This window comes from Streptomyces telluris, from assembly GCF_024519335.1.
In the GTDB taxonomy this organism is placed as follows: domain Bacteria; phylum Actinomycetota; class Actinomycetes; order Streptomycetales; family Streptomycetaceae; genus Streptomyces; species Streptomyces telluris.
In genome coordinates this window covers 1-55028 of record NZ_JANIID010000014.1, presented here as the reverse complement: position 1 = coordinate 55028, position 55028 = coordinate 1, and the positions used below count along the sequence as shown (strand labels likewise).

The window sequence follows — 55028 nt, the reverse complement described above, 5'->3', positions numbered from 1 at the left end:
GATCGTCCTGCACACCGTCGCCCGGGCCCCGCACGCCGCGATGTGGAATGCCGCCCCGGGGCGTTACGAGGAGGCTCTGCGGAGGTTCCTCATCCCCTTGATGTGACGCCCTCACAGCCTCCAAGCAGCCCTGATCCAGCGGCAGGAAGTGAATGGTGGACAGCTGGACAATTGATTCCGATTGGGTTTTCGGAGCGGCAGCGGCAAGACTGCTCCTGTGACGTCCCGTACTCCGCGCGACTCCCGGCTCAGACTTGTCCCCCGACAGCCGATCGCCGCTGCCCGCCGGGCCGTGGCGAACCGTGGCTCCCGCCCGGCGCCCCGCCCGCCCGCCGGCACGCCGGCACCGGCGGAGCTGGCCCGGCAGGCCAGAAACTGTCTCACCGGCGCGGTCCGCGTGGCCCGCTGGGCGGCCGACGAGCGCGGCCGCGGCGCCACCTTGCGCCCCGGCACCACCGGAGGGCTCTCCGCGGAGACGGCCGAGCGGGCCGCCGCGGACCTGCACCTGACGCCCCACCAGGCGCGCACCGACTGGGACCACGCCCGCCTCGCCGGGCTCGTCGAGCTGCACGGCGGCACCGCCCGCCCCGGCTGGCGCCTGCAGGCGTGGGACCGCGACGACGGCGCCGTCCTGCGCGGCTGGGTCGCCCTCTTCGACGCCTGGTCCCTCGCCCACCCCGCGCCGGAGGGCACCGACGCGACGGTCGTCGCCGAGGTCGTCGAGGCCGCGCCGCAACTGCTGTCCGTCATGCACCTGTCGGCCGGTCCGGTGGCCGTGCCGATGCTCCTCGACCTGCTCCAGCAGCGCGTCGCCGAGATCCGCGCCGAGCGCTGCGAAGTGCCCTACGGCGGCCGGCCGGTGCCCCCGGCCCGGTCCGCGCCCACCGACGAGGACCCCCTGGAGGAGCTGCTGGCGTGGGCCCTCGAAGGGCTCGCCTCCGTCGGCGCCCTGGCCGTGCCCGGCGGCGGCACCGGGCCGGGGGCCGAAGCCGTGCTGACCCCGCTCGGCAACTGGGCGGTGTGGGTCAAGCTGGAGCAGATCTGCGTCGCCGCCCAGAGCCCCGCGGGCAACATCGAGCTGTCCGCCGAGGCCATGCTGCGCGGCTGCGCCGACCTCACCCCGGGCCCGGCCCGCGCCGAGTACCGCGCCTGGCTGGCGGCCCGGCCCGCCGGCAGCGCCCTCAGCGAGCTCCTCGACGCCGCCCGCGGCGACGACGCCCTCGTGCGGGGCCTGGCCTTCGAGGCCCTGCGCGCGGTCGGCGCGGCCGCGGAGCCGGCCGTGCGGGCCGTGGCCGACGAGCCGTGCCTGCGGCCCTACGCCCTGCTGTGGCTCGCCGAGCACGAGGGCCGCGACCCGGAGCAGGCCGCCGAGGTGCTCACCCGCGAGGAGGCCACCTGGCTGTGGGTGGACACCGCCGCGGCCGTCGCCGACCACGGGGAGAGCCGGCTGCTGGTGCGGCACCTCGACTCGGCGGTCCAGGGCACCGTGCCGGGGCTGCTGGAGGAGGTGCGGGCGGTGGGGCACCCGCGCACGGTGCAGGTGCTGGTCGCCCTCGCGGCGGCGCACCCGGACCCGGCCTTGGCCAAGGCTGTTCGCAAGGCCGCCTTCCAGGTCCACACGGGCGGGGCCTAGGAGCCCGGACGGGGCCCGGCCCGCGGGCCGGGCCCCGTCCCCGCGGCCTGCGCCGGGCTCACCCCGCCGGGACGTACGTCCCGAAGCTCCACACGTTCCCCTCCAGGTCCCGCGCCATGTAGTCCCGGGAGCCGTACTCCTGGTCCGTGGGCGGCATCAGGATCTCCACGCCGCTCTTGTCGGCCTGCCGGAAGTGCACGTCGGTGTCCTCGACCACGACGTAGACGCCCACCGGCCCGCTCTCGCGCATGGCTTCGGCGAACACCCCCACCCGTCCCTTCGAACCGATCATCACCCTGCCGTTGCCGTAGGCGAGTTCGGCGTGCAGGACCGTGCCGTCCTGACTCTCGTACAGGGCGGCCTGGACGAAGCCGAACGCCTTGGTGAGCTGTGCGATCGCCGCCTTCGCGTCGCGGTAGAGCAGCGTGGGGTAGATGCTCGGCGTGTGCGTGCCTGTCATCTGGGGTCACTCCTCGGTCGGCGGGATGGTAGGCGGAAGCGGTCAGCGGAAGGTGTTGCACCGGGCCATGTCCCCCGTGCCGTACCCCGTGTTGAACCACTGCTGCCGCTGCGCGGCCGAGCCGTGCGTCCAGCTCTCGGGGGTCACCCGGCCCTGGAACTTCTCCTGGATGCGGTCGTCGCCGACGGCGGCGGCAGCCGACAGCCCGTCGTCGATGTCGGCCTCGGTCAGCTGTGTGATCAGGGGGCGTCCGGTGGACTTCTCGGGCGTGGTCGTCGCGTGCCGGGCCCAGACCCCCGCGTAGCAGTCGGCCTGCAGCTCGACCCTGACGGCGTTGCTCCCGGCGCCCGTGCCGCCGTCCTGGGAGCGGCCGAGCGTGCCCATCAGGTTCTGGACGTGGTGCCCGTACTCGTGCGCGACGACGTAGGCCTCGGCGAACGGGCCGCCGCTCGCCCCGAACTTCGTCCGCAGCTCGTTGAAGAACCCGAGGTCGAGGTAGACCTTCCGGTCGCCCGGGCAGTAGAAGGGCCCGACGGCCGAGGACGCGGTGCCGCAGGCCGTGCGGACCTGGCCGGTGAAGAAGACCGTCGACGCCGGCGTGTAGGCGGCCGAGCGCCGGGCGAACTCCCGGCTCCAGAAGGACTGGGCGCTGTTGACCACGGCGACGATCCGGCAGTCCTCGCGGGTGTTGGCGTCCCGGCCCGTCCTGCAGTCCCGGGCGACCTGGGCGTCGCTGTGCGTGGTGCCGCCCGGCGCCGGTTCGGAGGTGAGCCCGAGCTCCTGCGGGCCGATGCCGAAGAACAGCCCGAGCACCAGCGCGACCAGCCCGATGACGCCGCCGCCGATGGTCATCCCGCCGCCCGGGATCCGGCTGCCGCGCTCGTCCTGGACCTGGGAGGTGTCCAGTCCCGCGTCGTCGTCGAACTGCATGCGCCCACCGCCTTCCCATCCCTGAGTATCGGCGAATCGCCCCATTTGTGGCTATTGCGGAAGTGTCTGGTCCGGCGTGTCGGCGGGGTCGTCCGGCGGTGCCCCGGATATCCAGGACAAACGGTACGGAAGGAGTGTCCCCATGGCGACGGCGGATACGGTGCGCGGCGGCCGCGGCACCCCCTTCCCGGCCTCCCTCGCGCTGCTCCTCACCACCCTGCTCCTGGTCCTGCTGGCCGCCGCGGCCCGGCACGTCCAGCACGCCCCCTTCGGCGACCGGCTCACCCTGCACGCCGCCGCCCGCCCGGCCCACTCCGGTGCCGCCCGTGCGCCCCGGCTGCACCTCGCGCGGGGCGGCCTGGAGGCGTACGACCCGGAGACGGGCGCGCGCCGCTGGACGTACGCCCGGGACGGCCACCGCCCGCTCCAGGCCCGCCCCGCCCTCGGCGCGGCCGTCGCCCTCTGGGACGACGGCCTGGTCACCGGCACCGCCCTGCGCCACGGCACCCTCTCCGTATGGCACCGAGGCGCCCCCGGCTGGGCCGGGACCCCGGCCGCCCGGCGCGCGCCCGGCACCCTCCAGCTGCTCGGCGCGCAGCCGGGCGCCGTGGCCGTCGTCACCCCGCGGCTGGTCACCACCTACGCGCTCGGCGACGGCGGCCTGCGGTGGCACCGCGAAGCGGGGTCCGGCTGCGCCTTCGACTCCTCCCGCACGGCCCGCCGCACCGGCGTCCTCCTGATCGCGCGCCACTGCGCCCCCGGAACCCCGTGGACGTCCCGGATCGCGGCGTTCTCCGCGGACAGCCCCTTCGCCTGACCCCGCGCGGCGCCGGCGGCGGGCCCCGGAAATCTCCTCCGCCGCGACGGCGAGAGGCCCGATGGTGCTGGTCGGCGGTGCCGGGCCGGCGGTGGGCGCGGCGCTACCGGAATGCGCCGTCGTGGTCGTTCGCCGCTGCGGCGGATGCAGGGGGGCGCGGCCCCCACGGCACCGCCCGGCGCAGCCCGGCCGCCCCGGAAAGCGAGTTGCGCTTCCCCGTTAGACTGATGGGTATGGCATTCCTCCTCGTGCATTAGACGGCGCCGGCCGCCTGTCGCCCGCGCGCCCGCAGGGGCCCGCCCGCGCGCTGCCGAGTTCACCTCCCGTCCCCACCGCCGTCCACCACGCCCTGGAGTAATCCCCGTGATCACCGCCTCCGGCATCGAGCTGCGCGCCGGCGCCCGCATCCTCATCGAGAACGCCTCCTTCCGCATCGCGAAGGGCGACCGCATCGGCCTCGTGGGCCGCAACGGCGCGGGCAAGACCACCCTCACCAAGTGTCTGGCCGGCGAGGGCATGCCCGCGGGCGGCACGATCAGCCGTTCCGGCGAGGTCGGCTACCTCCCGCAGGACCCGCGCACCGGCGACCTCGACGTGCTCGCCCGCGACCGCATCCTCTCCGCCCGCGGCCTGGACTCCGTCCTGCGCAAGATGCGCGAGAACGAGGACCGCATGGCCAACGGCAAGGGCGCCACCCGCGACAACGCGATGAAGAAGTACGCCCGCCTGGAGACCGAGTTCCTCACCAAGGGCGGCTACGCCGCCGAGGCGGAGGCCGCCACCATCGCGGCCGCCCTGGGCCTGCCCGACCGCATCCTCGGCCAGCCCCTGCACACCCTCTCCGGTGGTCAGCGCCGCCGCGTCGAGCTGGCCCGGATCCTCTTCTCCGACGCCGACGTGCTGCTGCTCGACGAGCCCACCAACCACCTCGACGCCGACTCCATCGCCTGGCTGCGGGACTACCTCAAGACGTACCGCGGCGGCTTCATCGTGATCTCCCACGACGTCGACCTCGTCGAGACCGTCGTCAACAAGGTCTTCTACCTCGACGCGAACCGCTCGCAGATCGACGTCTACAACATGGGCTGGAAGCTCTACCAGCAGCAGCGCGAGGCCGACGAGAAGCGCCGCAAGCGCGAGCGCCAGAATGCCGAGAAGAAGGCCGCCGCCCTCAACTCGCAGGCCGACAAGATGCGCGCCAAGGCCACCAAGACCGTCGCCGCGCAGAACATGGCCAAGCGCGCCGAGCGGCTGCTGAAGGGCCTGGACGAGGTCCGCGTCTCCGACAAGGTCGCCAAGCTCCGCTTCCCGGAGCCCGCGCCGTGCGGCAAGACCCCGCTCACGGCCGAGGGCCTGTCGAAGTCCTACGGCTCCCTGGAGATCTTCACCGACGTCGATCTGGCCATCGACAAGGGCTCGCGCGTGGTCATCCTCGGCCTCAACGGCGCGGGCAAGACCACGCTGCTGCGGCTGCTCGCCGGCGCCGAGAAGCCCGACACCGGCCAGGTCACCCCCGGCCACGGCCTCAAGCTCGGCTACTACGCGCAGGAGCACGAGACGCTCGACCCGGACCGCACGGTCCTGGAGAACATGCGCTCCTCCGCGCCCGACCTCGACCTGGTCGAGGTCCGCAAGACGCTGGGCTCCTTCCTCTTCTCCGGCGACGACGTCGACAAGCCCGCGGGCGTGCTGTCCGGCGGCGAGAAGACCCGCCTGGCCCTGGCCACCCTGGTCGTCTCCTCCGCCAACGTGCTGCTGCTCGACGAGCCCACCAACAACCTCGACCCGGCCAGCCGCGAGGAGATCCTCGGCGCGCTGCGCACGTACAAGGGCGCTGTGGTGCTGGTGACGCACGACGAGGGCGCCGTCGACGCGCTCGAGCCGGAGCGCATCATCCTGCTGCCGGACGGCGTCGAGGACCTCTGGGGCCCGGACTACGCGGACCTGGTGGCCCTCGCCTGACCCCCCGCCCCGTACCGGGCGTGATCGGTGCCGTCCCGATCATTCGGCCGACGGGTGATCCATCATCTGAGTGAGAGCGGCTCGTACCCCGCTGCCGGCCGACGCCCCGGCGCACGACCAGTGTCATGCGCCGGGGCGTTCGCACCACCGGGCGGGAGTGCCCCGTCTGACCTGCCCCTTCGCTACGCCACCCGTACGGTCGTACGAGCGCGCCCACTCGGAATTTCCTGTTCCAAGGCCCGTCGGCGGCGGAATTCAGGGCCGCCGGGGCCCGCGGACTTCTCATGGACCTTGTCGAATGGGTGGCCAGGAGGCCGTATAGGGGTGATCATGAGAGTCAAGAGGCGCATCTCCCATGAGGAGGCACGGGTGGCCGAGACTCTGAAGAAGGGCAGCCGGGTGACCGGCGCCGCGCGCGAAAAGCTCGCGGCAGACCTGAAGAAGAAGTACGACTCCGGTGCGAGCATCAGGGCGCTGGCCGAAGAGACCGGCCGCTCCTACGGCTTCGTTCACCGGATGCTCAGTGAATCCGGCGTGATCCTCCGGGGTCGCGGCGGAGCGACGCGCGGCAAGAAGGCCGCCTCGGCCTGACGCCCCGCGCACCCCAGGGCAACCGACAGTGTGGACAGTGCCACCCGGTCGGTCGAGCAGTCGACCGGGTGGTTACTGTGCAGTCACCTACTGTGCAGTAGTCCGATCGGAGGCCCTGATGACTACCCCCAAGACTCTGCTCGACCAGGACGGCGTACGGCTCACCGTGGATGACGCGGTGGCCACCGTCACGCTCACCAACCCCGCCAAGCGCAATGCCCAGTCGCCCGCACTCTGGCGGGCGCTGACCGACGCCGGACGGCTGCTCCCGGGCAGCGTGCGGATCGTCGTGCTGCGCGGGGAGGGCAAGTCCTTCTCGGCCGGTCTCGACCGGCAGGCCTTCACCCCCGAGGGCTTCGAGGGCGAGCCCTCGTTCCTCGATCTGGCCCGCGGCTCCGAAGAGGCGCTCGACGCCGAGATCTCCGCGTACCAGTCCGCCTTCACCTGGTGGCGACGGAACGACATCGTCTCCATCGCCGCCGTCCAGGGCCATGCGATAGGCGCCGGCTTCCAGCTCGCCCTCGCCTGCGACCTGCGGGTCTGCGCCGAGGACGTGCAGTTCGCCATGCGCGAGCCCAGCCTGGGCCTGGTGCCCGACCTGGGCGGCACCCAGCCGCTGGTCGCCCTCGTCGGCTACGCCCGCGCGCTGGAAATCTGCGCCACCGGGCGCTTCGTACACGCCGAGGAGGCCGAGCGCACGGGCCTCGCCAACCTGGTCGTGCCCGCGGAAGAGCTCGCCGCCGCCGTCCAGGACCTCGCCGCGGCCGTCCTCGCCGCACCGCGGGACGCCGTCGTCGAGACCAAGGCGCTGCTGCGCGGCGCGGCCGGACGTACGTACGACGACCAGCGCGCCGCCGAGCGCGCCGCCCAGGGGCGGCGCCTGCGGGACCTGGCGGGGCTGGGGGAGTAAGCCTCCCTTCCGCGTCTCAGCCGCGGACGCGGACGTTGTGGCGGGTGCGCAGCACGTGCAGCTCCCAGACGGAGACGGCCGTGACGGACAGGGGTCCGCCGAGGAAGGCGGCTATCTGCACGGCCAGCGGCCCGTTCGGCAGGCCGTCACCGAGCTGGACGATGTTCAGCACCCACACGAGGACGGCCGTGAGGACGGCCGGCAGCGCGGCGTGCACATCGGCCGTGTTGAAGGCGTATCGGGCGGCGGCGCCGGAGGAGAAGAACAGGAAGGCCGCCGCCCAGATCGTGAACGGCAGGGCCACGATGAGGACGAACAGGGAGATGACCGCCTGGGCGGCGAAGATCCCTTGCGTGGCCTTGAGCAGCAGGGTCACGATCGTGTATCCCGCGATCGTGCCGAGCGGGACGCCCAGGTACCAGCCGATGGCCTTGAGCGGGTAGCGCAGCCGTGAGCGCAGCACCGGGCGGTGCTGCGGCGGCACGTACCAGATGAAGCCGGCGATGACGAGCGGGCCGACGAGCAGCAGGACCAGCGGCGCCGCGAACAGCTTGGTGAGCCCGTCCTCGAACACCGCGCTCCAGCCGCCGTCGACGCCGTAGACGGATACCAGCCCGAACGTGGTGAGGGCGCCGACGACGGCCCGTGCCGTCTGGACCCGGCCTATGGACGGGTCGGTCGTGCGGCCGGGGCCGGCGGTGGCGAAGATGCTGTTGGCGTGGCGGCGGGCGTGGCGTACGCCTCCCAGCCAGGTGCTGCCGCCGAACGCCAGCAGTTGTCTCAGCGCCATGATTCTTTCTCCCCCTGTGTTCCTGCTGTGTTCCTGTGAAGATTTTTCCGCGGAAGCTTATCCGGGGCTTACGCGGCGACCGCCCCGCGGATGCGGATGCGGTGACGGGTGCGCAGGACGTACAGCTCCCAGGCGCAGAGGGCGGTGACGGAGAGCGGGCCGCCGAGGAAGGCCGCGATCTTTATGGACAGGGGCCCGTTGGGGAGGCCGTCGCCGAGCGAGACGAAGTTGAGCGTCCAGACGACGATCGTGGTGAACACCGCGGGCAGCATGGGGTGCACGACGCCGGTGTTGAAGGCGGTGCGGGCGACGACGCCGGAGGCGAAGAAGAGGAAGGCGGCCAGCCAGAGCAGGCCGAGGAGCAGCCAGAAGGTCAGGAGCAGGGCGATCAGCGGGCCGATGACCAGCCCGAACTTCCAGGGGAAGATGTAGTTGAGGATCAGCCACCACGTTCCGGCGGCCACTCCGGCCCCGGCGAGGGGCGCGCCCAGGTAGGCGCCCACGGTCTTCAGCGGGAACTGCAGGCGCCACCGGAGCTCCGGGCGGAGCTCCCTCGGCGCGTAGAAGATGAATCCGGTGATCACCAGGGGCCCGGCGACGATGAGCACCAGCGGTGCCAGGAACAGCTTGGTCAGCCCGTCTTCCAGGACCGCGCTCCAGCCGCCGTCCACACCGTACGTCCAGACGAGGGCGAACGTCGCCACCGTGCCGGCGAAGGCCCGGAACCCCTGGAGGTAACGGAGGGACTCCGTGTCGTACTCCGCGAGCATCTCGCGGCCGAAGCCCAGCCAACCGGCCGCTTCCGCGGCGCTGGAGATGAAGGCGACTATCTTGCCGTCGTCGGATGAACTCGTTGCGCTGCCCGCCATGCCATGCCCCTCTCGGGGGCATGCCGCTGCGCCCCCGCCTTGATCAAACAGGCGGGGATTCTATCGTTGTGATCATGACAGACGCCGTCGACGGTGGCGGTACGACCTGCGCAGACGCCTCGGCCACCGCCGCACGGACGTCGCGCGCCGCATCCAGTGCGCGGCGCTCCGCCGTCACGGCGATGTCCGCCTGGACGTGATCGCCGCCCCGGGTCCGCAGCGTCGCGCGCACGACGCCCCGGACGGAGAGGGCCGCCCGGACGAGGGGGTCCTGGCCGGCCGGGGGCGGAGGCTGGGGCGGAGGTGGTGCGGCGGCGTCGTCCCGCCCGTCCCGGGCCGGCCTGTCGTCCAGCAGTTCCGTCAGCCGCAGGTCGATCGCCTCCACGCGCAGGCCGATCCGCTCCGCCGCGGCCCGCCCCAGCACCTCCCGCAGCCGGGCCGCCGTCTCCGGGAACGGGGCGTCCGCCGTCGTCGCGCAGTCCGCCTCGATGCGCAGGGGCCCCGGCGGGAGGGCGCTCGGGGGCGGCGGCACCGCCGGTGGGGCGGCCGCCTTGGTGAGGGCGATGCGGACCGCGTTCAGACGCACCGCCGGGAGCGCGGCGTGCGCCGCACGGCGCAGTACGCCCACGGCCGCCGACTCCGTGATCCAGGCGCCGTCCGCCGCGCCGCCCAAGGGGAGCAGCCTGCCCAGGGCGAGCTGCCGCCGTACGGTCTGTGCCCACTGGTCCGCGGCCATCGTGGTCACCCCTCAGCCCTGTGGGGCAGGCCTTCGCCGCCCCCTCGTCTTCAGCCTGCCCCACCCGGCGCGTTCCGGACGGAGGGCTCACTCGGACAGCGGTCCGCTCCGGCCGTTTCCCCCGGATCCCCCGAGCGGTACGGGTGAACCGCACCTAAGGTGGCAAACGGAGCCCGTCAGCGTCAGCCATGGCGTTTCCTTTCACGGGAAAGAGGCGAATGGACGATGAGCGAGACCGTTAGCGGCAAGGAGACCGTTCCGACCGCGCCGGCCGACCGTGGCCGCACCACCATCGCCGACGGGGTCGTGGAGAAGATCGCCGGGCTCGCGGCGCGGGACGTCGTCGGCGTCCACGCGATGGGCAGCGGCCTCTCCCGCACCTTCGGCGCCGTCCGCGACCGGGTGCCCGGGGGCGGCAGGTCCGTCGCCCGCGGGGTGAAGGCCGAGGTCGGCGAGGTCCAGACGGCCCTCGACCTGGAGATCGTCGTGGATTACGGAGTGGCCATCGCGGATGTCGCCCGCTCCGTCCGGGAGAACGTCATCGCGGCGGTGGAGCGCATGACCGGCCTCGAAGTCGTCGAGGTCAACATCGCCGTCAGCGACGTCAAGCTGCCCGACGAGGAAGAGGAAGAGCCGGAGCCGAGGCTCCAGTAGAGGAGCGCAGGATGAGCATGGCCGTCGTCGGCATGATCGCCGGCTTGGCGCTCGGGTTCGCCGGGTACTTCGGCGGGTTCGGAGCCTTTCTGCTTGTGGCTGCCCTGGGCGCGGTCGGGTTCGTGGTGGGCCGCTTCCTGGACGGGGACCTGGATCCGGGGGAGTTCTTCCGTCCCCGGGACCGGGACCGGGAGGGGCGGCGGCGGTGACGTACGGGACCGCCGCGACGGGTGTGAGGTGTGTGAGCAGTGCGAGCGGTGCGAAGGGGGTGACGGCCGGTGGTGGAGGCCGCTGAGCGCGGTGCGACCCGGATCGCCGACCGCGTCGTCGCGAAGATCGCTTCGCAGGCGGCGCGGGAGGCGCTGAGCGGCGCTCCGGCAAGAGGGGCACCGGCGGGTGCCCCGGCGACGGGCGCTTCGACGGCCGGCGCGGAGGTCTCCCCGCCGTACGCCACGGTCACCGTGCACGACGACGTCGCGCGGGTCCGGGTCGCCGTCGAGCTGGCCTATCCGTCGGACATCGGGGCGCAGTGCGGTGCCGTGCGGCGGCGGATCGCCGAGCGGGTGCGCGCTCTCGCGGGGATGGAGGTGCCGGAGGTCGCGGTCAGTGTGGAGCGGCTGCACTCCGTGCACACGGTGTCGGCGGGGCGGGAGCGGGTGCGGTGAGCGCGGGCGAGGAAGCGGCGCGTGAGGACGAAGGCGCAGGCGGGGGCGCGGTCCGGGCGCCTGCGCGGCGGTTCTGGTCCGTGCGGCGCGTCCCGGCGTTCCTGGTGGCCGCGGTGGTGCTGGGGGCGGCCGGTGTCTTCCTGTACGACGTGGCGGCCGTCCGCGCGCACCGGCCCGCCATGGGATGGCGGCGCAGGCTCGCGCACGAGCTGGCCACCCGCCCCCTGGAGGACGCGTGGATCGTCGCCTGCGCCGGCGTGGCCGTGGTGGTGGGCGTGTGGCTGATCGTCCTCGCCGTCACGCCCGGGCTGCGGTCCGTCCTGCCGATGCGGCGCGACCGCGCGGACCTCAGGGCCGGCATCGACCGGCGGGCCGCGGCGCTGGTGCTGCGGGACCGGGCCATGGAGGTGGCGGGCGTGCGGTCGGTACGGGTCGGTGTCGGGCGGCGCCGGGTGCGGGTGCGGGCCCAGTCCCACTTCCGGGACCTGGACGACGTACGGGCGGATGTGGACGCGGTGATCGCCGAAGGGGTGCGGAAGTTGGGGCTTGCGCATGAGCCCGGGGTTTCGGTGCGGGTGAACCGGCCGGTGAAGCGGTGAGGATGTGGGGGCCGTGCTGAAGGCCGTCAACCGGGTGCTGGTGGGAGTCGCCGGGCTGGTCCTGGCCGGGGGCGGCGCGGCGGTCCTCGCCGGGTCGCTCGACCTGCGGCGGCGGTGGGGGCTGTCCCTGCCGTCGGCCTGGCCGTTCGCCGGGCCGCGGGACGTGCTGCTGAGCCGGGCCGCGCAGGTGAAGTGGCGCGGCGAGGGGTGGTGGTGGCCGGCGGTCATCGCCGCGCTCGCCGTGGTGGTCCTGCTGGCGGTGTGGTGGTTGCTGGCGCAGGTGAGGCGGCGGCGCCTGAGGGAACTGGTCGTGGACAGCGGGGACGGCGAAGAGGCGGTCCTGCGGGGGCGGGCGCTGGAGGAGGCGGTCTGCGCGGAGGCCGAGGCGCTGGAGGGCGTGGAGCGGGCGCTCGTCGCGCTGCTCGGGCGGCGGACGGCGCCGGAGGCGCGGGTGGGGCTGACGCTGGCGCCGCACGCCTCGCCGGCCGTGGCGCTGGCGCGGCTGGACGGGGAGGCGCTGGAGCACGCGCGGTTGTCGGCGGGGGTGGGGCGGCTGCCGGTGGAGGTGCGGTTGAGGGCCGTCCGGCACCGGGCCGAACGGGTGGGGTGACCGCGGGGTCAGAAGCCGTGGTGCGCGCCGCCGTCCACCGGGAGCATGATGCCGGTGAGGTAGGACGCCGCGGGGGAGAGCAGGAAGGCCGCCGCCTTGCCGAATTCGGCGGGGGTGCCGTAGCGGCCGAGGGGGATCTGCGCCGTGTGGTGCTGCCGTGTTCTTTGCGGGTCGTCCGAGAGGGCGTCCAGCTCTCTGACCCTGTCGGTGTCGATGCGGTGGGGGAGGAGGCCCACCACGCGGATGCCCCGCGGGCCCAGTTCGGCCGAGAGGGATTTCGCGAAGCCCGCCAGGCCCGGGCGCAGGGCGTTGGAGACCGTCAGGCCCGGGATCGGTTCGTGGACCGATGCGGAGAGGACGAAGGCGATCACGCCTCCTTCCGTGAGGGCGGCGGCCGCCGTGCGGGCCAGGCGGACCGCCCCGAGGAAGATCGTGTCGACCGCCCTGTGCCACTGGTCGTCGGTGACGTCCGCCGTGGTCCCCGCCGGCGGGCCGCCCACGCTGATGAGGATGCCGTCGAAGCGGCCGAAGTGGCCGCGGGCCGCGGCGATCACGCGGTCCGGGGTGGCGGGGTCGGCGTTGTCGGCCGCCACGCCGAGGGCGTCGGGGCCCAGGGCCGCGGCGGCCTTGCGGGCGGATTCCTCCGTGCGGCCGGTGATGACGGCCTTCGCGCCGTCGGCGATGAGCTCCCCGGCCGTGGCGTTGCCCAGGCCCCTGGTCGCGCCGGTGAGGACGTACGTGCGGTCCTTCAGTCCCAGATCCATGGGGTCAGTCTTGCGGAGGGAAGAGCGCCAGGGCGGCGTTGACCAGGCCGATGTGGCTGAACGCCTGGGGATGGTTGCCGAGGTGCCGCCCGGCGCCGGGGTCGTACTCCTCGGCCAGGAGGCCGACGTCGTTGCGCAGGGCGAGGAGGCGCTCGAAGAGCTCGTGCGCCTCCTTGGTGCGGCCGGTCATGTGCAGGGCCTCGGCCAGCCAGAAGGAACAGGCCAGGAACGCGCCCTCGTTGCCGGGCACGCCGTCCATGGGCTTCCCGTCGGAGCTGTAGCGGCGGACGAGGCCGCCGTGGTCCAGCTCGCGGCGGATCGCGTCGACCGTGCCGGTCACGCGGGGGTCGTCGGGCGGGAGGAAGCCGACGCGGGGGATGAGGAGCGTGGCGGCGTCGAGCTCGCGGGAGCCGTAGGACTGGGTGAAGGTGCCGCGCTCGGTGTCGAAGCCCCGCTCGCAGACCTCGCGGTGGACCTCGTCGCGCATGGCGCGCCAGCCCTCCGCGTCGCCGGACAGCTCGGGGTCGGCTTCGAGGGCGCGGACGGCGCGGTCGGCGGCCACCCAGGCCATGACCTTGGAGTGGACGAAGTGACGGCGGGGGCTGCGGATCTCCCAGATGCCCTCGTCGGGCTCGCGCCAGTGCTCCTCGATGTACGCCATCAGGGCGCGCTGGAGCTTCCACTCGTGGGGCTTGGCCGGCAGGTCCCAGCGGCGGCCGAGGTGGAGGGAGTCCATGACCTCGCCGTAGACGTCGAGCTGGAGCTGCTTGACGGCGCCGTTGCCGAGGCGGACGGGCGCGGAGCCCTCGTAGCCGGGGAGCCAGGGGAGTTCGGTCTCGGGGAGCCGGCGCTCGCCGGCGAGGCCGTACATCACCTGCAGGTCGGCGGGGTCGCCGGCGGCGGCGCGCAGGAGCCAGGAGCGCCAGGCGGCGGCCTCGTCGGCGTAGCCGGCGGAGAGCAGGGCGCCCAGGGTGAGGGTGGAGTCGCGCAGCCAGCAGTAGCGGTAGTCCCAGTTGCGGACGCCGCCGATCTCCTCGGGGAGGGAGGTGGTCGCGGCGGCGGCGATGCCTCCGGTGGGGGCGTAGGTGAGCGCCTTGAGGGTGATCAGGGAGCGGACGACGGCTTCCCGGTGGGGGCCGCGGTAGGAGCAGCGGCCCGCCCACTCGCGCCAGTCCTCCAGGCTGTGGCGCAGGGACTCGTGCGGGTCGACGAGGGCGGGGCGCGGCTGGTGGGAGGGGTGCCAGGTGAGGACGAAGGCGACCGAGTCGCCGGCGGAGACGGTGAACTCCGAGCGGGTGCTGAAGTCGCGGCCGTAGGTCTTCACGGGGGGCTCGCTGCGCAGCCAGGTGGAGTCGGGCCCGGCGACGGCGACGCGGTGGCCGTCGGTGCGCCGTATCCACGGCACGACGCTGCCGTAGTCGAAGCGCAGGCGCAGGACGCCGAGCATCTCGACGCTGCCGGAGACGCCCTCGACGATGCGGACGACGTCGGGGGCGCGGTCGCGCTGGGGCATGAAGTCGGTGACCTTGACGGTGCCGGACGGCGTCTCCCAGACGGTTTCGAGGACGAGGGAGTCCTCGAGGTAGGCGCGGCGGGTGCAGGGGGTGCCGGGGCCGGTGCTCGCGGGGGCCAGTCGCCAGTGGCCGTTGTCCTCGTCGCCCAGAAGGGCGGCGAAGCAGGCGGCCGAGTCGAAGCGGGGCAGGCAGAGCCAGTCGATCGAGCCGTCGCGGCCGACCAGGGCGGCGGTCTGCAGGTCGCCGATGAGCGCGTAGTCCTCGATGCGTGCTGCCACGGACTGCGTCTTCCCCCGGTGCGGGGCGGCTACTCCGGGGTGGCGGCTGTCCGGGCGACCGCGGGCTGTGCGCCGGTGGCGTCCGCGGTCCCGGCGGCGGCTTCGGCTGCGCGGTCGCGGCGCTCGCGGCGGACGAGGACGACCCAGCCGACCGGCACGAAGGCGGCGAACAGCCACCACTGGACGGCGTACGCCATGTGCGGGCCGATGCTGTCGTGGTCGGGGGCGGCCACGGGCTCGGGGCCCTTGTCGCCCGGATCCGGGTCGGTGAGTTCGAGGTAGCCGCCGAGGACGGGGCGGTGCAGCGAGGCGGCCTGGCGCTCGCTGTTGATGCGCATCACCTGACGGGGCGGCAGGCCGCGGGTGTCCTTGATGCCGCTGGAGTCGGTCTCGTCGGCGCGCAGCCGGCCGGTGACGGTGACCTTGCCGGAGGGCGGGGCCGGGACCTCGGGGAACTTCGTCAGGTCGCCGGTGGAGGGGATCCAGCCGCGGTTGACGAGCACGGCCCGCCCGTCCGCCAGCAGGAGGGGGGTGAGGACCATGTAGCCGGACTTGCCGTCGGCGCTGGTCCGCATCCGGACGACGACCTCGTCCTTGGTGTCGAAGGTGCCGCTCGCGGTGACCTGGCGCCAGACGTCGTCGGAGACGTCCTTGCCGGGCCCGGACAGCTCGGTGACCGGCACGGGGTCGGCGGCGAGACTGCGGGCGACGAAGTCGTTGCGCGCGACCCGGTGCTCGTGGCGGTGGAACTGCCAGAAGCCCAGTTTGATCATCACGGGGATGAGGACGAGCCCCACGAGGGTGAGGATCACCCACTGCCGGGACAACAGGAAGCGGTACACGCATTTGACGGTACCTGGCCCGGTTTACCCCGGAGCCATCGGGTGCCCCGGCCGGCGCCCCCGTCAGCCCTGCTGCCCGCCGGGAGCCGGGACCACGTGCGAGAGCAGCTGGACGAAGACCGCCTCGTCGATCACCGGGGTGCCGAAGGAGCGCGCCTTGGTGGTCTTGGTCGTGGGGGAGTCAGGGTCGTTGGTCACCAGCACGCTGGTGAGCCGGGAGACGCTGGTGGCGATGTGCAGCCCCGCCTCGATGGCGCGGTCCTCCAGCAGCTCGCGGTCGATGGAGGTGTCGCCCGAGAAGGCCACCCGCATGCCCTGAATGAGCTGTTCGCCCTCTTTGTACCGCCCGGGGTTGGGGTACGGGCAGGCGGGCCGCTTACGGCTGGGCCGCCAGCTGTTGGACGAGCCGTAGGAACGCTGCTGTCCGATATATCCGGAAGTGCGGGGAGTTGCCGGGCCGTCGGACCACTCGGTCAGGGGCTGGCAGGCGAGCAGCGGAAGCCGCAGATCGGCCCTGGCCGCCAGGTGCAGGCTCGGCCGGAACGCCTCGGCCAGCACGCGGGCGTCGTCGAGCGCGTGGTGGGCGCGCTGCTGCACGACGCCGTAGTGCGCCGCGAGCGACTCCAGCTTGTGGTTGGGCAGCGGCAGCTGCAGCTCCTTGGAGAGCGCGATCGTGCACAGCCGCTGCCGCACGGGCGCGGTCGCCCGCGCGCGGGCGTACTCCCGGGCGATCATCGACCAGTCGAAGGCGGCGTTGTGCGCCACCAGGACCCGGCCCTCCAGCCGCTTCGCGAACTCGTCCGCGATCTCGGCGAACAGCGGCGCGCCGGACAGGACGGCGGTCGTCAGACCGTGGATCCACACGGGGCCGGGGTCACGCTCGGGGTTGACCAGCGTGTACCAGTGGTCCTCGACCTGCCCGCGGGCGTCCAGCTGGTAGACCGCCGCCGACACTATCCGGTCGTCCCGCGCGAGCCCGGTGGTCTCCACGTCGACGACCGCGTACCCCTCGGGGTACGCGGCCGGCCACGGAGTGGGAGTGTCGGCGGTGGTCTGGTCTTCGAGCATGGTCACAGAGAATACGGGGGCGTACTGACAGTGAGGCGAGCGGGCGGTGCGGCGACGACGGGCCGGGGAGGTCCCGCGCCCGCCCGGGCCGCACCGCGAGATGCCCGGGTGAGAAGACCCCCACGCCATTGACGGGCCCTCCCCCCGTACGCCGAACCTCGGGTAACACAATTCGATACCGAAGGGTAACTACCCCTAGCGGCACGGCTGATGACGTGCCTATCGTGCGCCCATGCCGCACCTTCCCGATGTCGTGCTGTGGTCCATCCCCGCCTTCCTCCTGCTCACCGTGCTGGAGCTGGTGAGCTACCGGCTGCATCCCGCCGAGGAGACGGGGGACGCGGGCTACGAGGTCAAGGACGCGGCGACCAGCATCGGAATGGGCGCCGGCAGCCTCGTCTTCGACGCGCTGTGGAAGATTCCGATCGTCGCCGTCTACACCGCGCTCTACGAGCTCACGCCGCTGCGCATCCCCGTGCTGTGGTGGACGCTCCCCCTGATGCTCCTGGCGCAGGACTTCTTCTACTACTGGTCGCACCGCGGCCACCACGTCATCAGGATCCTGTGGGCCTGCCACGTGGTGCACCACTCCAGCCGGAAGTTCAACCTCACCACCGCGCTGCGCCAGCCCTGGACCACGCTGACCGTGTGGCCCTTCTACCTGCCGATGATCGCCGCGGGCGTGCACCCGGCCGCGCTCGCCTTCTGCTCGTCCGCCAACCTCGTCTACCAGTTCTGGGTGCACACCGAGCGGGTGCGCAAGCTGCCCCGGCCCTTCGAGTACGTCCTGAACACGGCCTCCCACCACCGGGTCCACCACGCCTCGCAGGGCGGCTACCTGGACCGCAACTTCGGCGGGATCCTCATCGTCTGGGACCGGCTCTTCGGCTCCTTCGTCCCCGAGGGCGAGCGGCCCGTCTACGGGCTGACCAAGAACATCGGCACCTACAACCCGCTGCGCGTCGCCACCCACGAGTACGCCGCCATCGCCCGCGACCTGCGCGCGGCGCGGGACTGGCGGGAACGGCTGGGACGGGTGTTCCGGGGCCCCGGCTGGCAGCCGGCGGCGCGGCGGGAGGCGGCGGCAGCCGGGCGGGACACGGCGGACACCGGGCGGGAGGCGGCGGCAGCCGGGACCCCGGCCGCCGAAGCCGCCCCCGCCCACGAGCAGGCCGCGTGAGGGCCGCCCGCGCCCTGCCCGCCCTCTTCGCCGCCACCGCCCTCGCGCACCTCGGGGCCCTGCTCGCCGGGTCCGCGGTCGCCCTCGTCACCAAGCCCGCCCTGATGCCCCTGCTCGCGGCCTGCGTCCTCGTGCGCGGCGGGCCCCGGCTGCTCGTCGTGGCGCTGCTGTTCGGATGCGGGGGCGACACGCTCCTGCAGACCGGCGGCGACGTGCCGTTCCTGCTCGGCATGGCGTCCTTCGCCGCCGGGCACGCCTGCTACCTCGTGCTGTGCTCGCGGTACGGCACCCCCGGCGGCGCCCGCACCCGTGCGCTGGCCGCCGGCTACGGAGCGGCCTGGCTCGGCACCGTCGTGCTGCTGTGGCCCGACCTGGAGGCCGGGCTGCGGGTGCCCGTCGCGCTCTACAGCCTGCTGCTCGTCACGATGGCGCTGTGCGCGACCCGCACCCCGCCGCTCGCCGCGGCGGGCGGCGCGCTGTTCGTCGTGTCGGACACCCTGATCGCCACCGGCGTCGCCGACTGGCCCCAGGCGCCCGCCGCCCAGTTCTGGATCATGCTCACCTACCTCGGCGCGCAGGTCCTGCTCGCCGCGGGGCTCCTCCGCAGCGCGGAAGGGGCCGGACGCCCGCCCGGCCCCTCCTGTGACGAACGCGCGCGTCAGCGCACCGCGTCCAGGGCGTCGACGATGCCGAAGCCGTAGAAGCCGTTGACGTTCTTGTTGCCGGTGCAGACGGCGTCGGCCTTGCCGTCGCCGTCACCGTCGTAGGGACCCGTGGGGCAGCCGGGGTTGTCGGCCTGCGCCTTGAGGAGCCACTGGATCTCCTGCGGGGACGACTTGGGGTGCGCGCTCTTCAGCAGCGCCGCCACGCCGGCCACGTGCGGGCCGGCCATCGAGGTGCCCTGGAGGTAGCCCCAGTCGCCGCCGGGCAGCGTGGAGAGGATGCGGCCGTCCTTGGCGGGCAGGTCCGGGACCTGGTACTTGTCGCCGCCGGGGGCCGCCACGTCGACCTGGTTCAGGCCGTAGTTGGAGTAGTAGGCCTTCGCCGACTTCACGCCGGTCGACGAGACGGTGACCACGCCGGGCAGCTGCGCGGGGACGTCGAGGCAGACCGAGGGGTCGATCTTGCGCTTCTCGGCCGGCCGGCCGTGGTCGTTGGGGCTGGAGGTGTCGGTGATCTCCTTGGCCGCCAGGTCGAAGTTGGAGTTGCCGGCCGAGGCGACGTTGACGGTGCCCTTGTCCTGGGCGTACTTCGTGGCGCGGGCGACCGACTCGGATATGGCCTTCTGGTCGGGGTCGTCGGCGCAGTTGAACAGCCACGGGTCGACGTAGTAGCTGTTGTTCGTCACCGCTATGTCGTGCTCGGCGGCGAAGACGAACGCGCAGACCACGCTCTCCGCGTAGAAGAAGCTGCTCCTGTTCGACACCTTGATGCCCGAGACCTTGACGTTCGGGGCGACGCCCGCGACGCCGACGCCGTTGCGGGCCGCGGCTATCGTCCCGGCGACGTGCGTGCCGTGGTAGTCCTCCGCCGGGTCGTACGGCCGCCACGCGCCGGGGCTGGTGTCCGCCTTGCCGGTGACGCAGCTCGCCGACTGGCTCCGGGAGAAGTTGGGGGCGAGGTCCGGGTGGGTGTCGTCCACGCCGGTGTCGATGACGCCGACGGTGACCTTGCGGCTGCCCGGGTTGATCTTCGCGGCCTGGTCGGCCTTGATGGCGGGGAGGTCCCACTGCAGGTCCTCCAGCGGCTCGGCGCCGCCGGCCTGCTGACGGGCGGCCGCCGCAGCGCTGCTCCTGGGCAGCTTCACCTTCTCGGGCTTGCCGACGTCGGTGGTGCCGGCCGGGGCGATCGGCGCGGTGCGGGTGGCGCCCGCCGACTGCACGCCGGGGACCGCGCGCAGCGCCGCGGCGAAGCCGGGGTTCTTGGAGTGGGCGACGATCACGCCTATCCGCCCGTAGGTCTCCACGATGCTGCCGTCGGCCTGGGCGACGGCCTTCTTCACCTTGGCGAGGGTGGCCCGGTCGGTGGCGGTGTTCACCACGTACGACAGGAGGGGGCCGTCCGTGGCGGCCGTCTTCGCCCGGGGCTCGGGCTGCGGGGCGGCGGCGGCCACGCCGGGCAGGAGGCCGAGCGAGGCGGTGAGGGCGAGACCGACGGGAACGGCCAGCAGGGCGTGCCGTCTAGAACGCAGAGGAGCCATGGGTTCTCCACATCATCCGAAAACCGCCGGAGCGCAGGTCGCGCGCGGGCGGGTACATGACGAGTGAAGCTAGCGCCGATCATGGCACCGGGCAATGCATTCCGGAACAAACGCCCTGAGCGGCCATGACCCGGCAACAAATGGCGCAGATGCGAGGGGAGTTCGGAATGACTCCCTCCGGAAAAACCCTTGCGGAAAGCCTCCCGCGAACTCTTCCGGAAACCCCCCGGGAAACCCTCCGGAAGGGGGGCCGCGTCAGGGCGTGAGATCGCCGTCGCGCAGCCCGTCGATGCTCAGCGGCGGAAGGGGCACCCGGGGCCCGTACCACCGCCCCGCTCTCGGGAGGGGGACGGACCGGCCGGTCGTCACCGCCGCTATGGGCGCCGTCAACCTGACGATCCCGAACGGTCGTCGACCGGGGGACGGCGGGGTGGGAGGAGGCGCATCGCTCACACCAGGGTCAACGACACCGCGGGCGGGCGGTGTCGCCCCCGGCGGCAGCTGCCGCCGAATTCCGCACCTTCCCCCTGTCGCATACTGCGACCTGCCTCTACGATGCGTGATCCGGATCACAAGCCATCGGCTCGCGCCTCACACCCCCCTTGTCAGGAGAGACCGTGGACACCGCACCAACCACCACACAGGGGCCGGACGAGCCCGACGGCCCGTCGACCACCGAGGCCGCCCCGCCCGCGGCCGGGAACGATCGTTTCAGCACGCTGCAGTCGAGCGCGGAATTCGGCGAACTGCGCCGTACGCAGCGCTCGTTCGCCTTTCCGCTCACCATCGCCTTTGTTTCCTGGTACCTGCTGTACGTCCTGCTCTCGAACTACGCGGGCGATTTCATGGGCACCGCGGTCGCGGGCAACATCAACGTGGCGTTCGTCCTGGGGCTGGCCCAGTTCCTCACCACCTTCCTGATCGCCTGGTGGTACTCGCGGCACGCGGCCGCGAAGCTCGATCCCGGGGCCGAGGCCCTGCGGGCCCGTCTGGAAGCGGGGGAATGACCGCCATGACCAGCGCCCTGCAGTCGGGCCTCCCCCTCGCGGCCGGCGCCGCGGGCGAGCACCGCACCCTGATCATCACGCTCTTCTCCGTCTTCGTCGCCGCCACCCTCGCCATCACCGTCTGGGCCGGGCGGCAGACCAAGGACGCCACCGACTTCTACGCCGGCGGCCGCTCCTTCACCGGCTTCCAGAACGGCCTCGCCATCTCCGGCGACTACATGTCCGCCGCGTCCTTCCTCGGCATCGCCGGCGCCATCGCCCTCTTCGGCTACGACGGATTCCTCTACTCCATCGGCTTCCTCGTCGCCTGGCTGGTCGCCCTGCTGCTCGTCGCCGAACCGCTGCGCAACTCCGGCCGCTTCACCATGGCCGACGCGCTCGCCTACCGGCTCAAGCAGCGCCCCGTGCGCACCGCCGCCGGCACCTCCACCATCGTCGTCTCGATCTTCTACCTGCTCGCCCAGATGATCGGCGCGGGCGCGCTCGTCGCGCTCCTGCTCGGGGCCTCGGGCGAGAGCTCGCGGCGCTGGATCATCGCCCTGGTCGGCCTGGTGATGGTCCTCTACGTGACGATCGGCGGGATGAAGGGCACCACGTGGGTGCAGATCGTCAAGGCGGTCCTGCTCATCCTGGGCACCCTGCTCATCACCGTCCTCGTGCTCAACAAGGTCGGCTGGAACGTCTCCACCCTCCTCGGGCGCGCCGCCGAGGAGAGCGGCAAGGGCAAGGCCTTCCTCGAACCGGGCCTGCAGTACGGCAAGGACGGCACCACCAAGCTCAACTTCATCTCGCTCGGCCTCGCCCTCGTCCTGGGCACCGCCGGCCTGCCGCACATCCTCATCCGCTTCTACACCGTGCCCACCGCCAAGGCCGCCCGCAAGTCCGTGAACTGGGCCATCGGCATCATCGGCGCCTTCTACCTGATGACCATCGCCCTGGGCTTCGGCGCCGCCGCCCTCGTCGGCTCGAAGTCCATCACCGCCTCGGACCCCTCGGGGAACACCGCGGCCCCGCTGCTCGCCCGGGAGGTCGGCGGCGGCGCCGGATCCACCGGCGGCGCGATCCTCCTCGCCGTGATCTCCGCCGTCGCCTTCGCGACGATCCTCGCGGTGGTCGCGGGCCTCACGCTCGCCTCCTCGGCCTCCTTCGCGCACGACCTGTGGGCCAACGTCATCCGCAAGGGGAAGACCAGCGAGAAGGAGGAGCTCCTCACCGCCAAGTGCGCCGCCGTCGTCATCGGCGCGGTCGCCATCCTGCTGAGCATCTTCGCCCACCGGCTGAACGCCGCCGCGGTCGTGGCCCTCGCCTTCGCCGTCGCGGCCTCCGCCAACCTCCCCACGATCCTCTACAGCCTCTTCTGGAAGCGCTTCACCACCCAAGGGGCCCTGTGGTCGATCTACGGAGGGCTGATCTCCTCCGTCGGCCTGGTGATCTTCTCCCCGGTCGTCTCCGGCAACGAGAAGGCGCTCTTCCCCGGGATGAGCTTCGACTTCTTCCCCCTCGGCAACCCCGGCCTGGTCTCCATCCCGCTCGGCTTCCTGCTGGGCTGGCTCGGCTCGATGCTGTCCAAGCCGCAGCCGGACGCGGACGCGAAGTACGCCGAGCTCGAGGTCCGCTCCCTCACGGGCTACGGCGCGCACTGACGCCGCCCCGCCGCCCGCCGCGGCGCCGGACGGGCCGGTGAGCCCGTCCGGCGTCCGCCGGCGCCCGGCCGGCCCGGTCCGAGAAGACCCGCCGTCACCGCCCATCACGTACGCTGCGGACAGCGAACGAACGTTCAAGCCCAGTCCGCCGGAGGCGCAGCGTGCTCATCGACACCTACGGTCGCGTCGCCACCGACCTCCGTGTCTCCCTGACCGACCGCTGCAACCTGCGCTGCACCTACTGCATGCCCGAAGAGGGCCTCCAGTGGCTCGCCAAGCCGGACCTGCTCACCGACGACGAGATCGTGCGCCTGATCCGCATCGCCGTGACCTCCCTCGGCATCACCGAGGTCCGCTTCACCGGCGGCGAGCCCCTGCTCCGCCCCGGCCTCGTCTCCCTGGTCGAGCGCTGCGCCGCCCTGCGGCCGCGTCCCCGGATCTCCCTCACCACCAACGGCATCGGCCTCGCGCGCACCGCGACGGCCCTGGCCGACGCCGGCCTCGACCGGGTCAACGTCTCCCTCGACACCCTGCGCCCCGACGTCTTCCAGAAGCTCACCCGCCGCAAGCGCCACCAGGACGTCCTCGACGGCCTCGCCGCCGCCCGCGCCGCCGGCCTCGCCCCCGTCAAGATCAACGCGGTGCTGATGCCCGGCCTCAACGACGACGAGGCCCCCGACCTGCTGGCCTGGGCCCTCGGCCTCGGCTACGAACTGCGCTTCATCGAGCAGATGCCGCTCGACGCCCAGCACGGCTGGCGCCGCGACGGCATGATCACCGCGGCGGACATCCTGGCGCGCCTGGCCGCCCGCTTCGACCTCACCCCCGAAGGCGAGGGCGAGCGCGGAGCCGCCCCCGCCGAGCGCTGGCTCGTCGACGGCGGGCCCGGCCGGGTCGGCGTCATCGCCTCCGTCACCCGCCCCTTCTGCGGCGCCTGCGACCGCACCCGCCTCACCGCCGACGGACAGATCCGCAACTGCCTGTTCGCGCGCGAGGAGTCCGACCTGCGCGCGGCGCTGCGCTCCGGGGCCACGGACGAGGAGATAGCCGGGCGGTGGAAGCGGGCGATGCACGGCAAGAAGGCGGGGTCGGGCCTGGACGACCCGTCCTTCCTGCAGCCGCAGCGGCCCATGTCGGCGATCGGCGGCTGAGCCCCCGCCGGAGCCCGCCGGGGCCCGCCGGAGCCCGCCGGGGCCCGGCACCGCGTGCTGCACGTGCCATGCCTGCTACGCGTGCGGCGAGGCCTCCCACTCCGCCAGCGTCACCACGTCCTTGAGGAAGCCCCGCAGGCCGAGGAAGTTGGACAGGTGCTCGCGGTGCTCGTCGCACGCGAGCCACGTCTTGCGGCGGTCGGGCGTGTGCAGCTTGGGGTTGTTCCACGCCAGCACCCACACGGCGGGGGCGCGGCAGCCCTTGGCGGAACAGATCACGGCGTCATCGGGGGAATTCACACCCCTGACTCTACGAACCGCGTGCAGACACGGCGACGCCGGGCAGCCACGGGGGGAGCCGCCCGGCGTCGGTCTGTCGCTCCGACGGGGGATGCGGAGCGCTTAGGAAGTATGTCACGGGGTGCCCGGCGCGCGGCACTGAAACCACATGATTGATCTGAGGTTTTCTTGAGCTTTGCCCAGCGCGCCACCGCCGCCGTGCCCCCGCGGGGCATCAGCCGTGGTCACGCCCTTGATCGCCCTCGGGGCCACGGGCGGCTTCCGGGACGGATTCCGCCCTCTCCTCGCCCGGACCGGGCATCAGCACCGGCCGCGTGGGTGCCGGTATGAACGTGCCGGGGAGCGAAGGGGCGTTCTCCCGGCCCGCGTTGGCGATCACGACCGCCACGTAGGGCAGCAGGGCACCCAGGATCAGCGTGCCCACCGCCACATAGCGCTCGACGTTCCACAGCACCACGGTGAGCACCACCGACAGGGTGCGGATCAGCATCGAGATGACGTAGCGGCGCTGGCGGCCGCGCACGTCCTCGGCCAGCCCCTGACGGGCGCCGGTGATCCTGAAGACCGCCGTACCGCCCTGCTTCCGCATCACGTTCCACCACCTGATCCACCGTGCCCGCGCGCCCTGAGGCGGGACACCCTCCACGTTACGCCGCGTGGCCGCCGGGTACGAGAGCGGGTCCCCCACCGTCCCCGCTCCGACCTGCGGCTGCGTACGCGGCGGCCGCAGCGCGGCGGAGGAACGGCTCCGGCGTGCGCCGTACGGAGAGTGGCCCCAGAATGGCGGGGCACGGCACATCGCGCCGCTGAGGAGGCGACATGAGCTGGTTGTGGGCCATCATCGTCGGACTTGTCCTGGGCCTGATCGCCAAGGCGATCCTGCCGGGCAAACAGCAGGTACCCCTCTGGTTGACGATCATCCTGGGCATGATCGGCAGCCTGCTCGGCAACTGGGCCGCCACCGGGCTCGGCATCAACGAGACCAAGGGCATCGACTGGGGCCGGCACCTGCTGCAGCTGGCGGGCGCGGTCCTCGTGGTCGGCATCGGCGACCGGCTGTGGGTCGCGGTGCGCGGCAACAAGAGCGGCGGGAGACACGCGGCGTAACGGACGGGTGCGGCCGTCACGCCCGCGGGTGCAGAGGCCCGGGCGGGCAGCCGGGCCGGGGCAGGCAGGGCGGGTAGAACGCCCCGGGGCGGCCCGCGCGCATCCCGCGCACGGACCGCCCCGGGCCTTCAGCAGCCTCCGGCTCCGGGCGGCAAGCCCTACCGCAGCTCGGCGATCTTCCGGCCGGCCTTGAGGTAGACCCGCCCGGCCCCGGCGACCTTGGCCACGGTCTCCGTCACGACCTCGCCCAGCGGGCGGATCGCATCGGCCTCGGCCAGCACGACGGCCTCCTGGCCGCCGTCCGTCTCGACCACCAGGCGCAGGCCGTTCTGCTTGGCGACCCGGCGGGCCGCCGAGGCGGACGGCTGGAAGCCCAGGACCTGGCTGAGCACGGCCGTCGCCGGCGAGTCGCCGTGCTCCGAGAGCTCCACCACGGGCGTCTCCACGTCGGAGAAGCTCTTCTTCGAGAACTGCGCGACGAACCCGGCCCGGGCCGCCATCGCCGCCTCGATCCCGTACAGCGCGGCCACGACCTCGCCCGCGAGGATCTTCTTGAGGTCCATCGGGTGCAGCGAGCGCTCCTCGACCCGGGACAGCGCGAGGGCGATCTCCTCGTCCGTCCACTCGGTCCAGGCCTTCAGGTACGGCTCCATCAGCCGGTCCGGAACCGACATGATCTTGCCGAAGACGTCGTCGGCCGTGGCGGACAGGCCCACGTAGTTGCCCTTGGACTTGGACATCTTCGCGCCCGTGCCGTCCGTGCCCTCGATCAGCGGCATGGTGACGACGAGCTGCGGCTTCTGGCCCTTCAGCTCCATGAGCTTGCGGCCCATCTGCAGGTTCAGCAGCTGGTCGGCGCCGCCCAGCTCGACGTCGCAGTCCAGCGCGACCGAGTCCAGGCCCTGGGCGATCGGGTACAGCAGCTCCGACATCGTCAGGCCCGACCCGGCCGCCAGCCGGTTGCGGAAGTCCTCGCGCTGCAGCAGCTGCGAGACCGGCACCTGCGAGAGCAGACCGAGCAGCTCCGGGAAGGTGTACGGGGCCAGCCAGGTGCTGTTCTGGACGAACGTGACCTTCTCGAAGTCGAAGAACGGGCGGACCTGCTCGCGGTAGCCCGCGAGGTTCTTCGCGATGTCCTCGTCGGTCAGGGGCGGGCGCTCGGCCGTACGGCCCGTCGGGTCGCCGATCTTGGCCGTGAAGTCACCGATGAGGAGGGTGACGTCGTGGCCCATGCGCTGGAAGCGGCTGAGGATGATCATCGGCACGGCGTGGCCCAGGTGGACGTCGGCCGCCGTCGGGTCGATGCCCAGCTTGAGCCGCAGGCCCTTGCCCGCCGCGCGCCGCTCCTCGATGCGCTCGGCCAGCTTGTCCACGCCCGGCAGCACCTCGACGGTGCGGGCGGCGATCAGCTCGGCCTGCTCCTTCGCCGACAGATCCGTCAGATCGAGATAGCGCCGCGAGCCCGTCTCCTGGAGCAGCCGCTGGACGGTCTGGTCGGAGGAGAGGTCCTGTGCGAGGAGCTCACCGGCGCGGGCGACGGATTCGCCGAGGCGTGTCATGACATTCCTGGGGATCGATGGGACGGATGAGAAACGGGCGGAGAAGAAAGCGGAGAAAGCGGAGAAGAAAAGGGACGCATACGGAAGACGTGTGCGAGCGGGGGACAGGTGGACGCGGACCAGTCTATTCGGCCCGGTGCCGCGTCCCGGCTGTCACACCCCCGCTGTCACATGCCCGGCGCTCACACGCCCCGGCTGACGGAGCTCATGTTGAAGTCCGGCACGCGCAGGGCGGGCATCGCGGCCCGGGTGAAGTAGTCGCCCCACTCGCGCGGCAGCGTCGGCTCGGTGCGGCCCGCCTCGGTGGCGCGCGAGAGCACCGACACCGGGGACTCGTTGAAGCGGAAGTTGTTGACCTCGCCGACGACCTCGCCGTTCTCCACGAGATAGACGCCGTCCCGGGTCAGCCCCGTCAGCAGCAGCGACGCCGGGTCCACCTCGCGGATGTACCACAGGCAGGTCAGCAGCAGGCCGCGCTCGGTGGCCGCGACCATCTCGTCGAGCGTGGCGGTGCCCCCGGCGTCCAGGACGAGGTTGTCCACGAGCGGGGTGACCGGCAGGTCCGTGAGCCCGGCGCTGTGCCGCGTGGTGACCAGGTGCTCCAGCACGCCCTCGCGGATCCAGTCCGTCGGACCGAGCGGCAGGCCGTTGTCGAAGACCGACGCGTCGTCCCCCGAGGCGGTCGTCAGGACGAACGGCGCGCACTCCAGGCCCGCGGCCCGCGGGTCGCTGCGCAGCGACAGCGGCAGCGGGGACAGCTTCTCGCCGACCCGGGTGCCGCCGCCGGCCTTCGAGAAGACCGTCCGGCCCTCGGCGGCGTCACGGGCGGCCGCCGACCACATCTGGTAGACGAGCAGGTCGGCGACGGCGCTCGGCGGCAGCAGCGTCTCGTACCGCCCGGCCGGCAGGTCGATCTTCCGCTCGGCCCACGCCAGGCGCCGCGCCAGCTCGGCGTCCAGGGCCTGCGGGTCGACGTCGGTGAAGTCGCGCGTGGCCCGGCCCGCCCACGCGGAACGGGTGCCGTCCGGCGACTTGGCGTTGAGCTCCAGGGACCCCGTCGGCTGGTCGTGGCGCAGCCGCAGCCCGGTGGACGTGCCGAGGTAGTACGAGGAGACCTCGTGCAGCGCGAACCCGTACAGCTCGCGGCCCTGCGCCCGGGCGCCGGCGAAGGACTCGCCGAGCGCGGGTGCGAAGCCGTCGAAGACCGCGGAGGAGGTCTCGGCGGGCGGGGCGGTGAAGTCGGGCGAGTGCGGCACGCCCGACACCAGCGGCTGGGCGTCCTCCGCCGGCCCCGCCTCGCGCGCGGCGGCCTCGGCGGCCCGCACCAGCGGCTCCAGCTCCGCGGCCGTGACGGCCGACCGCGAGACGACGCCCGAGGCGGTGCCCTCCGCGCCGTCCACCGTGGCGATCACGGTGACGGTGCGGCCGCGGGTGACGCCGTTGGTGGTGAGCGCGTTGCGCGCCCAGCGGAGGTTGGCGGTGGAGCGCTCGCCGGCGATGACCATGCAGCCGTCGGCGCGGGACAGCTCCAGGGCGCGCTCGACGATCTCGTGCGGCTGGTGACGAGGGCTCACTGACCGGCCTCCTCGGTGGTGTTCAGGATGTTGACGTTCTCGAAGAGGGCCGAGGGGCAGCCGTGGGAGACGGCCGCGACCTGCCCGGGCTGGGCCTTCCCGCAGTTGAACGCGCCGCCCAGGACGTATGTCTGCGGCCCGCCGACGGCCGTCATCGAGCCCCAGAAGTCCGTGGTCGTGGCCTGGTAGGCGACGTCCCGCACCTGGCCCGCCAGACGGCCGTTCTCGATGCGATAGAAGCGCTGTCCCGTAAATTGAAAGTTGTACCTTTGCATGTCGATCGACCACGAGCGGTCGCCGACCACATAGATCCCGCGCTCCACGCCGGAGATCATCTCCTCGGTCGACGGGCCGCCGGGCGCCGGCTGCAGGGAGACGTTCGCCATCCGCTGGACCGGGACGTGGGAGGGGGAGTCGGCGAAAGCGCAGCCGTTGGAGCGCTCGAAGCCGGTCAGCCTGGCGATGCGGCGGTCCAGCTGGTAGCCGACCAGGACGCCGTCCTTGACGAGGTCCCAGGACTGGGCCTCGACGCCCTCGTCGTCGTAGCCGGTGGTCGCGAGCCCGTGCTCGGCGGTCCGGTCGCCGGTGACGTTCATCAGCTCCGAGCCGTACTTCAGCGAGCCCAGCCGGTCGAACGTCGCGAAGGACGTGCCCGCGTACGCGGCCTCGTAGCCCAGCGCGCGGTCCAGCTCGGTGGCGTGGCCGACCGACTCGTGGATCGTCAGCCACAGGTTGGACGGGTCGACCACCAGGTCGTACGAGCCGGCCTCGACGCTCGGGGCGCGCATCTTCTCGGCCAGCAGCGCGGGGATCTCCGCCAGCTCGGCGTCCCAGTCCCAGCCGGTGCCCGTCAGGTACTCCCAGCCGCGGCCGGCCGGGGGCGCGATGGTGCGCATCGCGTCGAAGCCGCCGGTGGCGGGGTCGACGGCGACCGCCGTCAGCTGCGGGTGCAGCCGGACGCGCTGCTGGGTGGTGGTCGTGCCCGCCGAGTCGGCGTAGAACTTGTTCTCCTGGACGGTCAGCAGCGAGGCGTCCGCGTGCGCCACCCCGTCCGCCGCCAGCAGCCGCGCGCTCCAGTCCGCGAGCAGCTCGCCCTTCTCCGCGTCCGGCACGTCGAAGGGGTTGACCTCGTAGGACGACACCCAGGTCCGGTCGGCGTGCACCGGCTCGTCCGCCAGCTCCACCCGCTCGTCCGAGCCGGCCGCCGCGATCACCTTCGCCGACAGCCGCGCCATCGCCACGGCCTGCCCGGCCACCCGCGCCGCCGCGTCCATCGTGAGCTCGACGCCCGCCGCGAAGCCCCAGCTCCCGCCGTGCACCACCCGCACCGCATACCCCAGGTCGGTGGTGTCGGAGGTGCCGGCCGGGCGGGCGTCCCTCAGCCGCCAGGAGGCGCTGCGCACCCGCTCCAGGCGGAAGTCCGCGTGGTCGGCCCCCAGCGCGCGGGCGCGCGCGAGGGCCGCGTCGGCGAGTTGCCGCAGCGGCAGCGCGAGGAACGACTCGTCGATTTCATGTGGCACGGATGGCCTCCCCTAGGCGTGCGATGTCTCCCGAGGACGCAGTGAATCACGCCCCGCCACCCATGGTCCCGGGCTTTTGCCCAGTTCAGGGGCGGATCGGGGAATGCCCCCCGCACGGGTCCGGACGGGCCTCGCAGCCCCGCTTTCTGTAGGGACCCCACAGGGTCCGCCATGTGCTCCTGTTAGGGGCGGGCTGCACGTCAGAGGCCTCGGCCCGATAGTTTTCGTACGGTACAGACGACCAACGGCAGCCAGCTGGCAGCTACACGTGAAGGAAGGGTGGTCCTTTGAGCCGCTCGGTTCTGGTCACCGGAGGAAACCGGGGCATCGGCCTCGCCATCGCCCGCGCCTTCGCGGAGGCGGGCGACAAGGTCGCCTTCACCTACCGCTCGGGAGAGCCGCCGGCCGCCCTCCTGGACCTGGGGTGCCTCCCCGTGAAGTGCGACATCACGGACCCCGAGCAGGTCGAGCAGGCCTACAAGGAGATCGAGGAGAAGCAGGGCGCGGTCGAGGTGCTGGTGGCCAACGCCGGCGTCACCCGCGACCAGCTGCTCCTGCGCATGTCCGAGGACGACTTCACCTCCGTCGTCGACACCAACCTCACCGGCACCTTCCGGGTCGTCAAGCGGGCCTCGAAGGGCATGCTGCGCGCCCGCAAGGGCCGCGTCGTGCTGATCTCCTCCGTGGTGGGCCTGCTGGGCTCCGCGGGCCAGGCCAACTACGCCGCCTCCAAGGCCGGCCTGGTGGGCTTCGCCCGCTCGATCGCCCGTGAGCTGGGCTCCCGGAACATCACCTGCAACGTCGTCGCCCCCGGCTTCGTCGACACCGACATGACCCGCGTGCTCAGCGACGAGCAGCGCGAGGGCATCACCAAGCAGGTTCCGCTCGCGCGCTACGCGCAGCCCGAGGAGATCGCCGCCTCGGTCCGCTTCCTCGCCTCCGACGAGGCCGCATACATCACTGGAGCCGTCATTCCCGTAGACGGCGGATTGGGCATGGGTCACTGAACGTCATGAGTGGAATCCTTGCAGGCAAGCGCATCCTGGTCACCGGCGTCCTCACCGAGTCGTCGATCGCCTTCCAGGCCGCCAAGGTCGCCCAGAACGAGGGCGCCGAGGTCATCCTGACCGGCTTCGGCCGCCTCTCCCTGGTCGAGCGGATCGCCAAGCGGCTCCCGAAGCCCGCGCCGGTCATCGAGCTGGACGTCAGCAACCAGGAGCACCTCGACGGCCTGGCCGACAAGGTGCGCGAGCACCTCGGCGAGGGCGTGGCCCTCGACGGCATCGTGCACTCCATCGCCTTCGGCCCGCAGGGCGCCTTCACCTTCCTCGACGCCACCTGGGAGGACGTCTCGACGGCCGTCCAGGTCTCGGCGTACTCCTACAAGTCGCTGGCCATGGCCCTGCTCCCGCTGATGCGCGAGGGCGGCTCGATCGTCGGCCTGACCTTCGACGCGCAGATCGCCTGGCCGAAGTACGACTGGATGGGCGTGGCCAAGGCCGCCCTCGAGGGCACCAACCGCTACCTCGCCCGCGACTTCGGTCCCAAGGGCATCCGCTGCAACCTGGTCTCCGCCGGTCCGATCAAGTCGATGGCCGCCAAGTCCATCCCGGGCTTCGAGGAGCTCGCGGACGTGTGGAACCACCGCGCCCCCATCGGCTGGGACCTGGCCGACCCGGAGCCGGCCGGCCGCGGCGTCGTCGGTCTGCTGTCGGACTTCTTCCCCCGCACCACGGGCGAGATCGTGCACGTCGACGGCGGCGTGCACATGATGGGCGCCTAGCCATCGGCATAGTGCGCACATGATGGGCTCCCGAGCCCCGAAGCGCACGCCCGGTGCCCGTTCCGCTACGCCGGAACGGGCACCGGGCTTTTCCGGCTCGTGCGCCGGAGCCCGCCCCCGCACACTGAAGGCGGGAGGAGGTACGCGCATGAGCTTCCCGCTCCGCCGCACCGCGGCCCTGCTGTTCGCCGCCGCGGCCCTGGCCGGCTCGACGGCCCCGGTGTCCCCGGCCACGGCCGCCGCCCCGGCCGCTCCGCCCGTCCCCCGGCACGCCGAGTGCCGCACGCGCGTCCACGGCTCCCACGCCACCGCCCACTGCTTCAACGGCAACGCCACCACCGACAGCGTCCAACTGCACATCGAGTGCGTGCGCTGGTGGGACCCGGACATGGACACCGCGCCGGCCGTCGTCGGCCCGGCCGGGCACGTCGCCCTCAGCCAGCGCTGCTGGCTGGGCATACGCCACGCCTGGGTGACCCACAGCCCCGCTTGAGAATGCTTGAGACCACCCGGGTCTGGACCAGCCGGGTCGAGACCACCCGAGTCGAGACCACCCTGGTCGAGGCCACTTGAGGACGGCCCCGAGCCGCCCGGAGCCTCAGCCGCCCGGAGCCTCAGCCGGCCGGCTCCGCCGAGCCCAGGCAGCCGAAGGGGTACGCGCTCGCCTCCACCCCCGCGGTCTCCTCGTCCCCCTCCCGGATGGCAGCGACGAGCCGACCGTGGTCGACGAGCCCTTCCGGCCGCAGCGCCGTCCCCACGCCGGCCCGCAGGAAGTCGCGCATCACCCCGCCGAGGTCGGCGTACACCTCGGCCATGACCTCGTTGTGCGCGGCGGAGACGACGGCCGTGTGCAGCGTGGCGTCCGCCTCCACGAACCGCTCGGCGTCGCCCGAGCGCCACGCCTCCTCGCGCCGCTTCAGTAGCGCCGCCAGCTGCACCAGGTCCTGCTCGGTGCGCCGGCGGGCCGCGAGCCGGGCGGCCGACGCCTCCAGGGCGCTGCGCAGCTCGGCCACGTGCAGGGGGTCGGCGTCGGCGAAGCGGCGGTTCATCACGCCCGCCAGCTCGCTCGTGGCGATGACGTAGGTGCCGGATCCCTGCCGGATGTCCAGCAGGCCGTTGTGCGCGAGGGCGCGCACGGCCTCCCGCACGGTGTTGCGCGCGACGCCGAGCTGCTCGACGAGCTCCGGCTCGGTGGGGATGCGCGAGCCGACGGGCCACTCACCGGACGTGATCTGGCTGCGCAGCCCGGCGATGACCTGGTCGACGAGGCGGGAGCGCTTGGGCGAGTTCAGTGGCATCGACAGCCTCCATTCATCCCATGATTCTATCTATGATGACGTCATGGCATCCACGGCAGACGAAGACCTGAGAGCGGCCGAGCCCGCCGCCGCAGCCGGCCCCGCCGGCCCGCTGCAGGCCCCCGCGCCGGCGGGGGAGGGCGCTCGGGGCACCGCCTGGGCGGCCCGGCTCCTGGTCGCCGGCCTCGTCCTCGCCGCGCTCAACCTCCGCCCCGCCGTGACGAGCCTGGGCTCGCTGCTGAAGGAGGTCCGCGCGGACCTCGGCATGAGCGGCACCGTGGCGGGCCTGCTGACGTCCGTGCCCGCGTTCTGCTTCGCGGTCTTCGGCCTCGCCGCGCCCCGGCTGGCCCGCCGCTTCGGCCCCGCGGCCGTCGTCTGCGCGGGCATGGCGGTGATAGCCGCCGGTCTCGCCCTGCGGCCGTACGCGGGCGGCGTCTTCGGATTCCTCGCCCTGAGCGTGCTCGCGCTCGCGGGCATCGCCGTCAGCAACGTCCTGATGCCCCTGGCCGTCAGACGCTGGTTCCCCGACCGGGTCGGGCCGATGACCGGCCTGTACTCCATGGCCATCGCCGCGGGCGCCGCGGCCGCCGCCGCCGGCACCGTGCCGCTCGCCGGGGCGATGGGGCACAGCTGGCGCCTCGGCCTCGGCTCGTGGGCGCTGCTCGCCGTCGCGGCCGGGCTGCTGTGGCTGGTGGCCGCCCGCCGCGACCGCGGGGACGGAGCCGCCGCCCCCGCGGCCGCCGCCCAGGACGCCCCCCGCACCAGCATCACGCGCAGCCCCACCGCCTGGGCGCTCGGCATCTTCTTCGGCATCCAGGCGACCGGCGCCTACATCGTCATGGGCTGGATGCCCGCGATCTTCCGCGACGCCGGGGTGTCCGCCTCCACCGCGGGCCTCCTGAGCGCCGTCACGATGCTGACCGGCATCCCCCTCGCCTTCGTGCTGCCGCGCCTCGCCGCCCGCCTGCCCCACCAGGGGATCCTCGTCGTCGCCCTGGCCTGCTTCGGCCTGGCGGGGTACGCGGGTCTGTGGCTGTCCCCGGCCGCGGGCGCCTGGGTCTGGGCCGTGCTGCTCGGCGTGTCCAACAGCGCCTTCACGCTCGCCCTGACGCTGATCGGCATGCGCGCCCGCACGGGCGGGGGCGTGGTGCGGCTCTCGGCGTTCGCCCAGAGCACCGGCTATCTGATCTCCATCCCCGGCCCGCTGCTCGTGGGCTGGCTCAATGAGCGCACGGGCGGCTGGGACGTGCCGCTCGCGCTGATGGCCGCGCTGATGGTGCCTCAGGTCGTGGCGGGCGTGCTGGCCGGGCGCGCCCGCACCGTGGAGGACGAGCTCTGACCCGGACGCGGCCGCCGGCGCGCGGGGTGGGAGACTGGTCGCATGCAGCCTGTGCTCGATCCCAACCCCAAGAACGGTCAGAAGACCCTGCTGACGATCCTCGGCGCGATGCTGGGCATCACGGTGGTCATCTCGGTCATCGCGACGGTCTTCTCCCCCTGACGCCGGTCTCCCCCTGACGCCGGCCTCTCCCCGGTGCCGGTCTCCCTTTGACGCCGGCCCCTGACACCGGCCGGGCGTCCTCCTTCCGGTCCGCCTCCAGGCGATGGTGGGGTTAACCCCCCGTCCCCTAGGGGGGACGGGTCAGGGGCAAGTGGGTGGTCCACCGGATGGGAGCGGGGCGCCGTTCTCCGTAGGTTCGTAGTACACCGCGACGGGGCGGTGCACCGAACCGCTCGGAGGCGATCCCATGCCCGCCGGTACGAAAGCCCGGACTCCCGGCACCGTGCAGACGCGGCTGCCCTGGTGGGCCCTCGCGCTCGCCGCCGCGGCCTTCACCGTCTTCTGCACCCTGCTCGCCGCTCCCGCCACCGCGGACTCCGGTCCGGATCCCGCCGCCTCGGGCACCGTCGCCCGCGTGGTCGCCTTCGTCCGGCTCGCGCTGGGCGAGGAAGCCCCGTGAGGGCAGGTGGGGCGCGTGCGCCGCTTCGGGTGCAACCCTTTCAACACCCCGCGCCTCGCCATGGGTTTCATGCGAAGCTGGACGGCATGAGCTCCGAACCGACTCGCAGGATCGTCGTTTTCCGGCACGCCAAGGCCGAATGGTCCGACGGGGACGACCACGAACGTCCGCTCGCGGACCGAGGCCGCAAGGACGCCCCGGTCGCAGGCCGCTGGCTCGCCGGTTCCGGCATCACCCCCGACCTGGCCCTCTGCTCCACCTCCGCCCGCACCCGCGAGACCTGGAAGCTCGCCGTCCCCGAGCTGCCCCAGCGCCCCCGCACGGTCTACGAGGAGCGGATGTACGAGGCCTCGCTCGGCGAGCTGATCGCCCTGCTCAACGAGGTCTCCGACGAGGTCCAGGACGTCGTCATGATCGGTCACAACCCCGGCATGCACGCCCTGGCCGACGCCCTCGCGGGCGAGTCCGACGGCGATCTGCTGCCGCGGATGAACCGCACCGGGTTCCCCACCTCCGCCATCGCGGTGCTCGCCTTCACCGGATCGTGGAAGGCCGTCGAGCACGGCGTCGGCCGGCTGGTCGCCTTCTGGGCGCCCCACGCGTAACGCCCGTCCGGCGGACGAGGTGCGTGCACCGGCTCCGGCCGCCGCCCGTTCCGCCGGACCCCCGCCGTCGCCGTGCCCCGCCCCCGCCGTCGCGGCGGGCGCGTCCGCCGGGGCCTACTCGTGCGTCCTGGCCGCCTCGACCTCTTCGCGGGTGACGCCCAGCAGGTAGAGCACCGTGTCCAGGAACGGGACGTTCACCGCCGTGTGCGCCGCCTGGCGCACCACCGGCTTGGCGTTGAAGGCCACGCCCAGCCCCGCGGCGTTGAGCATGTCGAGGTCGTTCGCGCCGTCGCCGATGGCCACGGTCTGCGCCAGCGGCACGCCCGCCTCCGCGGCGAACCGCCGCAGCAGCCGGGCCTTGCCCGCCCGGTCCACGATCTCCCCGGTCACCCGCCCGGTCAGCCGGCCGTCGACGATCTCCAGGGTGTTCGCCGAGGCGAAGTCCAGCCCCAGCCGCTCCTGCAGGTCGTCCGTGACCTGCGTGAACCCGCCGGAGACCACGCCCACCTGGTAGCCGAGCCGCTTGAGCGTGCGGATCAGCGTCCGGGCGCCCGGCGTCAGCCGCACCTCCGCCCGCACCTTGTCCACGACGGACTCGTCCAGCCCCGCCAGCAGCGCCACCCGGGCGTGCAGGGACTCCTCGAAGTCCAGCTCGCCGCGCATCGCCCGCGCGGTGACCTCCGCGACCTCGGCCTCGCAGCCCGCGTGCGCCGCGAACAGCTCGATGACCTCGTCCTGGATCAGCGTGGAGTCGACGTCCATCACGACCAGCCGCTGGGCCCGCCGCTGCAGCCCCGCCGCGACGACCGCCACGTCGACCCCGCGCACCGCGGCCTCCAGGGCCAGCGCCGTCCGCAGGGCCTCCGTCTCCACGCCGGAGACGGCGAACTCCACGGCCGTCACCGGATACTTGGCGAGCCGGAAGATCCGGTCGATGTTGCCGCCCGTGCCGGTGATCCGCGCCGCGATGGCGGCCGTCGACTCGGCGGTGAGCGGGTGGCCCAGCACCGTGACGTGGGAACGCCCCGTGCCGCGCGGGCGGTTGTCGCCCCGGCCCGAGATGATCTCGGCCTGCAGCCGCATCGACTCGGCCCAGCTGTGCACCGTGGCCCGCAGCTCGCCCTCGGCGTTCCCGCCGCCCTCGGGCGCCGTGACCAGCGCGCACAGGGTGATCCGGCCACGGGTGACGACCTGCTCGATGTCGACGACGTCCACGGCGTACGCGGCGAGCGTGTCGAAGAGCCCGGCGGTGATGCCCGGCCGGTCCTTCCCGAAGATCTTGACGAGGAGGGTCGGCTCGTCGTCGGCGGGGACGGGGGTGGCAGGCGAGGTCTGCGATGCGCTCATGGTCCTCTTACCGTATCGGGCCCCGCACCGGATACGCACAGGTGTCCCGGCCAGCACTCGGCGAAGACATGCCCAAGGCCCGGCTTACGGCGCGTGAACGCCGTCAGCGGCGCCGCGGCGGGGGCCCGGGCGGCGGAGGCGGAGGCTCCTCCGGCGGCGGCGCCCCGTAGCGGTATCCGCTGCCCCGGGGCCTGCGGGGCGGCGGCAGCGGCCGGCCCGTCTGCGTCGGCGCGGTGGAGCGGTCGTCGAAGAGCGGGCGCTTGTACGGGTTGGTGTCGTCCCGCGCGGGACGCCTGTACGGGTTGGAGGCGTCCTGGCCCGGCTGGCCCGGCTGGCCCGGCTGTCCCGGCTGTCCCGGCTGCCCCGGAGAGGGACGGTACGGGCCGGGCATCGGTGACGCGGACGGGTGGGCCGCAGCGGCCGCCTCCTGCCGCCCGAGGGCCACCGCCCGCCGCCCCGCCGTGCCGGTCGCACACGCGAGCAGCCCCCCGGCCGCCCCGGCGACGCCACCCCACGCGGCACCCAGTGCCAGCGCCATCGCCGCATTGCCGCGCAGCTCCAGGCCCGCCCCGAAGGCGTCGAACCCCAGCACCGACAGGCTCGCGTCCGCCTTCACCCGCGTCGCGAGCACCAGCAGCGGCAGGGCCAGGGCGGTCGCCACCCCCAGCGCCACGGCGCAGCGCGCGGCGAAGGCCGTCGGCCCCAGCCCCTCCCGCGGCGCGCGGACCGCGGTGAGCACCCCCACGCCCAGCATCATCAGCGCGCAGGCCACGCCCAGCAGCCACACCGTGCTGTCGAGCTCGGCCAGCCGCCCCAGGGTGACCGCCTCCTCGGCCCGCGCGCTCAGCAGCTCGTCCAGCGGGGAGGGCAGCACCTTGGCCAGCGCGCCCGTGGCCGTGCCGCGCCAGGAGACGAACAGCCCCAGCGGCACCGCGAGGAACACCCCGTTCGGCGCCCCGAGCAGCGCGGCACCGAAGATCCGCTTCGGCTGGTCGTCACCGGCCGCCGCGTACGCCGCGGCGGCCAGGCCCGCCGCGACCGCGAGGACCAGCACCGCACACAGCGCCGAGACCGCCGGGCGCACGCCCCGGTGGAGCGCCTGCAGGCCGCGGGGGAGCGGCGCCCGGCGCGCGCCCAGCACCGCGATCAGCAGGACGCCCAGGACCCAGACCGCGCCCGCGAACAGCGAGGGCCCCGTGCGCACGCTGAAGCCGACGGCGGCCTTGGCGTCGGCCAGGCCGGCGAGCCGGTCCGGCAGCCCGCCCGCGATGTCCCCGACATCGCCGATGCCCGGGATCACCAGCTTGGGGCCGCCTCCGCCCCCGCCGCCGTCCCCGCCGCCCAGGCCCAGGCTGCTCCCGTCGATGGTGATCGAATCCTCCCCGGCCCAGGCGAGGCCGCCGAGCAGGAACAGGAAGAGCACGATCACCGCGCCGGCCCGCGCGGCGAGCTCTCCGGCGCCGATCGTGGCACCGGCGCGGCGCAACGATCGTGCAAAGATCATTCCCAGCAACAGGGCGCCCGCCAGGCTCACTCCCAGTGGCGCGATATCGATGGCGGTGTGCGCCCCGGCGCCCTTCAGGCCGAATGCTTCAATATCCCCCGAAGGCGTGAGTGATCCGCCTACGGCGAGCACGACGACGGCCGCGGTCATCGGCCCCAGCGCGCCCGCCGTATCCGCGCCGAGCAGGTGCAACCCGAGCGCCGCAATCCCCGCCATGGCCAGAAAAGACCAGCTCACAGCCGCAATCGACGTCAGCAACAACTCCGCCGGGCGCACCCCGCGCCCGCCCCCGTCCACGGTCATCACGGCCCCCCGTGCCGGTCTGCAGCCGGGCTATTGCCCGGATGCGCATGATCCGTACGTATCCATGGCGGTAACCACTCTCCGGGTATGTTTCGGATCGGTCAACGGCGCCTGTTACACGGTCGCGGCAATCCCCGACTTTCGGTTCGGGGACTGTGCCTGAAATAGTTCCTCCCGATGTTCGCCATCCCTAGACTCCCTGATGCAGGGGGCTCATCGGGGGACAAGTAGTGGGGCATGGAGTGCCGGAACTCGTACTGGAATTGAATGGACAGACCTGGACGCTCGATCCGTCCAGGTCCTACACCCTCGGGCGGGATCCGCAGGGTGACATGGTGCTGCAGGACGCCCGCGTCTCGTGGCGGCACGCCACCGTACGGTGGGAGGGCCGCAGTTGGGTCATCGAGGACCACGGCAGCACCAACGGCACGTACGTGCAGGGCCAGCGGATCCACCACATGGAGATCGGCCCCGGCTCGACGGTGCACCTGGGCAACGCGACGGACGGCCCGCGGCTGAACCTGAGCGCCGGTGCCGCCGGCGCCGGTGCCGGCGTCCCCGCCGCGGACCTCTACAGCGCGCAGACCGCCATGGCCGCGCCGCTGCACCAGGCTCCGCCGCAGCACACGCCGCACCAGCCGCCGCAGCACCAGCAGCCCGGCGCCTGGCAGCAGCAGGGGCAGTACCAGCAGCCGCAGCAGCACCAGCAGCCCGGCGGCTGGCAGCAGCCCCAGCAGCAGCCGTACGTCCCCCAGCAGCCGGGACCCGGCGCGCACCAGCCCCCGGCGCACGGCGGCCCGCCCTCGCAGGGCGGCGCCCCGCCCGTCTACGGCGACCGCAGCCCGACCAGCTTCCACCAGATGGCCGTCGGCCGCGGCACGATGCGCATCGGTCGTGCCCTGGAGAACGAGCTGGTCGTCTCCGACCTCCAGGTCTCCCGGCACCACGCCGAGTTCCGCTCCACCGGCGACGGCCGCTTCGAGATCGTCGACCTCGGCAGCCACAACGGCACCTACGTCAACGGTCAGCCGGTCCGCCAGCAGATCATCGGCCCCAACGACATCGTCGGTGTCGGTCACTCCACCTTCCGCCTGGTCGGCGACCGGCTGGAGGAGTTCGTCGACACCGGCGACGTCTCCTTCTCCGCCCGCCACCTGACGGTCACCGTCGACGGCGGCAAGCAGATCCTCAAGGACGTCTCCTTCGGCGTCCCCGAGAAGTCGCTGATCGCCGTCATCGGCCCCTCCGGCTCCGGAAAGTCCACCCTCCTCAAGGCGCTCACCGGCTACCGGCCCGCCAACGAGGGCGACGTCCTCTACGACAACCGGAACCTCTACAAGCAGTTCGCCGAGCTGCGCCAGCGCATCGGCCTCGTCCCGCAGGACGACATCCTGCACAAGGAGCTCACCGTCCGGAAGGCGCTGCGCTACGCCGCGAAGCTCCGCTTCCCCGGTGACACCGCGGCCTCCGAGCGCGAGGCCCGGATAGACGAGGTGCTGCGCGAGCTCAAGCTCGACATCCACAAGGACAAGAAGGTCACCGCCCTCTCCGGCGGCCAGCGCAAGCGCGTCTCGGTGGCCCTGGAGCTGCTGACCAAGCCCTCGCTGATCTTCCTGGACGAGCCGACCTCCGGCCTCGACCCGGGCATGGACCGCGACGTCATGCAGCTGCTGCGCGGCCTCGCGGACGACGGCCGCACCGTCCTGGTGGTCACCCACTCCGTCGCCGAGCTCGCCCTCTGCGACAAGCTGCTCGTCATGGCCCCCGGCGGTTCCGTCGCCTACTTCGGCCCCCCGGAGGAAGCGCTCAACTTCTTCGGCTACGAGACCTGGGCGGACGTCTTCTCGGCCTTCGAGAACTACCGCGACTACGACTGGTCGGGCCGCTGGCGCGGCTCGCAGCACTACCAGATGTACGCGGCCGACATCGACGCCGTCGCCCCGCAGTCGGTCCACGTCCAGCCGCAGATGGTGCGCCCGCCGAAGGCCCAGAGCTGGGGCTCCCAGCTGTGGACGCTGATGCGCCGCTACGCCTCCGTCATCGCCTCGGACCGCGGCTTCATGGCCCTGATGCTGCTCCTGCCGGCCGTCCTCGGCGGAGTCAGCACGGTGATCCCGTCCGACTTCGGCCTCGGGCCGGCCAGCAAGGGCCACTTCAACCAGGACGCCGGCACGATCATGCTGATCCTCGCGGTCGGCATGTGCTTCTCCGGCGCGGCAAACTCCGTCCGTGAGCTGATCAAGGAACGGGTGATCTACGAACGGGAGAGGGCCGTCGGCCTGTCCCGCTCCGCGTACCTGATGTCCAAGGTGGTCGTCCTCGGCCTGATCACCGCGGTGCAGGGCGCCCTCATCTGCGCCATCGGCTTCTCGGTCCGCAAGCTGCCGGAGAACGGCCTGGTCTTCAAGGCGGCGCCCGCCCTCGAGCTCTGCCTGGTGATCATCGCCCTGGGCTTCACCTGCATGATGATCGGCCTGGTCATCTCCGCGCTGGTGAAGACCGCCGAGAAGACCATGCCGCTGCTGGTCATGTTCGCGATCGTCCAGGTCGTCTTCACCGGCATCCTGTTCAAGATCTACGACTCGCCGGGCATCGAGCAGTTCGCCTGGCTGATGCCGGCCCGCTGGGCCATCGCCGGCGTCGGCACCACGCTCGACCTCTCGCACATCATGGCCCCGTTCGACAAGAGCAGGCCCCCCAAGCTCGACCCGCTCTGGGAGCACACCGCCACCCAGTGGTCGATCGACATCGTGGCCCTGCTCGTCATCGGCATCGCCTGTGGCTTCGCAGTCGCACGTTTGCTGCGCCGTCACGAGCCGGAGGTCATGCGCAAGTAGTCCCGCGCTCCGTCCCGCACACGCCGAAGGGCGGCACCCGCACCGGGTGCCGCCCTTCGGCGTACGTCGCTGTCCGCGCTCTCGCCCTTAGTAGGCGGAGTTCACGTTGTCCATCGAGCCGTAGACCTTCCACGCGTAGTTGCACGCGGCGGTGATGTTGGCGACCGGGTCGTAGATGTCCCAGGACGTGCCCTCGACGTGGTACGCCTTGAAGGTCGGGTCGATCACCTGGAGCAGGCCCTTGGAGGGGATGCCCTTGGCGGCGTTGGAGTCCCAGAGGTTGATGGCCTTCGGGTTACCGGTCGACTCCCGCATGATGTTGCGGTAGATGCCGTTGTAGGAACCCGGGATGCCCTTGGCCTTCATGACGTCGAGGGCTTCCTTGATCCAGCCGTCGAGGTTGTTGGCGTAGGTCTTCGGGGCCGGAGCCGGGGCGGGCGCGGCCTGGACCGGCTTGCGCTCCTGGGAACGGCTCGCGGCCTCCTTCTCGGCGCGCTCCTTGTCGGCCTTCGCCTTGGCGGCGGCCTCGGCGTCCGCCTTCTTCTTGGCCTCGGCCTGGGCCTTCGCCTGCTTGGCGGCGTTGTCGGCCTGCTTGCCGATCTGCTCCTGCTGCTCCTGGACGCCGAAGGCCTCGGCGGTCCACGCGACGGGCTTGACGGCGATGGGCTGCTTCTCCGCGTCGGCGGAGCCGGGTATCGCGGCGAACGTCAGAGCGGCGACGCCCGCGGCAGCGACGCCGGCGGCGGAGAACTTCTGGATCTTGGACAGGCGGCTATAACCAGAGATGGGGGAGCGCATGCTGAGGTGAACCTTCCGATCGCACGAAGTCGCAGTGGCCCGGAGCGGCGCGAATGAGCGCCGCGTCTCGATCGACGGCGCCGTGCGACGGGAGAATTCTTAGCGGCCGCAAAATGCTGTGGCAAAGGGGTGACGTACTACCCGGCTTCGTTGCCGAGGGTTCGGCGGGGAGTGGCAAAGGGAAGGTCAAAAGGGCCCCTGCCACCCGCTTACGCCGGTTTTATGCGCCCACTAGGCGGGGTCGTAGGTGACGTGCGTCCTATGCGCGGGGTCACACCGGGCGAGCGCTCCCGTCGCCCGGTGCGACCGGTTCCGCACACAGCGTGCCGTCCCTGGCTCAGACCTCCACCAGCACCTGATCCAGGCTCTTGCGCACCAGGTCCGGCACCTGGCAGTCGTCCGCCGGATAGCCCACGGGGATCACCGCGAAGGCCTTCTCGTTCACCGGACGGCCCAGCGCCTCGGACAGGAAACGCATCGGGCTCGGCGTGTGCACCAGGGCGGCGAGCCCCGACAGGTGCAGCGCGGACAGCAGCATCCCCACCGCGATGCCGACCGACTCGTCCACGTAGTAGTGCTTGCGCTTCTCCCCGCCCTCGCCGAGCCAGTACCGCTGCTGGAAGACCACGATCAGCGCGGGCGCGTCCGTCAGGTGCGGCTTGACCTCGTCCGTGCCCAGCGGCCGCAGGGCCGCCAGCCACTCCTCGCCCAGCCGGCCCGCGTACGAGAGCTGCTCCTCTTCCTCCGCGGCGGCTCGGATGCGCCGCCGCACCCCGGGGTCTTTCACCAGGACGAAGGTCCACGGCTGCTGGTGCGCCCCGGAGGGCGCGGTGGCCGCGCACGCGATGGCGTCCCGGACCACCTGCTCCGGCACCGGATCGGCGGAGAACTGCCGCACCGTCCGCCGCCCGTCCATCCGCTCGCGCAGCTCGGCGGCACGGGCGAGGGACTCCTGGACGGGCATCCGAGGGGGCCGGTAGGGCACGGGCCGGTAGGCGTCGCCGTGGGTGGGCGTCCACTGGGTTGGTATAGACATGGCAAGTACATGCCCGCTACCCGGTTGCGGGCAACCGGACCACCGGCCTAGGGCTTGCGAACCAGTCCCGAGCCGTCGGCGGCCCGATCCGCCTGGTCAGACCCCTCGGTACGGTGATGCCATGACCACCGGCCCCCGCTCCGGCCTCACCGCAGTGAGCACCGCACTCCTCGCCATGAGCAGACACCTGCAGGTGCACGACGTCCTCAAGACGATCGTCGTCTCCGCCCGGGAACTGCTGGACGCCCGGTACGCGGCGCTCGGCGTCCCGGACGACCACGGCGGCTTCGCCCAGTTCGTCGTCGACGGCGTCAGCGACGAGCAGTGGAAGGCCATCGGCCCCTTGCCCCGGCAGCACGGCGTCCTCGCCGCGATGATCCAGCACGCGACCCCCGAGCGCCTCGCCGACGTCCGCTCGGACCCCCGCTTCGGCGGCTGGCCCGCCGCCCACCCCGACATGCGCGACTTCATCGGCATGCCGGTCGCGGACGGCGACGAGGTCCTCGGCGCGCTCTTCCTCGCGAACAAGAAGCGCCCCGCCCGCACCGGCGAGCCGCCGTGCGGCCTGGAGGAGGCCGGGCCCACCTGCGGCTTCACCGCGGAGGACGAGGAACTGCTGAGCGTCCTCGCCCAGCACGCGGCCATAGCCCTCACCAACGCCCGCCTCTACGAGCGCAGCCGCGAGCTGACCATCGCCGAGGAGCGCGCCCGCCTCTCGCACGAGCTGCACGACGCCGTCGCCCAGAAGCTCTTCTCGCTGCGGCTGACCGCCCAGGCCGCCGCCGCGCTCGTCGACCGCGACCCCGCCCGCGCCAAGGAGGAGCTGCACGAGGCCGCCCGGCTCGCCGCGGAGGCCACCGACGAGCTGCGGGCCGCGGTCGTGGAGCTGCGGCCCGCAGGGCTGGACGAGGACGGCCTCGTCGCGACCCTGCGCACCCAGATCCAGGTCCTCGACCGGGCCCACACGGCCAAGGTCACCTTCGCCTCCCACGGCGTACGGGCCCTGCCGGCCGCCCAGGAGGAGGCCCTGCTGCGCGTGGCCCAGGAGGCCCTGCACAACGCCCTGCGCCACTCCGGAGCGGGCCGCGTCCAGGTCACCCTCACCCGGGTGGGCCAGGGCGCGGCGCTGTGCGTCGCCGACGACGGCTGCGGCTTCGAGCCCGAGGCCGTCCGCCGGGCCGGGCGCCACCTCGGCCTCGTGTCGATGCGGGACCGCGCGAGCGGCGTCGGCGGCATTCTGACCGTTACCTCGGAGCCCGGGATGGGCACCGCGATCGAGATGGAGGTGCCTGGTGGCTGAGGGCGTGATCCGTGTGGTGCTGGTGGACGACCACCAGGTGGTCCGCAGGGGCCTGCGCACCTTCCTGGAGGTCCAGGACGACATCGAGGTGGTGGGGGAGGCGGCGGACGGCGCCGAGGGCGTCGAGCGCACGGAGGAGCTGCGCCCGGACGTCGTCCTCATGGACGTGAAGATGCCCGGGACCGACGGGATCGAGGCGCTGCGCCGGCTGCGGGAGCTGGAGAACCCGGCCCGGGTGCTGATCGTGACGAGCTTCACCGAGCAGCGCACGGTCATCCCGGCCCTGCGCGCGGGGGCGGCGGGCTACGTCTACAAGGACGTGGACCCCGACGCCCTGGCGGGCGCGATCCGCTCGGTGCACGCGGGCCACGTCCTGCTGCAGCCCGAGGTGGCCGGGGCGCTGCTGTCGCAGGAGGAGGCCGGGGGCGGCGGCCAGGGACGGGGCAACGCGCTGACGGAGCGGGAGCGGGAGGTGCTGGCGCTGATCGCGGACGGCCGTTCGAACCGGGAGATCGCCCGTGCGCTGGTGCTCTCGGAGAAGACCGTCAAGACCCACGTGTCGAACATTCTGATGAAGCTGGATCTCGCCGACCGGACGCAGGCGGCGCTGTGGGCCGTCCGACATGGGATCGGAGCCTGACCGGCACGGGCCCGCGGCAAAGCGGAACGTCGCGTTCTGATCAGAGATTCATACGACCGTGTGGTGGTCGCCCCGGCCCCGCAACCCGAATGGCCGCGGCCCGTTCTCCATGGCGTACCGCGGCGGCTGGCCGTGGCAACGCCCTAGGAAGGTCATAAGAAGAGTGAAGAACATGAAGAAGGCCGCAGTCATCACCATCGCCGCCGGCGGTCTCGCCCTCGCCGGTGCCGGTGCCGCTTCCGCGCACCAGGCCGACGGCAAGGCGCAGAACTCCCCGGGTGTCGTCTCCGGCAACGTCGTCCAGGTTCCGGTCAAGGTCGCCGCCAACGTCTGCGGCAACACCATCAGCGTGGTGGGCGTGCTCAACCCCGCCGCCGGCAACCTCTGCGTCAACAAGTAATACCGGTGCATCCCGCCTGCCCGGCGCGCCCTGCATAGCCCGGGCAGGCGCGGGCGAGCAATCGTCCGAACGAGGGCAACACCGCCGATGGCCGTGCCATCGGCGGTGCGCTGGCGTTCATCACTACGCGACCCCGCGGCTGGGGCCGCCGAGAACGTCAGCAGAAGGAAGACCCTCACCATGAACAGTGCCAAGAAAGCCGCTCTCGCCCTGGCGGTCACGGGGCTCGCCGTCGGTTCCACCGTGGGCGTCGCGTCCGCTCACGACCGTGGTGACCGCCACGACCACAGCGACCGCCAGGTTCACGAGCACCGTCACCACCCGGGTGGCGCCGTCGCCAACGGCGTCGCCAAGGGCTCCCCGGGCGTCGTCTCCGGCAACGTCATCCAGATCCCGGTGCAGGTGCCGCTGAACGTCTGCGGCAACACCATCGACATTCTGATCGGCCTGCTGAACCCGACCTTCGGGAACACCTGCGTCAACGCCAGCGGTGGCTGGGACGAGCACCGCAGCTACCACGAGCACCGCGGTCACCACGACAAGCACGGCCACGACGGCGGCCACTGGAACGGCCACGACCGGCACGACGGCCACAACGGTCACAATGGCCACAACGGCCACTGGGGTGGCCACGACGGGCGTCACTGACCCGTACCGGCGCAACGGGAAGGCCTCGCGGACCTCTGGGACCGCGGGGCCTTCCCGCGCTCTGCGCACTTTCCGTACGGCCGGCGGTGACCGCCTCAGTGCCGCTTGCGGGCCCGCTCCTCGACGATCGCGTTGTACGCGGCCACCTGGGCCCGCCGGGCCGTCCGCTCCACCGGCCGCAGCGCCTGCGCCCGCGCCGCTATCTCCGACGCGCTCACCGCGGCCCCGTGCTCACGGCCCCCGCCGTCCCCCGGCTCGTGGGCGATCGTGATCAGCGCCCCCACGCGCTGCGCCAGCTCCAGCACGCGCACGGCCCGCGGCGGATACCCCGGTGCCAGCACCTCGCGCCCGCGCTCGGCCCGCGCCCGGTACGCCTCCAGTGCTGCCTGCGCCACCGGTCCCGAGCCCGCCACGTCCAGCCGCGTGAGCACCTCCGTGGCCTCCCGCAGGGCCTCCGCGAGCTCCCGCTCGGCCTCCCCGAGAGAGGGCACGTCGGCCGGCGGCGCGTCCCGTACGGGCAGGCAGTGCCAGACGACCTCGACGTGCACGTCGCCCTCCGGCCCGGCCTCGTACACCTCCGGTACGAGCCCCAGCGCGGCGCCCGTGGCGACGACCGCCTCCCCGGCCTCCAGGGCGCGGGCATTGAACTCCGGCGGGCCGCTGAGGCCCAGCGGGTGGCCGGGGGCGGGCAGGGCGAGGCGCAGTCCGGTGGCCCCCAGCGCCCGCAGCCGGCCGAGGGCGAGCGTCAGGCCGACGGGTCCGGATTCACCGGGAAGGCCCACGACGCGGTGGACGGCGTCATCCCCGGTGATCTGGTGCGCGGCGTCATCAGGTGCGGCAAACCCGGCAATGAGGGCATTTCCCCACGCGGTGAGCCGTCCTGAGCGATGTTCATCGAGCATGGCCACCAGCCTAAGGACTGGTGTCCCCGGCGGGTGGCGTAGGTTTTCCCTGGGGGCTGCGCTTACCGGCGCCGCGACGACGAGACTGCAATGGGAGACAACGCGCTCATGAGCGAAGTGCTGGAACTGGTGGACGTATCCGTGGTCCGCGAGGGCCGGGCTCTGGTGGACCAGGTCTCCTGGTCGGTCAAGGAGGGGGAGCGCTGGGTCATCCTCGGCCCCAACGGCGCCGGCAAGACCACCCTCCTGAATGTCGCCTCCAGCTACCTCTTCCCGACCACGGGCACGGTCAAGGTCCTGGGCGAGAAGCTCGGCGCGGTCGACGTCTTCGAGCTGCGCCCGCGCATCGGCGTGGCGGGCATCGCCCTCGCCGACAAGCTGCCGCGCAGCCAGACCGTCCTGGAGACCGTCCTCACCGCCGCCTACGGCATGACGGCCACCTGGCAGGAGAGCTACGAGGAGGTCGACGAGCAGCGCGCCCGCGCCTTCCTCGACGTCCTCGGCATGACGGACCTGCTGGACCGCAAGTTCGGCACCCTCTCCGAGGGCGAGCGCAAGCGCACCCTCATCGCCCGCGCGATGATGACCGACCCCGAGCTGCTGCTCCTCGACGAGCCCGCCGCGGGTCTCGACCTCGGCGGTCGCGAGGACCTCGTGCGCCGTCTCGGCCGGCTCGCCCGCGACCCGCTCGCCCCCTCGATGATCATGGTCACCCACCACGTCGAGGAGATCCCCGCGGGCTTCACCCACGTCCTGATGATCCGTCAGGGCAAGGTGCTGGCCGCCGGCCCCGTCGAGCTGGAGCTCACCTCCCGCAACCTCTCCCACTGCTTCGGCCTCCCGCTGGTCGTCGAGCGCCGGGGCGACCGCTGGACGGCCCAGGGCCTGCCGCTCTCCTGACCCGCAACCAGGGCGCCCGGCTCCCCGGGCACCCTGTCCCGGGGGCGGTCACCGCGCCTACCATGACCATGTGGACACATGGGTGTGGTGGCTGGTGGCCGCCGTCGGACTGGGCATCCCGCTGGTGGTGACCGCGATGCCCGAGTTCGGCATGCTCGCTCTCGGCGCCGTCGCCGCCGCCGTGACCAATGCGCTCGGTGCGGGCACCGTCGCGCAGTTCGTCGTCTTCGCCGCCGTCTCGGTGGCCCTCATCGCCGTCGTGCGCCCGGTCGCCATGCGGCACCGCGCCCAGCGGCCCGAGCTGGCCAGCGGCGTGGAGGCCCTCAAGGGGCGGCAGGCCGTCGTCCTGGAGCGGGTCGACGGCAGCGGCGGCCGGATCAAGCTCGCCGGCGAGATCTGGTCGGCCCGCGCCCTCGACTCCGAGCGCACCTTCGAGGCCGGCGAGCACGTCGACGTCGTCGAGATCGAGGGCGCCACGGCCGTGGTGATGTGACGCGGTGCCCGTGACGGCCGTGTCCGAGACGGCGGTGTCCGCCGAAGCGATGTCCGTGAAGTGCGGTCAACGCCTGCACGGCGGCACCGCGTTCTGAAAGACTCGAACTGGATCAACCCGGTCCACCCGATCAACGACCAGAGGCACGGGGAGCCCCGATGGAACCGATCATCATCGTCCTGATCATCTTGGTGGTGCTCGTCTTCATCGCCCTCATGAAGACGGTGCAGGTCATTCCGCAGGCCAGCGCCGCCATCGTGGAGCGCTTCGGCCGCTACACCCGCACCCTCAACGCCGGCCTGAACATCGTCGTCCCCTTCATCGACTCCATCCGCAACCGCATCGACCTGCGCGAGCAGGTCGTGCCGTTCCCCCCGCAGCCGGTGATCACCCAGGACAACCTGGTCGTCAACATCGACACGGTCATCTACTACCAGGTGACCGACGCCCGCGCCGCCACCTACGAGGTCTCCAGCTTCATCCAGGCCATCGAGCAGCTCACCGTCACCACCCTGCGCAACATCATCGGCGGCATGGACCTGGAGCGGACCCTCACCTCCCGCGAGGAGATCAACGCCGCCCTCCGCGGCGTCCTCGACGAGGCCACCGGCAAGTGGGGCATCCGCGTCAACCGCGTCGAGCTCAAGGCCATCGAGCCCCCGACCTCCATCCAGGACTCGATGGAGAAGCAGATGCGCGCCGACCGTGACAAGCGCGCCGCGATCCTCACCGCCGAGGGCATCCGCCAGTCGCAGATCCTCACCGCCGAGGGCGAGAAGCAGTCCGCGATCCTGCGCGCCGAGGGCGAGGCCCGGGCCGCCGCCCTGCGCGCCGAGGGCGAGGCCCAGGCCATCCGTACGGTCTTCGAGTCCATCCACGCCGGAGACGCCGACGAGAAGCTCCTCGCCTACCAGTACCTCCAGATGCTCCCGAAGATCGCCGAAGGCGACGCCAACAAGCTCTGGATCGTGCCCAGCGAGATCGGCGACGCCCTCAAGGGCCTGAGCGGCGCCGTCGGCAACCTCGGCCCCATGGGCGGCGCCCCCAAGTCCCCCCGGTCCCCCAAGGAATCCCCGCGCCGGGAGCAGCCCGGCATCGACTGACGGCCGTCCTCTCCTGCATGATCAGCAAGGCCCCTCGACCTTCCACGGCGGGGAGGCGACACCCTGATCATGAAGGAGATGGCCTTGTCCATCTGGGAAGCACTCGCGGTCTTCGCCGCCGGCATCGGCGCGGGCACCATCAACACCATCGTCGGCTCGGGCACCCTGTTCACCTTCCCGGTGCTCCTGGCCGTCGGCCTGCCGCCGGTGACCGCCAACGTCTCCAACACCATCGGCCTGGTCACCGGCAACATCAGCGGCACCCTCGGCTACCGGCGTGAACTCCGCGGCCAGCGCGCCCGCGCCGTCCGCCTCGGCCTCACCGCCCTCGTCGGCGGCCTCGCCGGAGCCGTCCTGCTGCTCGCCCTGCCCTCGAAGGCGTTCGACGCCATCGTGCCCGCCCTCATCGGCATCGCGCTGGTCCTCGTCGTCCTCCAGCCCCGGCTCGCCAAAGCCCTGGCCCGCCGCCGCGAACGCAACGGCACCGAAGGCGAGCGCAGCGACGGCGGCCCCGCCCTCCTCACCGGCCTGCTCTTCGCCAGCGCCTACGGCGGCTACTTCGGCGCGGCCCAGGGTGTCCTCTACCTCTCCCTCATGGGCCTGCTCCTGCGCGAGGACCTCCAGCGCATCAACGCCCTCAAGAACCTCCTGGCCGTCATCGTCAACGGCGTCGCCGCACTCGTCTTCGTCTGCGTCGCCCACGTCGACTGGACCGCCGCCCTGCTCGTCGCCGCCGGCTCCACCCTCGGCGGGCAGATAGGCGCCAAGGTGGGCCGCCGCCTCTCGCCCACGGCGCTGCGCGGCGTCATCGTCGCCGTGGGCGTCGTGGCCATCGTGCAGATGCTGCTGCGCTAGGCCGCCGAGCCGCGCCGGACGGGGGCGCCGTACGCCCCCGTCGCCAGCAGCAGCGACTCCGCCGGAGTGGGCTCGAACGGCAGGCTCAGCAGCGGCATCCCCGCCTGCTCCGGCGTCCGGTCCGCCTTGCGGTGGTTGTCCTCCGCGCAGGCCGCGACCGTATTCAGCCAGCTGTCCTCGCCGCCGCGCGACCGGGGCACGACGTGGTCCACGGTCGTGGCCCGCCGCCCGCAGTACGCGCACCGGTGCCTGTCCCGCACCAGCACCCCCCTCCGAGACCAGGGCGCCCGTCTTCGGAACGGCACCCGGACGTACCGGCAGAGCCTGATCACCTGCGGTGCGGGTACGTCGACCGCGGTGCCCCGCACCCGGCGCCCGGGACGGGCCTGCTCGACCACGGCCTTGCCCTGCAGCACGAGCACCACCGCACGCCGCAGCGACACCGTCGCCAGCGGCTCGAAGCTCGCATTGAGGACCAACGTCTCCCGCATCCCGGCCACCTCCCGGATCACCCCCGCCCCAGCGGCGAGATGGCTCAACTGTGCCGGGGCGGTTGCGCAGCGGACAACGCAATTTCGGTGCGGTGAAGGGGAGTTGGAAGTGAAGGCCGATGAAGCGGGCAGGGAGAAGGCGGGGGCCGGAAAAGGGGGCAACGCTCCGGGCCCTTCCCCCGTGACGAACACGGGCCCGGAGCGTACGGCAGCGGACGCGGTCGCCCGGCACGCAGCCCGGCTCCGGCAGACCGCGGGCGCAACCGCGCCCCGCCGCCCCCGCCACTGCGGTGTCCACTGCCCGACGGCCATGCGGGGCCGTCAGCCATGCACCACTGTGCGATTCAAGGGCGGCGGGGCGCAACGGATTTTCCGGTCGCACCACGCCGGTACGGGCCCGCGCAGCACGTGCGACGGACCCGCGCAGGAGCCTCAGCCCGCGGCCGGCGCCTCGTACTCACCGATCAACTGGGCCCGTCCCAGCGCGTGGAACCGCAGGTGGAAGCCCACCACCGCCGGCGAGGCGTCCGCGTCCGGACCGAGCTTCTCCTGATCCACCGCGTACACCGTGAACACGTAGCGGTGCGACCCGTCCCCGGGCGGCGGAGCGGCACCGCCGAAGTCCCGCGTGCCGTAGTCGTTGCGCGCGTGCACCGCGCCCGCCGGCAGCCCCTTCATGTCCCCGCCGCCCGCGCCCGCCGGAAGCTCCGTCACCGACGCCGGGATGTCGAACAGCACCCAGTGCCAGAACCCGCTGCCCGTCGGCGCGTCCGGGTCGTAGCACGTCACCGCGAAGCTCTTCGTGTCCGCGGGGAAGCCCTCCCAGCGCAGCTGCGGAGAGCGGTTCCCACCGCTGTGGACCTGATCCCGGCCGAGCGTCCCACCGTCCGTCAGGTCATCGCTCACCACTGTGAACGACGGCACCGGCGGATGGAAATCGTGGGGGAGCGGCCGTCGCTTCTGCTCGGACACCTCTGCGCCTCCTGTAACGCCCGGGAATGCTGCGGAACACTGAAGACGCCAGCCTAACGAGCCCTCAGGGGCCGCGGCTGAGACCATACGAAGCGTGCTTCGACAGTTTGGCCCCATCGGACGACCCGCCGGCCGCGCCCTGCGCACCCTGACCGTCCTCCTCGCCGCCCTCCCCCTGCTCCTCCTGCCCGGCTGCTCCTCCTCCGACGCCGGCAGCGGCAAGAAGGGCGGGGGCGGCGGCGCCTCGACCGCCGCGCCGCCCGCACCCTCGTGGGCGCACGGCATGAAGACCGTCTCGCGGGAGAAGCTGCCGCCCGAGGCCCGCAAGACCCTCGACCTCATCGACAAGGGCGGGCCCTTCCCGTACGACAAGGACGGCACCGTCTTCGGCAACTACGAGAACCGGCTGCCGAAGCAGACCCGTGGCTACTACCACGAGTACACCGTCCCCACGCCCGGCGCCCGCAACCGCGGCGCCCGCCGCATCATCACCGGCAACCACGCCGAGCGCTACTACACCAGCGACCACTACCAGACCTTCGAAGCGGTGGTACAGCCATGACCGACCTGCTGCCCGCCCCCGGACTCACCGGACTCCTCCTCGGCACGACCCCGCCCGGCGTCTACCGGCTCCCGCCCGCCGACACCACCGCCCGCGTCGTGTCGCTCGCCGCCGAGGCCGAGTGGCGCGGGGCCACCCTGCACCTCGGCGGGGTCACCACAAAGACGGCCTTCCTGGAGCGGTGCGCCGGCGACCTGGAGTTCCCCGAGTGGTTCGGCCGCAACTGGGACGCCCTCGCCGACTGCCTCACCGACCTCTCCTGGTGGCGCGAGGAAGGCAAGGCACGCGGCTACCTGGTCCTCGCCGAGGAGTGGACGGCCTTCCGCAAGGCCTCGCCGAAGGACGCCCGCACGGCGGAGGCGGTCTTCGGCGACGCCGTCGACTACTGGGCCGAGGCGGAGACACCGCTGGCGGTCCTGCTGGGGTGACCCGTGGGAGACGGGCGGTGCGCCGCGGCCGGCCCGGGCGTGACCGTCAGAGCCAGTTGCGCCGGCCGCCGACCTCCGCCAACCACTGGTTGAGGTACGCCGCCCAGTCCGTCTGCCCGTACGCGTGCAGGTCGACCGTGAACGACCGGTAGGTGTCGCTGCCCTCGGAGAACAGCCCCGGCTTCTTGTCCATCTCCAGCACCACGTCCATCTCGCGGTCGTCCGCGACGAACGACAGCTCGACCTCGTTCAGCCCCCGGTACTGCGACGGGGCGCGGAACTCGATCTCCTGGTAGAAGGGCAGCTGCTGGCGCGTCCCCCGGATCTGCCCCCGCTCCAGGTCCGCGCCCTTGAAGGCGAAGCCCAGCTGCCCGAACGCGTCCAGGATCGCCTGCTGCGCCGGCAGCGGGTGCACATTCACCGGATCGAGGTCGCCGGAGTCCACGGCGCGGGCGATGGCCAGGTGCGTCGTGACCCCGACGTCCATGCCCGTCAGGTGCCGCCCCAGGAAGGTGGTGACCGGCGTCTCCCACGGGATCTCCAGCCCGAACGGCACCGAGTGCACCGCACCGGCCTGCACCTCGAACGCCCCGCCCAGCTGCATGCGGGTGAACTCGACGTCCTGCTTGTACTCGCTGTCGTCGCCCTCGACCTCCACCCGGGCCTGCAGCCCGATGGAGAGCCCCTGGATCTCCTGCGCGACGGAACCGCCCTGGATCCGCACCTCGCCCTGGACGATGCCGCCGGGGACGACGTTCTCCTCGAACAGCACCGTCTCCACCGAGGCGCCCCCGGCGCCCAGGCTCGCCAGCAGCTTCTTGAACCCCATGACCGCGACCTCTCCCTACCGGACCCGCGCCCCCACTGATTCGGAGCGAGTCCTTCCGTTCTTGTCCGTTACGCTCGATCGGCATGATCGCCGCGCCTGACCGTATGCCAATCGCCCGCGACTTCTTCGACCGTCCCGTGCTCGAGGTCGCCCCCGAGCTGCTGGGCCGGACGCTCGTCCGTACGACATCCGACGGACCGATCGAGGTCCGCATCACAGAGGTCGAGGCATACGCGGGCGAAGCGGACCCCGGCTCCCACGCCTACCGCGGCCGGACCGAGCGCAATGCCTCGATGTTCGGACCGCCGGGGCACGCGTATGTCTACTTCATCTACGGCATGTGGTTCAGCCTCAACCTCGTCTGCGGGGAGGAGGGCACCGCGAGCGGCGTCCTCCTCAGGGCGGGCGAAGTGATCAAGGGGCAGGACCTGGCCCGGGCACGCCGCCCCAAGGCGCGCAAGGACCGGGAGCTGGCGCAGGGCCCCGCCCGCCTGGCCACGGCACTGAGTGTCGACCGCAGCCTGAACGGCACAGACGTCTGTGCAGGCCCCGGCGCCCCGCTCGCCGTCCTCGCCGGCCACCCCGTCTCCCCGGACCGCATCCGCAACGGCCCGCGCACGGGCGTGGGCGGCGAGGGGGCCGTTCACCCGTGGCGCTTCTGGGCGGACGGCGACCCGACGGTCAGCCCGTACCGCGCCCACGTGCCGCGACACCGCGGAGGACGCGGCGAGGGAGGGCCGGGCAGGACGGCCCGACAGGCCGGTGCTTGACTCCCGGACGCCGAGGACCTAACGTAGCCCGAGCCGCTTGAGACGGACGTGCCGTGTGCACGGACCGGTGGGCGGCACAATCACTACTACGAGGTCACCCCGGATCGGGGTCATATTTTGCTGTGCCGAAATATGACGACGATCGGCTCGATTAGGAGCCGACGGGAAGAGCCGCTAAAGTAGTGAACACCCCGCCGACAGGGGATCGGAAAACGAATTCGAGCCGGGAACGGCACGGAAAACGATCTGATAGAGTCGGAACACGAAATACCGAAGGGAAGCGCCCGGAGGAAAGCCCGAGAGGGTGAGTACAAAGGAAGCGTCCGTTCC

Annotated in this window: 60 protein-coding genes (1 of these 60 running past the window's edge); 36 read left to right on the top strand and 24 right to left on the bottom strand. The window is 72.6% G+C overall.

The window, feature by feature from the left end; all coding sequences use genetic code 11:
- Both NQU55_RS17025 and NQU55_RS17020 read left to right on the top strand, forming a co-directional pair.
- Positions 1-106, top strand: the 3' portion of a protein-coding gene (locus tag NQU55_RS17025; protein WP_168093114.1) for an alpha/beta hydrolase. It extends 1022 nt beyond the left edge of the window; only the last 106 of its 1128 coding nucleotides appear in the window; the start codon falls outside the window, past its left edge; its stop codon occupies positions 104-106.
- Between the two features lie 111 nt (positions 107-217).
- On the top strand, positions 218-1633 hold the full coding sequence (locus NQU55_RS17020) for a hypothetical protein (protein ID WP_256790791.1): 1416 nt from the start codon (positions 218-220) through the stop codon (positions 1631-1633).
- A 58-nt stretch (positions 1634-1691) separates the two neighbouring features.
- Here NQU55_RS17020 and NQU55_RS17015 read toward each other — a convergent pair whose 3' ends face one another.
- Both NQU55_RS17015 and ypfJ read right to left on the bottom strand, forming a co-directional pair.
- On the bottom strand, positions 1692-2093 hold the full coding sequence (locus NQU55_RS17015) for a VOC family protein (protein ID WP_168095983.1): 402 nt from the start codon (positions 2091-2093) through the stop codon (positions 1692-1694).
- 42 nt (positions 2094-2135) lie between these two features.
- Positions 2136-3023, bottom strand: a complete 888-nt coding sequence (gene ypfJ, locus NQU55_RS17010) for a KPN_02809 family neutral zinc metallopeptidase (RefSeq protein WP_168095984.1) — start codon at positions 3021-3023, stop codon at positions 2136-2138.
- A 142-nt stretch (positions 3024-3165) separates the two neighbouring features.
- Between ypfJ and NQU55_RS17005 the strand changes: the two genes are divergently transcribed.
- The 4 genes from NQU55_RS17005 (at position 3166) to NQU55_RS16990 (ending at position 7303) form a co-directional block, all read left to right on the top strand.
- Positions 3166-3840: a hypothetical protein gene (locus NQU55_RS17005; protein ID WP_168095985.1), complete on the top strand. Its 675-nt coding sequence runs from the start codon at positions 3166-3168 to the stop codon at positions 3838-3840.
- 363 nt (positions 3841-4203) lie between these two features.
- Positions 4204-5802, top strand: a complete 1599-nt coding sequence (locus NQU55_RS17000) for an ABC-F family ATP-binding cassette domain-containing protein (RefSeq protein WP_058044985.1) — start codon at positions 4204-4206, stop codon at positions 5800-5802.
- A 369-nt stretch (positions 5803-6171) separates the two neighbouring features.
- The gene (locus NQU55_RS16995) at positions 6172-6393 is read left to right on the top strand and encodes a helix-turn-helix domain-containing protein (RefSeq protein WP_030366669.1); all 222 of its coding nucleotides are present in this window, start codon (positions 6172-6174) and stop codon (positions 6391-6393) included.
- 118 nt (positions 6394-6511) lie between these two features.
- Positions 6512-7303 carry an enoyl-CoA hydratase/isomerase family protein gene (locus NQU55_RS16990; RefSeq protein WP_168091278.1) on the top strand — a complete coding sequence of 264 codons (792 nt, stop codon included), beginning with the start codon at positions 6512-6514 and terminating at the stop codon, positions 7301-7303.
- A 16-nt stretch (positions 7304-7319) separates the two neighbouring features.
- Here the strand turns inward: NQU55_RS16990 and NQU55_RS16985 are convergent, their stop codons facing one another.
- From NQU55_RS16985 to NQU55_RS16975, 3 genes are all read right to left on the bottom strand, one after another.
- Positions 7320-8093 (bottom strand): hypothetical protein, encoded by a 774-nt coding sequence (locus NQU55_RS16985; protein ID WP_168091279.1) that lies wholly within the window; start codon positions 8091-8093, stop codon positions 7320-7322.
- Between the two features lie 68 nt (positions 8094-8161).
- Positions 8162-8962, bottom strand: a complete 801-nt coding sequence (locus NQU55_RS16980; protein WP_168091280.1) for a hypothetical protein — start codon at positions 8960-8962, stop codon at positions 8162-8164.
- A gap of 43 nt (positions 8963-9005) precedes the next feature.
- A complete protein-coding gene (locus NQU55_RS16975) occupies positions 9006-9698 on the bottom strand; it encodes a nucleopolyhedrovirus P10 family protein (RefSeq protein ID WP_168091281.1) in 693 nt (230 codons plus the stop codon).
- A 225-nt stretch (positions 9699-9923) separates the two neighbouring features.
- On the opposite strand from NQU55_RS16975, the gene NQU55_RS16970 reads away from it, so the two are divergent.
- From NQU55_RS16970 to amaP, 5 genes are all read left to right on the top strand, one after another.
- The gene (locus NQU55_RS16970) at positions 9924-10352 is read left to right on the top strand and encodes an Asp23/Gls24 family envelope stress response protein (RefSeq protein WP_168091282.1); all 429 of its coding nucleotides are present in this window, start codon (positions 9924-9926) and stop codon (positions 10350-10352) included.
- 11 nt (positions 10353-10363) lie between these two features.
- Complete coding sequence (locus NQU55_RS16965; RefSeq protein ID WP_168091283.1) at positions 10364-10561, top strand: hypothetical protein; 198 nt, start codon at positions 10364-10366, stop codon at positions 10559-10561.
- A gap of 72 nt (positions 10562-10633) precedes the next feature.
- Entirely contained in the window at positions 10634-11017 is a 384-nt protein-coding gene (locus NQU55_RS16960; protein WP_168091306.1) for an Asp23/Gls24 family envelope stress response protein, read from the top strand.
- A complete protein-coding gene (locus NQU55_RS16955) occupies positions 11014-11616 on the top strand; it encodes a DUF6286 domain-containing protein (RefSeq protein WP_206328936.1) in 603 nt (200 codons plus the stop codon). Before NQU55_RS16960 ends, NQU55_RS16955 begins: the two co-directional genes overlap by 4 nt.
- 4 nt (positions 11617-11620) lie before the next feature.
- Complete coding sequence (amaP, locus tag NQU55_RS16950) at positions 11621-12226, top strand: alkaline shock response membrane anchor protein AmaP (RefSeq protein ID WP_168091284.1); 606 nt, start codon at positions 11621-11623, stop codon at positions 12224-12226.
- Between the two features lie 8 nt (positions 12227-12234).
- Here amaP and NQU55_RS16945 read toward each other — a convergent pair whose 3' ends face one another.
- The 4 genes from NQU55_RS16945 to NQU55_RS16930 all read right to left on the bottom strand — a co-directional run bounded on the left by NQU55_RS16945 (position 12235) and on the right by NQU55_RS16930 (position 16692).
- Positions 12235-12990 (bottom strand): SDR family oxidoreductase, encoded by a 756-nt coding sequence (locus tag NQU55_RS16945; RefSeq protein ID WP_168091285.1) that lies wholly within the window; start codon positions 12988-12990, stop codon positions 12235-12237.
- 4 nt (positions 12991-12994) lie between these two features.
- Positions 12995-14782 (bottom strand): glycoside hydrolase family 15 protein, encoded by a 1788-nt coding sequence (locus NQU55_RS16940; RefSeq protein WP_168091286.1) that lies wholly within the window; start codon positions 14780-14782, stop codon positions 12995-12997.
- Between the two features lie 29 nt (positions 14783-14811).
- Positions 14812-15624, bottom strand: coding sequence for an SURF1 family cytochrome oxidase biogenesis protein (locus NQU55_RS16935; RefSeq protein WP_168091287.1), 813 nt, complete (start codon positions 15622-15624; stop codon positions 14812-14814).
- Between the two features lie 63 nt (positions 15625-15687).
- Complete coding sequence (locus NQU55_RS16930; RefSeq protein WP_168091288.1) at positions 15688-16692, bottom strand: DEDDh family exonuclease; 1005 nt, start codon at positions 16690-16692, stop codon at positions 15688-15690.
- A 232-nt stretch (positions 16693-16924) separates the two neighbouring features.
- Here NQU55_RS16930 and NQU55_RS16925 point away from each other — a divergent pair, with 232 nt between their 5' ends.
- The gene (locus NQU55_RS16925) at positions 16925-17872 is read left to right on the top strand and encodes a sterol desaturase family protein (RefSeq protein WP_168091290.1); all 948 of its coding nucleotides are present in this window, start codon (positions 16925-16927) and stop codon (positions 17870-17872) included.
- Entirely contained in the window at positions 17869-18573 is a 705-nt protein-coding gene (locus NQU55_RS16920; RefSeq protein WP_168091291.1) for a lysoplasmalogenase, read from the top strand. The genes NQU55_RS16925 and NQU55_RS16920 overlap by 4 nt, the downstream gene beginning before the upstream one ends.
- Here the strand turns inward: NQU55_RS16920 and NQU55_RS16915 are convergent.
- Positions 18531-20072 carry a S8 family peptidase gene (locus NQU55_RS16915; RefSeq protein WP_168091292.1) on the bottom strand — a complete coding sequence of 514 codons (1542 nt, stop codon included), beginning with the start codon at positions 20070-20072 and terminating at the stop codon, positions 18531-18533. The two genes, NQU55_RS16920 and NQU55_RS16915, sit on opposite strands and share 43 nt — an antisense overlap.
- 617 nt (positions 20073-20689) lie before the next feature.
- On the opposite strand from NQU55_RS16915, the gene NQU55_RS16910 reads away from it, so the two are divergent.
- The 3 genes from NQU55_RS16910 to moaA all read left to right on the top strand — a co-directional run bounded on the left by NQU55_RS16910 (position 20690) and on the right by moaA (position 23873).
- Positions 20690-21079 carry a DUF485 domain-containing protein gene (locus NQU55_RS16910; protein WP_256790790.1) on the top strand — a complete coding sequence of 130 codons (390 nt, stop codon included), beginning with the start codon at positions 20690-20692 and terminating at the stop codon, positions 21077-21079.
- Positions 21076-22722 (top strand): monocarboxylic acid transporter, encoded by a 1647-nt coding sequence (locus tag NQU55_RS16905; RefSeq protein ID WP_168091293.1) that lies wholly within the window; start codon positions 21076-21078, stop codon positions 22720-22722. Before NQU55_RS16910 ends, NQU55_RS16905 begins: the two co-directional genes overlap by 4 nt.
- Before the next feature lie 161 nt (positions 22723-22883).
- Positions 22884-23873, top strand: coding sequence for a GTP 3',8-cyclase MoaA (gene moaA / locus NQU55_RS16900; RefSeq protein ID WP_256790789.1), 990 nt, complete (start codon positions 22884-22886; stop codon positions 23871-23873).
- A 75-nt stretch (positions 23874-23948) separates the two neighbouring features.
- On the opposite strand, the gene NQU55_RS16895 is transcribed toward moaA, so the two are convergent.
- Positions 23949-24173, bottom strand: a complete 225-nt coding sequence (locus tag NQU55_RS16895) for a hypothetical protein (protein WP_168091294.1) — start codon at positions 24171-24173, stop codon at positions 23949-23951.
- Positions 24174-24387: 214 nt separating this feature from the next.
- Positions 24388-24762: a DUF3099 domain-containing protein gene (locus NQU55_RS16890; RefSeq protein ID WP_168091309.1), complete on the bottom strand. Its 375-nt coding sequence runs from the start codon at positions 24760-24762 to the stop codon at positions 24388-24390.
- 230 nt (positions 24763-24992) lie between these two features.
- On the opposite strand from NQU55_RS16890, the gene NQU55_RS16885 reads away from it, so the two are divergent.
- A complete protein-coding gene (locus tag NQU55_RS16885) occupies positions 24993-25280 on the top strand; it encodes a GlsB/YeaQ/YmgE family stress response membrane protein (RefSeq protein WP_168091295.1) in 288 nt (95 codons plus the stop codon).
- 158 nt (positions 25281-25438) lie between these two features.
- On the opposite strand, the gene tyrS is transcribed toward NQU55_RS16885, so the two are convergent.
- From tyrS to NQU55_RS16870, 3 genes are all read right to left on the bottom strand, one after another.
- Entirely contained in the window at positions 25439-26839 is a 1401-nt protein-coding gene (gene tyrS, locus NQU55_RS16880) for a tyrosine--tRNA ligase (protein ID WP_168091296.1), read from the bottom strand.
- A gap of 182 nt (positions 26840-27021) precedes the next feature.
- Positions 27022-28413: a metallopeptidase TldD-related protein gene (locus tag NQU55_RS16875; protein ID WP_168091297.1), complete on the bottom strand. Its 1392-nt coding sequence runs from the start codon at positions 28411-28413 to the stop codon at positions 27022-27024.
- Positions 28410-29933, bottom strand: a complete 1524-nt coding sequence (locus NQU55_RS16870; protein WP_168091298.1) for a TldD/PmbA family protein — start codon at positions 29931-29933, stop codon at positions 28410-28412. Before NQU55_RS16870 ends, NQU55_RS16875 begins: the two co-directional genes overlap by 4 nt.
- Positions 29934-30220: 287 nt before the next feature.
- Between NQU55_RS16870 and fabG the strand changes: the two genes are divergently transcribed.
- The 3 genes from fabG to NQU55_RS16855 all read left to right on the top strand — a co-directional run bounded on the left by fabG (position 30221) and on the right by NQU55_RS16855 (position 32209).
- On the top strand, positions 30221-30940 hold the full coding sequence (gene fabG / locus NQU55_RS16865) for a 3-oxoacyl-[acyl-carrier-protein] reductase (RefSeq protein WP_168091299.1): 720 nt from the start codon (positions 30221-30223) through the stop codon (positions 30938-30940).
- A gap of 5 nt (positions 30941-30945) precedes the next feature.
- Positions 30946-31716 (top strand): enoyl-ACP reductase FabI, encoded by a 771-nt coding sequence (gene fabI, locus NQU55_RS16860; protein WP_058045009.1) that lies wholly within the window; start codon positions 30946-30948, stop codon positions 31714-31716.
- Positions 31717-31864: 148 nt separating this feature from the next.
- Positions 31865-32209 (top strand): hypothetical protein, encoded by a 345-nt coding sequence (locus tag NQU55_RS16855; protein ID WP_168091300.1) that lies wholly within the window; start codon positions 31865-31867, stop codon positions 32207-32209.
- 121 nt (positions 32210-32330) lie between these two features.
- On the opposite strand, the gene NQU55_RS16850 is transcribed toward NQU55_RS16855, so the two are convergent.
- Entirely contained in the window at positions 32331-33014 is a 684-nt protein-coding gene (locus NQU55_RS16850) for a FadR/GntR family transcriptional regulator (RefSeq protein WP_168091301.1), read from the bottom strand.
- A 43-nt stretch (positions 33015-33057) separates the two neighbouring features.
- Between NQU55_RS16850 and NQU55_RS16845 the strand changes: the two genes are divergently transcribed.
- The 4 genes from NQU55_RS16845 (at position 33058) to NQU55_RS16830 (ending at position 35580) form a co-directional block, all read left to right on the top strand.
- Entirely contained in the window at positions 33058-34353 is a 1296-nt protein-coding gene (locus NQU55_RS16845) for a CynX/NimT family MFS transporter (protein WP_168091302.1), read from the top strand.
- 42 nt (positions 34354-34395) lie between these two features.
- On the top strand, positions 34396-34515 hold the full coding sequence (locus NQU55_RS16840) for an SGM_5486 family transporter-associated protein (RefSeq protein ID WP_256790788.1): 120 nt from the start codon (positions 34396-34398) through the stop codon (positions 34513-34515).
- Positions 34516-34762: 247 nt separating this feature from the next.
- On the top strand, positions 34763-34975 hold the full coding sequence (locus tag NQU55_RS16835; RefSeq protein ID WP_168091276.1) for a hypothetical protein: 213 nt from the start codon (positions 34763-34765) through the stop codon (positions 34973-34975).
- Positions 34976-35061: 86 nt separating this feature from the next.
- Complete coding sequence (locus NQU55_RS16830) at positions 35062-35580, top strand: SixA phosphatase family protein (RefSeq protein WP_168091303.1); 519 nt, start codon at positions 35062-35064, stop codon at positions 35578-35580.
- Positions 35581-35694: 114 nt separating this feature from the next.
- Here NQU55_RS16830 and serB read toward each other — a convergent pair whose 3' ends face one another.
- Both serB and NQU55_RS16820 read right to left on the bottom strand, forming a co-directional pair.
- A complete protein-coding gene (serB, locus tag NQU55_RS16825) occupies positions 35695-36927 on the bottom strand; it encodes a phosphoserine phosphatase SerB (RefSeq protein ID WP_168091304.1) in 1233 nt (410 codons plus the stop codon).
- Positions 36928-37030: 103 nt separating this feature from the next.
- The gene (locus NQU55_RS16820; protein ID WP_168091305.1) at positions 37031-38734 is read right to left on the bottom strand and encodes a streptophobe family protein; all 1704 of its coding nucleotides are present in this window, start codon (positions 38732-38734) and stop codon (positions 37031-37033) included.
- Between the two features lie 230 nt (positions 38735-38964).
- Between NQU55_RS16820 and NQU55_RS16815 the strand changes: the two genes are divergently transcribed.
- Positions 38965-41571, top strand: coding sequence for an ABC transporter ATP-binding protein/permease (locus NQU55_RS16815; protein ID WP_256790787.1), 2607 nt, complete (start codon positions 38965-38967; stop codon positions 41569-41571).
- 87 nt (positions 41572-41658) lie between these two features.
- Here NQU55_RS16815 and NQU55_RS16810 read toward each other — a convergent pair whose 3' ends face one another.
- Both NQU55_RS16810 and NQU55_RS16805 read right to left on the bottom strand, forming a co-directional pair.
- Positions 41659-42369 (bottom strand): transglycosylase SLT domain-containing protein, encoded by a 711-nt coding sequence (locus NQU55_RS16810; RefSeq protein ID WP_168093569.1) that lies wholly within the window; start codon positions 42367-42369, stop codon positions 41659-41661.
- A gap of 337 nt (positions 42370-42706) precedes the next feature.
- Complete coding sequence (locus NQU55_RS16805) at positions 42707-43405, bottom strand: nitroreductase family protein (RefSeq protein ID WP_206329468.1); 699 nt, start codon at positions 43403-43405, stop codon at positions 42707-42709.
- A gap of 121 nt (positions 43406-43526) precedes the next feature.
- Between NQU55_RS16805 and NQU55_RS16800 the strand changes: the two genes are divergently transcribed.
- The 4 genes from NQU55_RS16800 (at position 43527) to NQU55_RS36505 (ending at position 46393) form a co-directional block, all read left to right on the top strand.
- A complete protein-coding gene (locus NQU55_RS16800; RefSeq protein WP_168093570.1) occupies positions 43527-44705 on the top strand; it encodes a GAF domain-containing sensor histidine kinase in 1179 nt (392 codons plus the stop codon).
- Positions 44698-45345 carry a response regulator gene (locus NQU55_RS16795; RefSeq protein WP_168093571.1) on the top strand — a complete coding sequence of 216 codons (648 nt, stop codon included), beginning with the start codon at positions 44698-44700 and terminating at the stop codon, positions 45343-45345. Before NQU55_RS16800 ends, NQU55_RS16795 begins: the two co-directional genes overlap by 8 nt.
- 163 nt (positions 45346-45508) lie before the next feature.
- Positions 45509-45745, top strand: a complete 237-nt coding sequence (locus tag NQU55_RS16790) for a chaplin (protein ID WP_168093572.1) — start codon at positions 45509-45511, stop codon at positions 45743-45745.
- 180 nt (positions 45746-45925) lie between these two features.
- Positions 45926-46393, top strand: a complete 468-nt coding sequence (locus NQU55_RS36505) for a chaplin (RefSeq protein WP_168093573.1) — start codon at positions 45926-45928, stop codon at positions 46391-46393.
- Between the two features lie 95 nt (positions 46394-46488).
- Here NQU55_RS36505 and NQU55_RS16780 read toward each other — a convergent pair whose 3' ends face one another.
- The gene (locus NQU55_RS16780; RefSeq protein WP_168093574.1) at positions 46489-47295 is read right to left on the bottom strand and encodes an Rv1486c family protein; all 807 of its coding nucleotides are present in this window, start codon (positions 47293-47295) and stop codon (positions 46489-46491) included.
- 90 nt (positions 47296-47385) lie between these two features.
- Here NQU55_RS16780 and NQU55_RS16775 point away from each other — a divergent pair, with 90 nt between their 5' ends.
- The 4 genes from NQU55_RS16775 to NQU55_RS16760 all read left to right on the top strand — a co-directional run bounded on the left by NQU55_RS16775 (position 47386) and on the right by NQU55_RS16760 (position 50646).
- A complete protein-coding gene (locus NQU55_RS16775; RefSeq protein WP_058045023.1) occupies positions 47386-48195 on the top strand; it encodes an ABC transporter ATP-binding protein in 810 nt (269 codons plus the stop codon).
- 70 nt (positions 48196-48265) lie between these two features.
- Positions 48266-48688: an NfeD family protein gene (locus NQU55_RS16770; RefSeq protein WP_256790786.1), complete on the top strand. Its 423-nt coding sequence runs from the start codon at positions 48266-48268 to the stop codon at positions 48686-48688.
- A gap of 158 nt (positions 48689-48846) precedes the next feature.
- On the top strand, positions 48847-49791 hold the full coding sequence (locus NQU55_RS16765) for an SPFH domain-containing protein (RefSeq protein WP_168093575.1): 945 nt from the start codon (positions 48847-48849) through the stop codon (positions 49789-49791).
- A gap of 84 nt (positions 49792-49875) precedes the next feature.
- Positions 49876-50646: a sulfite exporter TauE/SafE family protein gene (locus NQU55_RS16760; RefSeq protein WP_168093583.1), complete on the top strand. Its 771-nt coding sequence runs from the start codon at positions 49876-49878 to the stop codon at positions 50644-50646.
- Here NQU55_RS16760 and NQU55_RS16755 read toward each other — a convergent pair.
- The gene (locus tag NQU55_RS16755; protein WP_168093576.1) at positions 50643-51137 is read right to left on the bottom strand and encodes an HNH endonuclease; all 495 of its coding nucleotides are present in this window, start codon (positions 51135-51137) and stop codon (positions 50643-50645) included. The two genes, NQU55_RS16760 and NQU55_RS16755, sit on opposite strands and share 4 nt — an antisense overlap.
- A gap of 432 nt (positions 51138-51569) precedes the next feature.
- Positions 51570-52109, bottom strand: coding sequence for a YbhB/YbcL family Raf kinase inhibitor-like protein (locus NQU55_RS16750; RefSeq protein ID WP_168093577.1), 540 nt, complete (start codon positions 52107-52109; stop codon positions 51570-51572).
- A 94-nt stretch (positions 52110-52203) separates the two neighbouring features.
- On the opposite strand from NQU55_RS16750, the gene NQU55_RS16745 reads away from it, so the two are divergent.
- Together NQU55_RS16745 and NQU55_RS16740 are read left to right on the top strand one after the other, a co-directional pair.
- Positions 52204-52671 (top strand): guanyl-specific ribonuclease, encoded by a 468-nt coding sequence (locus tag NQU55_RS16745; protein WP_256790785.1) that lies wholly within the window; start codon positions 52204-52206, stop codon positions 52669-52671.
- On the top strand, positions 52668-53099 hold the full coding sequence (locus NQU55_RS16740; protein ID WP_168093578.1) for a barstar family protein: 432 nt from the start codon (positions 52668-52670) through the stop codon (positions 53097-53099). Before NQU55_RS16745 ends, NQU55_RS16740 begins: the two co-directional genes overlap by 4 nt.
- 46 nt (positions 53100-53145) lie before the next feature.
- On the opposite strand, the gene NQU55_RS16735 is transcribed toward NQU55_RS16740, so the two are convergent.
- Positions 53146-53928, bottom strand: coding sequence for a sporulation protein (locus NQU55_RS16735; RefSeq protein ID WP_168093579.1), 783 nt, complete (start codon positions 53926-53928; stop codon positions 53146-53148).
- Positions 53929-54011: 83 nt separating this feature from the next.
- On the opposite strand from NQU55_RS16735, the gene NQU55_RS16730 reads away from it, so the two are divergent.
- Positions 54012-54698, top strand: coding sequence for a DNA-3-methyladenine glycosylase (locus NQU55_RS16730; protein ID WP_168093580.1), 687 nt, complete (start codon positions 54012-54014; stop codon positions 54696-54698).
- Positions 54699-55028 lie beyond the last annotated feature (330 nt).

Coding starts and splice junctions, on each gene's coding strand:
- NQU55_RS17015 (WP_168095983.1), bottom strand. CDS start 2,093: ATGACAGGCACGCACACGCCGAGCATCTACCCCACGCTGCTCTACCGC.
- ypfJ (WP_168095984.1), bottom strand. CDS start 3,023: ATGCAGTTCGACGACGACGCGGGACTGGACACCTCCCAGGTCCAGGAC.
- NQU55_RS17005 (WP_168095985.1), top strand. CDS start 3,166: ATGGCGACGGCGGATACGGTGCGCGGCGGCCGCGGCACCCCCTTCCCG.
- NQU55_RS16990 (WP_168091278.1), top strand. CDS start 6,512: ATGACTACCCCCAAGACTCTGCTCGACCAGGACGGCGTACGGCTCACC.
- NQU55_RS16985 (WP_168091279.1), bottom strand. CDS start 8,093: ATGGCGCTGAGACAACTGCTGGCGTTCGGCGGCAGCACCTGGCTGGGA.
- NQU55_RS16980 (WP_168091280.1), bottom strand. CDS start 8,962: ATGGCGGGCAGCGCAACGAGTTCATCCGACGACGGCAAGATAGTCGCC.
- NQU55_RS16975 (WP_168091281.1), bottom strand. CDS start 9,698: ATGGCCGCGGACCAGTGGGCACAGACCGTACGGCGGCAGCTCGCCCTG.
- NQU55_RS16970 (WP_168091282.1), top strand. CDS start 9,924: ATGAGCGAGACCGTTAGCGGCAAGGAGACCGTTCCGACCGCGCCGGCC.
- NQU55_RS16965 (WP_168091283.1), top strand. CDS start 10,364: ATGAGCATGGCCGTCGTCGGCATGATCGCCGGCTTGGCGCTCGGGTTC.
- NQU55_RS16945 (WP_168091285.1), bottom strand. CDS start 12,990: ATGGATCTGGGACTGAAGGACCGCACGTACGTCCTCACCGGCGCGACC.
- NQU55_RS16930 (WP_168091288.1), bottom strand. CDS start 16,692: ATGCTCGAAGACCAGACCACCGCCGACACTCCCACTCCGTGGCCGGCC.
- NQU55_RS16925 (WP_168091290.1), top strand. CDS start 16,925: ATGCCGCACCTTCCCGATGTCGTGCTGTGGTCCATCCCCGCCTTCCTC.
- NQU55_RS16915 (WP_168091292.1), bottom strand. CDS start 20,072: ATGGCTCCTCTGCGTTCTAGACGGCACGCCCTGCTGGCCGTTCCCGTC.
- NQU55_RS16905 (WP_168091293.1), top strand. CDS start 21,076: ATGACCGCCATGACCAGCGCCCTGCAGTCGGGCCTCCCCCTCGCGGCC.
- NQU55_RS16890 (WP_168091309.1), bottom strand. CDS start 24,762: ATGCGGAAGCAGGGCGGTACGGCGGTCTTCAGGATCACCGGCGCCCGT.
- NQU55_RS16885 (WP_168091295.1), top strand. CDS start 24,993: ATGAGCTGGTTGTGGGCCATCATCGTCGGACTTGTCCTGGGCCTGATC.
- tyrS (WP_168091296.1), bottom strand. CDS start 26,839: ATGACACGCCTCGGCGAATCCGTCGCCCGCGCCGGTGAGCTCCTCGCA.
- fabI (WP_058045009.1), top strand. CDS start 30,946: ATGAGTGGAATCCTTGCAGGCAAGCGCATCCTGGTCACCGGCGTCCTC.
- NQU55_RS16855 (WP_168091300.1), top strand. CDS start 31,865: ATGAGCTTCCCGCTCCGCCGCACCGCGGCCCTGCTGTTCGCCGCCGCG.
- NQU55_RS16850 (WP_168091301.1), bottom strand. CDS start 33,014: ATGCCACTGAACTCGCCCAAGCGCTCCCGCCTCGTCGACCAGGTCATC.
- NQU55_RS16845 (WP_168091302.1), top strand. CDS start 33,058: ATGGCATCCACGGCAGACGAAGACCTGAGAGCGGCCGAGCCCGCCGCC.
- NQU55_RS16840 (WP_256790788.1), top strand. CDS start 34,396: ATGCAGCCTGTGCTCGATCCCAACCCCAAGAACGGTCAGAAGACCCTG.
- NQU55_RS16835 (WP_168091276.1), top strand. CDS start 34,763: ATGCCCGCCGGTACGAAAGCCCGGACTCCCGGCACCGTGCAGACGCGG.
- NQU55_RS16830 (WP_168091303.1), top strand. CDS start 35,062: ATGAGCTCCGAACCGACTCGCAGGATCGTCGTTTTCCGGCACGCCAAG.
- serB (WP_168091304.1), bottom strand. CDS start 36,927: ATGAGCGCATCGCAGACCTCGCCTGCCACCCCCGTCCCCGCCGACGAC.
- NQU55_RS16820 (WP_168091305.1), bottom strand. CDS start 38,734: ATGACCGTGGACGGGGGCGGGCGCGGGGTGCGCCCGGCGGAGTTGTTG.
- NQU55_RS16810 (WP_168093569.1), bottom strand. CDS start 42,369: ATGCGCTCCCCCATCTCTGGTTATAGCCGCCTGTCCAAGATCCAGAAG.
- NQU55_RS16805 (WP_206329468.1), bottom strand. CDS start 43,405: ATGTCTATACCAACCCAGTGGACGCCCACCCACGGCGACGCCTACCGG.
- NQU55_RS16800 (WP_168093570.1), top strand. CDS start 43,527: ATGACCACCGGCCCCCGCTCCGGCCTCACCGCAGTGAGCACCGCACTC.
- NQU55_RS36505 (WP_168093573.1), top strand. CDS start 45,926: ATGAACAGTGCCAAGAAAGCCGCTCTCGCCCTGGCGGTCACGGGGCTC.
- NQU55_RS16780 (WP_168093574.1), bottom strand. CDS start 47,295: ATGCTCGATGAACATCGCTCAGGACGGCTCACCGCGTGGGGAAATGCC.
- NQU55_RS16775 (WP_058045023.1), top strand. CDS start 47,386: ATGGGAGACAACGCGCTCATGAGCGAAGTGCTGGAACTGGTGGACGTA.
- NQU55_RS16765 (WP_168093575.1), top strand. CDS start 48,847: ATGGAACCGATCATCATCGTCCTGATCATCTTGGTGGTGCTCGTCTTC.
- NQU55_RS16755 (WP_168093576.1), bottom strand. CDS start 51,137: ATGCGGGAGACGTTGGTCCTCAATGCGAGCTTCGAGCCGCTGGCGACG.
- NQU55_RS16740 (WP_168093578.1), top strand. CDS start 52,668: ATGACCGACCTGCTGCCCGCCCCCGGACTCACCGGACTCCTCCTCGGC.
- NQU55_RS16735 (WP_168093579.1), bottom strand. CDS start 53,928: ATGGGGTTCAAGAAGCTGCTGGCGAGCCTGGGCGCCGGGGGCGCCTCG.
- NQU55_RS16730 (WP_168093580.1), top strand. CDS start 54,012: ATGATCGCCGCGCCTGACCGTATGCCAATCGCCCGCGACTTCTTCGAC.